The organism is Parabacteroides distasonis ATCC 8503 (genome assembly GCF_000012845.1).
Taxonomy (GTDB): Bacteria; Bacteroidota; Bacteroidia; order Bacteroidales; family Tannerellaceae; genus Parabacteroides; species Parabacteroides distasonis.
In genome coordinates this window covers 2,050,659-2,108,329 of sequence record NC_009615.1, presented here as the reverse complement: position 1 = coordinate 2,108,329, position 57,671 = coordinate 2,050,659, and the positions used below count along the sequence as shown (strand labels likewise).

The window sequence follows — 57,671 nt, the reverse complement described above, 5'->3', positions numbered from 1 at the left end:
ATCGCTAAGTTCGCCGCTTCCGGTAAGAGGGTACGTAAGAAAGACCTTGGCTTGATGGCTACTACTTATGGTTACGTATATGTGGCTCAGATCGCTATGGGCGCCGACCAAGCCCAGACATTGAAGGCGATCCGCGAGGCCGAGGCTTACGACGGTCCTTCCTTGATCATCGCTTACGCTCCTTGTATCAACCACGGTTTGAAGAAGGGTATGGGTAAGTCGCAAGCTGAGGAGAAAGAAGCCGTAGCATGCGGTTACTGGCACTTGTGGCGTTACAACCCGGCTTTGGAGGCAGAGGGCAAGAATCCGTTCACCTTGGATAGCAAGGAGCCGGATTGGAGCAAGTTCCAAGACTTCTTGAAGGGTGAGGTTCGTTTCGCTTCCGTAGCTAAACAATATCCGGCTGAGGCCGCTGAGTTGTTTGCCGCCGCCGAGGAGAACGCTAAATGGCGTCTGCGTAGCTACAAACGTATGGCTGCCGAGAATTGGGATGTAGAGGCTTAATATAACAGGTCTTTTATTATAGAATGAGGGCGGTGTCTCCGGAAACGGAAGGCACCGCTTTTTTTATGGGGTGGATGGGGGAAGCTGCACATAAGGCAATACGGACCTGTACTACCGTATGTGCCGGCCTGTACTTCCTTATGTGTCAGCCCGCGCTACCGTATCTACAAATCCGTACTAACGTATCTACACGTTTGCACGAACGTATCTGCAAATTTACACAAGCGTATCTGCAAGTTTGCACGAACGTATCTACAAGTCTGTACTACCATATCTGCAAGCCTGCGCTACCGTATGCGCGGTTTGTCAGAAGACCGGGATCGAATAGACCAGCCCCAGCGATATGCGGTGTGTATCCGGCTCTATGGCTCCCATTCGCGTGGCGGCTTTCTCTAGGATAACGCCCCGGTAGGTGTATAGGACGAATACGAAAAGGTCGAGTTGCTTGAAGGGGAAGAATTCCACGCTACTCTGCGCGTTCCACGAACGGCGGTACATCCCTTTCCGGAAATCGCCGTTGCCCTTGTACACCCGGGCGGTCTCGTACGCCCCTTTCACGTAAACGTTCCATTGGGGGTGGACACGGTAATCCACGTCGCCGATAATCGATAGGTATTCGGTGTTCATGGCGGTATGAGGCGTTCCGGGCAGACGGCTGACGACCCCATGCTGGTCGATCCCTTGGCGGGTGTACATAACGTCGAGGTACGTTAGCAACGGGCCTTTCTCATAGGTATTGCCACAGGTGAAATAGTAGGAGTAGCGCTTGCGGGTCTGCTGCCCGACGGCGGTGGCGTAACGCAGTTGCAAGCTTTTGTCCAGATAATAGCTATTCCAGTTGACCGTGTACATAAAGGGTATCTTGGCCTTGGCGGTACCCTCGGGAAGTCCGGTAGGGTAGATGTCCTCGTCGTTACCGTTGCGGTTATTCACGATCTGGAAACAAAGCTCGTGATCCGGGCTGACTTGCCAGTTGCCCGAGATACCGGCTTGGTAGGCGGTCAGTAAATTATTGAACTCGCTAAACTCTCGTACCCGGATGGAATTGACGTAATACTCGTATCCCCCGAAATTGACGAATTGCTTGCCGATCGTGAAATTGAGATTAGGCCGTGCCTTCAGGTTCACGTACGCCAGCTCGAGCGAGGAGGAGAGGTTGTCGAGCGAATAGGGATCGGAGTATTTGTTGAACGACTGCCGGTAATGATACCCCAGCCACTTGCCCACGTCCCCCTTGATCTCCAGCCGGACACGGTTCAGCTTGAAGTTCATACCGTCTAGCTCGTTCCCGACAAACTCAGCGTTGGCCGAGGTGAAAAGCTGGAAGTTCATCTCGGCGCTATTGATCTTGATCTCTCCGTTCGATAATCGTTCCACGAGTGTAGGTTCCCCGTTATTCTCCCGAAGGGTCTCTTGGGCCGTCAGGCTGGCGTTCGTGGCTAGACAAAGCAAGAAAAGTAGAAAATGTTTCCTCATACGATAGATTTAGTTGGTAACAGCCTACAAAAGTATAAAAAACGTCTTAACCAAGATACGTTTAAGGGGATGAAAATGGGTGTTTAGGGGATGCGGACTTTCGTGCTATCCGCATCCCGAGGTGTATACGCTTTCTCTAGCCTCCGTCTAGAACCTCAATTGAGAATTCAATTCCGGGAACTGCGCTTGATGCCAATACGGGTAGATCGGGGTCGTCTGGCTTGCCATATCGAGGCGCTTCACCTGCTCCGGGCTGAGGCTCCAGCCTACGGCCTCTAGGTTCTGCCTTAGCTGCTCTTCCGTGCGGGCACCTATGATAAGGCTGCTTACTGTAGGCCGTTGCAATAACCAGTTCAAGGCGCATTGGGCTACGCTATGCCCGGTCTCCTCGGCTACCTGTTCCAATACCTCCACGATGTCGTACAGGCGTTCGTAAGAAGTAGCCTCGTCAGGTATCGGGCTTCCTCCGCGAGCGACACGCCCGTCCGTCGGGATCGGGTTATTCCGGCGGTACTTCCCGCCCAGACGTCCGGCGGATAAGGGGCTCCAGATAATGGCGCCCACCTTCTGGTCGATGCCTAGCGGCATCAGTTCCCACTCGAACTCCCGGTTCAGCAAGGAGTAATAAACCTGTTGGGCCACGTACCGGCTCCATCCATACCGCTCCGATACGGAAAGCGACTTCATTAAGTGCCAGCCGGAGAAGTTCGAGCAAGCGATATAACGGACCTTCCCGCTCGTCACCAAGTCGTCCAAGGCTCGGAGTGTCTCCTCTACCGGGGTATTTGCGTCGAAACCGTGCATATGATAAATGTCGATATGATCCGTGTTCAATCGTCTCAGGCTCGCCTCGCACGCCTGTATCAGATGGAAACGGGAAGAACCGATGGCGTTACGGCTCTCCGGGCTTAGGTTGAAAGTCGCCTTCGTGGAGATCAAGAGGCGATTCCTCAATCCGTGGATCGCCTTTCCCAAGATTTCCTCGGAAAGACCGTTGGAGTAGACATCCGCCGTATCGAATAGATTCACCCCGGCGTCCAAGCAAAGATTGACCATACGGGTAGCCTCTTCCACCTTGGTATGTCCCCAACCTTCAAAACCATTCGTGCCACCAAAAGTAGCCGTACCTAAACAAAGTGCCGGAACGTATAATCCGGAACCTCCTAGTTGTCTGTATTCCATAAAAAACTATATCTATTATTTGATGAAGGAAATGAAAATACAAATGTAACAAATAAAGTGTATCTTTGTCATTAAAAGAAGATAATAGGTATAAGTATGATTAAGGCAGTATTTTTTGACATTGACGGTACGTTGGTAAGTTTCAAGACGCATAAACTACCGGACTCCACGGTCCGGGCCTTGGACCTGTTGCGAGAAAAGGGAATCAAGGTTTTCATCGCTACCGGCCGCCAGTTGCAATCTATCAATAACCTCGGGACGCAAGAGTTCGATGGCTATGTTACCTTGAACGGAGGATATTGCTTGGCCGGAAAAGATAAGGTTATCTATAAACATAATATCCCGGCGGGGGATATAGAGGCGTTGATCCGCTATCAAGAGAATGAGGAGGCGTTCCCGTGCGCCTTGGTGGAGGAAGATGGGATTTACCAGAACTACGTGGATGATTCTGTGCGACAGCTTTACGACATGCTAGACTTCCCTCATCCTCCCTTGCGTCCTTTGCGTGGCAACGGGGGTAAGGAAGTATACCAGCTGATAGCCTTTTTCTCTCCCGGCCATGAAGAACGTATCATGTCCGTCTTGCCGCATTGCGAGGCTACTCGCTGGAACCCGCTATTTGCGGATGTCGTGCCGCGGGGGAGCAGTAAGGCGGTAGGGATCGATAAGATCATCGAGTATTACGGGATCTCGCTCCACGAGACGATGGCTTTTGGCGATGGAGGCAACGATATGGCCATGCTTCGCCACGCCGGGATCGGGGTAGCCATGGGTAACGCCGGCGACGAGGTGAAAGAGGCGGCGGATTACGTGACCGACTCCGTAGATGACGATGGTGTCATGAACGCTTTAAGACATTTCGATGTTATATGAATAAACAGTTTAATAACGCTAAATCACAAACGCTATGATTGATGAATTGGTAAGCTATAATCGTGAGTTCGTAAAGAACAAGGGGTATGAGAAGTATATCACGAATAAATATCCCGATAAGAAGATCGCCATCGTGTCTTGCATGGATACCCGGCTGACCGAGTTGCTACCCGCCTCCTTGGGCATCAAGAATGGAGACGTGAAAATTATAAAGAACGCAGGGGCGATCATATCCCACCCCTTCGGAAGCGTTATCCGGAGCTTGATGGTGGCGATTTACGAGCTTGGGGTTGTAGAGGTAATGATAATCGGGCATACCGATTGCGGAGCCAAGCACATGAATAGCTCCGAGATGATCGAAAAGATGAAAGAGCGGGGAATTCCGCAGGAACGAATAGATATGATCCGATATTGCGGTATAAACTTCGAGTCGTGGTTGCGGGGATTCGAGACCTCCGAGGCTTCCGTGCATGAGACCGTGGAGCAAATTCGGAATCATCCGCTGATTCCGTCGGATATAACGGTAAGAGGGTTTGTAATAGACTCTGTTACAAGTGAATTAACGCCGGTGGAGTAATCCCCGGCGTATTTAGACTTATTTGCATAATTCATAAATAATCGAAAAAAAGAAATATTTTATTATGTTCTACAACATTGTTTCGGATAAAATGGTTATCTTTGTAACGAATTAAGAAAGAAAGATCGTTTTAGGATTATTTATTAACTGGCTTTCCAAGCGTGGGAAGCGTAAAACAAAAAGATTATGATGATGAGAGAAAATGAGAAAAGCCTTCGTGCTTTAGCGATGTTGCGTTATCAAGCAGATCGTTACCAGTCAGCTGGCAATGGTGCCATGAGTCAGCGATTAAACGCTGAGATCCGTCGCCTTATGAGCGAAATGAGTGTAGATGCGGATAAGAACTAAAAGACCGCGTCTTTTTTAAGTAAAGAATTAAAGTAAGAAATAAATTAGATGTCATCTCTTACCTCCGTTCAAAACGGAATGGTGAGAGATAGGAAATGAGGATTACCTTTGGCGATACGGCCGGGTGAGCCTTTTTTTGTGCCCTTTCCTTTCCTTCTCCTTCGCGTATCAGGGAAATTACTTATATTTGTGAATGAAAAAGCTAAAACAATAATCATTTGAACACAAAAGCGATGAAAAAAGCAGGATTACTCTTAATGTCGCTGGCATTAAGTACGGCTCTTTGGGCGGAAAGTCCGGAGAAGAAAGGTTTGGACGTGATAAATAGATCGACCGCCGAGGCGCATATCGGTTTCTTGGCCGATGATGATCTGGAGGGCCGTGAGGCCGGTTTCCGTGGAGGCCGTATAGCGGGAGATTATATCGTGGCGAACTTGAAGTCTTTAGGTATCGATCCCGTGGGCGATTCCTATTACCATCCGTTCGAGGCTTACCATCTGGAACGCCAGAAAAGAGGAGCCCGTTGGCAAGTCCACCCGGACTCGGTGGCCGCTATCAAGCAGACCGGTGTTTTCCAGAAGCTATCCTTGAATAATATATTGGGTAAGATAGAGGGGAAGAACCCGAACGAGATCGTGATTGTCGGCGCTCACTATGACCATCTGGGTATCGACCCGATGCTGGATGGCGACCAGATCTATAACGGGGCGGACGATAACGCCTCCGGAGTCTCTGCCGTTTTGCAGATAGCGAGGGCTTTCCTTGCCACGGGCCAGCAACCGGAGCGAACCGTTGTATTCGCTTTCTGGGACGGTGAGGAGAAAGGGCTTCTCGGATCGAAAGCCTTCGTTCAGTCTTTTCCAGAGATAAAGAACGTGAAAGGATATTTGAATTTCGATATGATCGGCCGTAACAATAACGAGGCGAAGCCTACCCATGTGGTTTATTTCTATACGGAGGCGCACCCTGCTTTCGGCGATTGGCTGAAGAACGATATCAAGAAATACAACTTGAATCTGGCACCGGATTATCGTCCGTGGGATAACCCGGTAGGAGGGAGTGATAACGGTTCCTTCGCAAAGATAGGTATCCCTATTATCTGGTATCATACCGACGGGCATCCGGATTACCATCAACCGAGCGACCATGCCGACCGGATTAATTGGGACAAGGTGGTGAATATCACGAAGGCCTCGTTCCTTAATATGTGGTATATGGCGAATGAGAAAGATTTTTAGAGATTATACTTCTTTTTCAATAGAAGATATCTAATAAAAGTAAGTTAACTTCATCGGCGAAGTAAGTTAACTTACTTTGGCATTTTAATTAACTTACTTTGCTAATGAAGCTGGCTTGCTTTTATATTCTGAAAAAACGCCTGAATTACTGTGATTTCATATCTTACCGCAGATACTTAGTTCTACATGAACTCAAGTCGATTTTAACTTAAAACCGTTTATATTTCTAATTTTATATTGTAAAACATAAAAATAAGGAAAGATTTATTTAATTATAATAACACAATATAATGAATATTTCATATCTTTGCCTCCGATATAAAATGTGCTAGGTATTTTGGCGCCAACTAAATAAAACAACTTCTACTTAAGAAAAGTTCATGTAGGACTCCGATAGTTAGCCCATTTTTTATTTGAACTTAATTACGCTAGAACTCAGGAGTGAGTGTATGTATGTGAATAATTTTAAAAGACAAATGTTTCGCCAAGACATTGTCTAATTATTTATCAATAAAACCATCAGTTATGTTGAAAAACTTTAAACCTGTCAGCTTAATTCTATGTGCGGGTGCGTTATGCTTCTCGGGAAGCATGTATGCCAACATCGCACCTGTTGAGCAAGGTGCCTCTATCTCCCAGCAAAACGGGAAAGTAACAGGTACAGTGGAAGATGATTTCGGCCCAGTGACCGGAGCGTCAGTTGTCGTGAAAGGCACGACCAATGGTACGATTACCGATATGGACGGTAATTTCACCTTGGAAGGTGTCAAGAATGGTGATGTAATCCAAATCTCATTCATTGGTTACTCCACCATGGAAATTACGTATACCGGCCAACCGGTAGGCGTTATCAAATTAGCGGAAGACACCCAGAAATTGGATGAGGTCGTGGTTACGGCCTTAGGCATGAAGCGATCTGAGAAGTCCTTGGGTTATGCGATGCAAGAGTTGAAGGGAGACGCTTTGCTGGATTCTCGCGAGAGCAATATCGCCAATGCGTTGTCCGGTAAGGTTTCCGGTTTGCAGGTCGTTCGTTCTAGTGGTAGTGTAGGCGGTTCTTCGAAGATTGTACTTCGTGGTGCGAACTCTTTGACGGGTTCTAATCAGCCGTTGGTAGTTGTAGATGGTACTCCGATGGATAACTTCACCGGTGGTGTAGATGATGCTTGGGGTAACTCCGGTACGGATATGGGTAACGGTCTTTCGGATATCAATCCAGAAGACATCGAGTCTATGTCTGTATTGAAAGGTGCTTCCGCTGCCGCTCTTTACGGTTCTCGTGCCGGTAATGGTGTTATCTTGATTACGACGAAATCAGGAAAGAAGAATGATGGTCTGGGTATCAATGTGAACTTTGGAGTTACGGCGGATACTCCTTTTATGTTGCCGGAACTGCAAAGTTCTTTCGGACAGGGTTCTGTTGGTGCTTACAATGACCAAACCAATCTGAGCTGGGGTCCGAGGATTGAAGGACAGACTATTACTACGTATGACGGACGTCAAGTGCCAATGGCCGCTTATGACAATATTGGCGCTTTCTTTGGTACAGGTACCTCTTTCAATGAAGGCGTAAGTTTCCAGCAAGATGTGAATGGAACCTCTATGTTCTTTTCTTTCAATCGCCAAGATGACTCGGGTGTAACCCCAGAGCAAAGTCTGAATAAGACGAATTTAACGTTACGTGCTACCTCATTTTTGGATGAGGCTAAGAAATGGAAGGTGGATGCGAAGGTGAACTATGTAAACCAAAACGCCCATAATCGTCCGATCATTGGTATAAACCCATCCAACGCATTTTCAACCGTTTATAATTTGCCTCGCTCTTTGAATGTTCTTGATTTTGAGAACTGTGTGGATGATCAAGGGAAAATGGTTTGGTATGATAAAAGTAATAGTCCACAGGAGAACCCTTATTGGGTAACTCAATACCGTCAGAACGACGATACGCGTAATCGTATTTTAGGAAATGCTTCTTTAAAATATGCTCCTACGGATTGGTTTGATATCGAGCTGAGAGGAGGTACTGACTATTATACTACCACGACTACTCAAAAGTTATATTCAGGAGGTAATACGAAGCCGGAAGGTAGCTATTCTGAAGGTTCTGAGACATTCTATGAGAATAACTTTAGCTTCTTGGCTACGGCGCGTAAGGATGATTTGATCAGCAAATTGGGTGGTTTTGTTACATTTGGTGGTAACATCATGCAGCAGAAACGTACCAAAATGAATGCAAGTGCGGGAACGTTGTTGGTTCCTGATTTGTTTGATGTCAATAATGGTGTTGATAAACCTTCTATTACATCTTCTTTGACCCAGCGTAAAATGAACTCTTTGTACGGATCTCTCCAGTTGAACTGGGATGGTTGGTTGTTCTTGGATGTTACGGCACGTAATGACTGGTCATCCACTATGTCAAAAGAGAATCGTTCTTATTTCTATCCTTCTGTTAGCTTATCTGCTGTAATCTCTGATATGGTACAGAAAAACGGAGGAAGTATGCCTGATTGGTTTAGTTTCGCGAAGGTGCGTGCTTCTTTCGCTGAGGTAGGTAATGATTTGGATCCTTATCAGTTATATAATGTATATACAATTTCTAAGGATGCTAATGGTAATAGTATGGCTTCTGCCGGAAGTACCTTGTTTGACTCTTCGGTTAAGAGTGAGTTGATCAAGTCTTGGGAGGTTGGTGCCGACTTACGTTTCTTCAATAACCGTTTTGGTATTGATGCCGCTTGGTATAAGACAAATGCGACCAATCAGTTGCTGAATATTCCGATGGATGCTTTTTCCGGATATGAATCTCGAAAAGTGAATGCGGGTAATATCCAGAACCAAGGTTTCGAACTTTCGTTGAATGGTGCTATTATGCAGACTGCTAGTGGGTTTAACTGGGATGCGCAAGCTCATTTCTCTTTGAATAGAAGTAAGATATTGGAATTAACCGAAGGGGTGACTGTCTATGATATCAAGACTGTGGATGTCTTACAGATTGCCGCTACCGAAGGTGGTAAATATGGTGATATTTATGGACAGAAATTTGTTCGCCACAATGGGCAGGTCGTGGTAGGTGAAGATGGTCTTCCTTTGATTACGACAGATAAAGAGTTGATCGGTAATCAGAACCCGGATTGGATGCTTGGTCTCACGAATAATTTCTCTTATAAGGGTTTTGATTTGAGTTTCTTGATCGACTTCCGTATAGGTGGTGAGATTTACTCGGCGACGACTTCTTCTTTGCATAAGAATGGTAACGCTGCCGGAACGGTTGTGAATGGTGATCGTGCTGATTTCGTGGTTCCAAACTCAATCATGAAAAAAGGTGATGAGTATGTGAAGAATGATGTCGCTGTTACGCCTCAAAGATATTGGGAGCGTATCGCTTCTTCAGGAAACTATGGTTTGCCGGAGGTGTTTACGTATGACGCTACGAATATCCGTTTGAGAAATATTACTTTAGGATATACGTTCAATAAGAATTTGTTGAAGAAAACCCCGTTCCAAAAGTTGCGTCTGTCCGCGACTTGTAATAACGTATGGATGATTGTTTCTCATTTGCCGGGTATCGATCCTGAATCTGTGGCAGCTACAAATACGAATGCGGTAGGATTCGAGAATGGTGGCGCGCCTACAAATCGTTCTTATACATTTAATTTAACTGTAGGATTCTAATAGAAAGGAGATAATATGAAAACGAAAAATATCATTATATTAGGAGCCTTGGCGGTCGCTTCATTGACAACGGTTACAAGTTGTAATGACTTTGAGGATATCAACAAAGACCCGAATAAGGCTGATTTGGAGCAAGTGGAACCGGAATGGTTCTTGAATGGCTCCATTGGAGATGCTCAAATGAACCCTGAAATAGCAGAACGTATTTTTATTTTGTATTGGAAGCGGGCTGCTCGTTTTGATCGGGGTAGCGGTTTCGCAATCGGTACGGATAATGATGACTATAATAGATTATACTTGACTTCGAACTCGTATGGTGTAGGTTGGTTGAATAAGGCGAATCAAGCGATAGAGGTCGGAGAGGAGAAAATCAAATTAGATGTGGATAATGCCTATCCTTATTATCGGAATATCCCGAATATGGCTCGTATTTGGAGAGCTTATTTGAACTCTGAATTGTCTGATAACTTTGGCCCGATACCGGCGTTATCTGCTTTTACCGGTGTTCCTGGAGAATATAATAAGGTGGAGGATATCTATACCTATATATTGAAAGAGTTGAAAGAGGCGGTCGCTTCTTTGGATGAGAGCATTGATATGAGTGCGATGTCCAAATATGATCCGTTTTTTGGTGGTGACATAAAGAAATGGAAAAAGTATGGAAACTCTTTGCGTATGCGTCTAGCGATGCGTTTGACTGCGGTCAATCCTTCTTTGGCGCAAGCTGAGTTTGAGGATGCTGCCAAGGGTGAGTTTATCGCCTCTATGGATGATATCGCCCAGGTTGCGGAGAAAGATGGATGGGATCCGTATACAGGTGTCATGACAAGAACTTGGAATAACCAAGCGATGTCTACTACTTTCAATAATCTCGTAGTGGGACTAGGCGGTGTGGAATTTCCTGTTCCTGATGAGTTGAAATCCAATTTGAAAGATCCTTATACTTACTTAGGCCAGAATGTCAGCCTGCATTTCCCAACAACCACAAATGATCCTTGTGCGGGCTATTTTTTCGATGGTATCCCACAATATATCGATCCTCGTGCGCCTCAGTTGTATAGCATTCCGGGGTATGATGACGGAGTGGTTTATCCTTCTTATATAGGTGCCGCTTCCGAGGTAAAGGATGAGATAACATTGATTGCGGGAGATTATACGGATGTGCTGACCGGACAAAAAGTTTCCGCGCCGGAAGTAAAACTTCCCATGAAATATTCTTGGACGACCGTTGTTGCCGGAAACTGGAACGATAAGGCCGGTTTAGTTGGTGACTATACAAGTTATAACTACAACTTCCCTTCTTTGGCTGATAAGTTCCGTCATAGCACGAACAAACGTGTATGGTTTGGCCCGTGGGAAAGTTATTTCTTGTTAGCGGAAGCTGCGGTTTATGGTTGGAATGTTCCGGGTAGCGCAAAGGATAATTATGAGAAAGGTATCGCCGCTAGTTTTGAATATAACGGTGTTTCCGATAAACTCTTAGAATATTTGCAATCTAAGGCTTATAACCGTGTAGGAACATCTGTAGCTTTCGATCATACGGTAGAGGCTAAGGCTTATACGATCAACTATTACGATGCATATACGAAACAGAATAAGACAACGACTTATGAGTATCCTAAAAATACGATCTATAAGAATGGTCAGTATAATAATGATGCATTGACTAAGATCATTACGCAGAAGTTCATCGCTCAGAATCCTTGGTTGCCTTTGGAAGTGTGGTCTGATCACCGTCGTTTAGGTTTGCCGTTCTTCGAGAATCAAGCTGTAGAGGCTGCTTACAATCCAACTAACCAAGTGTTGTTAACTCCTGCTACTTGCAAGGAATGTAAAGTAGAGTTCTACCCGAAGCGTCTTCGTTACCCGGCAGTTCTTCAAACCAATAACTTGGAAGGGTATAACCAAGCTTTAGAAAGACTTGGTGGTCCGAACATGACGACAACTTCTTTGTGGTGGAATATGAAATAATATGAATAGTATTTTTACTGCAAAATAATAGGAATCCTCACGTTGGGATGTATCATCATTCAACGTGAGGATTTATGTTTTTAATGTTAAACTTTTAAATTTTACAGTTATGAGAAAGTTATTAATGGTATTGTTTTTATTTGGAACAATTAGTGTTTTTTGCAATGCCCAAATAGATGGTTATTATGTAAAAGACAGTGGTAATCTAGCGCTTTTTGCGGATGGAGAACCTAGGACTAGTAATTCAATTGGTATTGAAGCTGGGAAATCAGTGGAAATTCGTTTTACTCAACCTTCTACTGGAGATTTCTTGTGGCAAAAAATGAGTGGTAGTGACTATATTCAATTTAATCCCGGTGGGTCTGGACGTTTTGCGTTAATTTGGACACAGAGTGCAAGTAAAGGGGACTCGGCTGTTTTTTGTGTCACAGACAAGAATGGTGATGTGCTGACGATTACTATTCATGCTTATTAGACTTTATAGGAAATAAAGATATCTACTTCTTGTCTTTTCTTGTCTTTTGACAACTTTGTATTGTAACTGATTCGGAAATTATAGAGAATAATATTCTTACGAGAAAAGGGCGTATCGATGTAAATGTCGGTACGCCTTCTTTTTTTTGTGGTGATGATTTGTATGGGTAAACTGGAACTTTTATTGGCTTCTGAAGTGAATAACTAACGGCTTCCTGCCTCTTTTACGGTTTGGTTATCCTTTGGTTAAAATTTCTGTAAATCAATTTTTTATGGATGTTAGTAAGGATAACTCTTATTCGTTTTGTCTGTAAGGAGAGAGTAGTTGCGGTATCCTCACCAGTTACCTCTTGTATATGTTAAACTCAAAACATATCTGCCCTTTTTATGTTTATACAGGATAAATGACATTTGTTGACGCAAAAACTAAAACATTGTCTAGAAAAATAAACAAAAAACAGTAGTTATGTTGAAAAGATTCAGACCAGTCAGCTTAATCCTGTTGGTAGGGGCGCTTGGGTTCTCGGGAAACTTATACGCCACGCCTATGTCCGGGATTCCGAGGGTTGACATTTCACAGCAAAACGCAAAGGTGTCGGGAATAGTTGAGGATGCCTTAGGACCCGTTACCGGGGCGTCCGTAATCGTGAAAGGAACTACCAATGGTACTATGACCGACTTGGACGGACATTTTACCTTGGATAACGTGAAGAAAGGGGATATCATACAGATATCGTTTATCGGTTATACCTCGCAAGACATCCCGTATACTGGCCAGTCCGAGATTACGGTTAAACTCGTGGAAGATACCCAGAAACTCGATGAGGTGGTGGTGACCGCCTTGGGTATGAAACGGGATAAGAAAGCCTTGGGTTATGCCATGCAGGAGTTGAAAGGGGATGACCTCTTGGCCTCCCGTGAGCCGAACTTGGCGAACTCCCTTTCCGGTAAGGTTTCCGGTTTGCAGATCGTCCGTTCAAGCAATGGCGTAGGAGGGTCTTCTAAGATCGTACTTCGTGGTAACAACTCCTTGACGGGTAGCAACCAGCCCTTGATCGTCGTAGACGGTACCCCGATGGATAACTTCACCGGTGGCGTGGATGATGTATGGGGTAACTCCGGAGCGGACATGGGTAACGGCCTTTCGGATATCAACCCGGAAGATATCGAGTCCATGACGGTATTGAAGGGTGCTTCCGCCGCCGCCCTTTATGGCTCACGTGCCGGTAACGGCGTGATCTTGATCACTACCAAGTCCGGACGTAAGAACGAGGGACTCGGTATTACGATCAACGCCGGTATCACCGCCGAGACGATTTTCCTGAAACCTGATTTACAGAACGACTTCGGACAAGGCTCCGTGGGCGTTTACGATAACCAATCCCGCCTTAGCTGGGGACCGAAAGCCATGGGACAAATGGTAACCGATTGGAGAGGCAACCAAATCCCTCTGCATACTTATGATAATATCGACGCTTTTTTCCGCACCGGAACCTCCTTTAACGAGGGTGTCAGCTTCCAGCAGAACATAAAGGGTACGGCGGTATTCGCCTCCGTAAACCGTTCCGACGATGCTAGTATCACCCCACGCTCAAAACTAAACAAGACGAATATTACCTTGCGTGCCACCACTTTCTTGGATGAGGCGGAAAAGTGGAAAGTAGATGCCAAGGTGAATTATATCAATCAAAACGCGCATAACCGCCCGATTCAGGGCGTGAATCCCTCGAACGCTTTCAATACGATCTATAACCTGCCTCGTTCCTTGAATATCCGTGAGTTTGAGGATGACGTGGATGAGCAAGGCAATATGATTTGGTATGATGCCTCCAAGAATCCGCAGGAGAACCCTTATTGGGTGACCCGTTATCGCCAGAACGAGGATACCCGTAACCGTTTGTTAGGAAATATCTCCTTGAAATATGCCCCGACCGATTGGTTCGATATTGAGTTGAGAGGTGGTACGGATTATTATACCACGACGAAGAGCGAGAAAGTATATGCCGGTGGTAATACCAGTCCGAGAGGTCTGTATACCGAGGGATCGGAGACCTTCTATGAGAATAACTTCAGTTTCTTGGCTACGGCCCGGAAGGATAACTTGATCGATCGGCTGGGAGGCTTCGTTACTTTCGGTGGTAACTTGATGCTCCAGCAACGTAATAAGATGAACGCTTCTGCCGGAGAGTTGTTGGTGCCGAACTTGTTCTCGCTGAATAATGGCGTGAATAAGCCGACGGTCACTTCCGAGTTGATCCGCCGTCGTATGAATTCCTTGTACGGGTCGTTGCAGTTGAACTGGGATGGTTATCTGTTCTTGGATGTTACGGCACGTAACGATTGGTCGTCTACGATGTCGAAAGCCAACCGCTCTTATTTCTATCCGTCTGTCAGCTTGTCTGCGGTGATCTCCGATATGTTGCCGAAGATTGGCGGAAGCATGCCGGATTGGTTCTCTTTCGCTAAGGTACGTGCCTCCTTCGCTGAGGTAGGTAACGACTTGGACCCGTATCAATTATATAACTTCTACTCTGTAGGCAAGGACCCCAACGGGAATACGACGGCGAAACCGGGTAAGGTACTTTACGACTCGGATGTACGTAGTGAGTTGATTAAATCATGGGAGGCCGGTTTCGATATCCGTTTCTTCAATAACCGGTTAGGCTTGGATGCCGCTTGGTATAAGTCCAACGCTACCCGCCAGTTACTGGATTTACCGATGGACCCGTTCTCCGGCTATGCTTCCCGTAAGATTAATGCGGGTAACATTCAGAACGAGGGTTTGGAGATCTCCTTGAACGGTACGATTCTAGACAATCCCGCCGGATTGAGCTGGAGCTCTACGGCGCAGTTCTCCTTGAACCGGAATAAGATCAAGGAATTATACGAGGGCGTGAATCTATATGATATAAAGACGTTCGACGCTATCCAGATCGTAGCTCCGGTAGGTGGTTATTATGGTGAGATCTACGGGCAGACCTTTATGCGTGTGACCGATGAGAATAGTCCTCACTATGGAAAGATCGTCGTAGGTGATGATGGTTTGCCTTTGATCTCTACCGAGAAGTCGAAAGTAGGAAACCAGAGTCCGGATTGGATGATGGGTTGGACCAATAATTTCTCTTATAAAGGTTTTAACCTGAGCTTCTTGATAGACTTCCGTATCGGTGGTAGCATCTATTCGGCGACAGCCTCCAACCTGTATACCCGGGGTAACGCCGCCGGAACAGTGGTGAATGGTGATCGTGCCGAATTCGTGGTACCGAATACCGTGGTTCAACAGGGTAGTGGTTATGCGGAGAATACGGTCGCCGTCACTCCCCAGAACTATTGGGAGCGTATTGGGTCTACCGGAAATTATGGTTTACCAGAGGTTTATACCTATAGCGCCACCAATGTCCGTTTGCGTAATATCACCTTTGGCTACGAGTTCAATCGACAGATGTTGAAGAAAACGCCTTTCCAGCGTGTACGTCTATCCGCTACTTGTAACAATGTTTGGATGATCCATTATAACTTGCCGGGTATCGACCCCGAGTCCGTTGCCGCCACGAATACCAACGCTACCGGATTCGAGAATGGAGCCGCGCCGACCAGCCGTTCCTATACGTTTAACGTAACCGTGGGATTCTAATGGAATACATGATAATTTGAATTACGATAAAAATGATGAAGATGAAAACAAGAAATATACTTTTTACCGGATTGGTATCGGTGGCTGCTCTTCTTTCTTCCTGTAATGACTTTCAGGAGATCAATGAGGACCCGAATCTTGTGGGAGAGGATAAGGTGAAGCCCCAATGGTTCCTGAATGCCTCTATCATGGGAGACCAGATGAACCCAGAGATAGCCGAGCGTATCTTTATCTTGTACTGGGACCGTGCTTCCCGTTTCAATAGGGGAAGTGGTTTTACGATCGGTACGGATAACAATGATTATAGTACGATCTACTTGAGTAATGATTACGCCGTAGGTTGGCTGAATCAAGTGACCAAAGCGATCCAGTTAGGAGAGCAGATGGTTGCCAATGGCGAGGCGGATACCTATCCTTATTATAAGAACGTGATCCAGATGTCCCGTATCTGGCGTGCTTACTTGAACTCGGAAGTAGCTGACGGTTTCGGGCCGATCCCTGCGTTGGCCGCTTTCTCCGGTGTACCGGCTGAGTACGATAGTGTAGAAGCTATCTATCAATTTATATTGAAAGAGTTACGGGAAGCTGAGTCTGCGTTAGACCCCTCCTTGGATATGTCCGCTATGGCTAACGAGGATGCTTTCTATGCGGGAAATGTTACGAAATGGAAAAAGTACGCCAACTCTTTGCGTATGCGTTTGGCGATGCGTATCTCGGCTGTCGATCCTGCCTTGGCGAGAGCGGAATTTGAGGATGCCGCCTCTAAGACATTTATCTCCGAGCCAACCGATATCGCTTCCGTGCAGGAGAAAGAGGGGTGGGATGAGTTGACGAGCGTGATGTCTCGTCCTTGGAACGGGCAGGCAATGTCCGTGACGTTTAAGAACTTGGTAGTTGGTTTGGGTGGACAGGAATTTCCGTTGCCGGACTCCTTAAAAAGCCATTTGAAGAATCCATACGATTATCAAGGTTTATATTTGAACCAGCACTTCCCGCTGACGACGAATGATCCGTGCGCCGGTTTCTATTTCGACGGTATACCTCAATATGTAGATCCCCGTGCCCCGAAGTTGTTTAGTGTAGTGGGCTGGGATGATGGTGTGGTTTATTCCGATTATATCGGTGCGGCCAGCGAGGTGAAGCCGGTTCACTTGAAGAATCCGGCGGATAATACCCAGAATATGTTGACGATCGATCCGAAATATACGTGGGGCACTTGGGTCGCCGGAGAATGGGACGTGAAAGCCGGTCTGGTAAGTGAGCTGACAGGTAAGAATTATAATTATCCCTCTATATCGAAACAATATCGAATGAGCACCAATAAGCGTGTCTTCTTCGGCCCGTGGGAAAGTTACTTCTTATTGGCGGAGGCTGCGGTGAAAGGCTGGAAAGTTCCGGGAACAGCTAAATCCAATTATGAGTCTGGTGTTACGGCTAGTTTTGAGTATCATGGCTTATTGAGCCAAGTCGGTGATTACCTATCGTCTCAGAAATACAACCGTGTAGGTACTTCCGTCGCTTTCGACCATACGACAGAGGCGAAATCATATACGATCCGTTATACGGACCCCTATACGAAGGAGGTAAAAAGCCGTACGTATGAATATCCCCATAACTCGATCTATCGGAATGGCGCTTATAATAATGACGCCCTTACGAAGATTATCACCCAGAAATATATAGCGCAAGTTCCTTGGTTGCCGGAAGAGGCTTGGAGCGATCATCGTCGTTTAGGTCTTCCTTTCTTCGAGAACCAAGCGGTAGAGAAGGATTACAACCCATTGAATCAAGTTCCTTTGACGGTCGCTACCTCTAAGGAATGCCGTTGGGATTTCTACCCGAAACGTTATCGTTATCCGGCGAATATCCAAACGAATAATCAAGCGGGTTATGCGCAAGCTCTCCAGCTTTTGGGCGGCCCGGACTTGACGACTACTCCACTTTGGTGGAACGCTAAATAGCGAACCTGCTTGGTCTGTTTTATATATACTTTTTCGGTGTCACGCATTTATTTGTGTGGCACCGTTTTTTTGAGATTTACTCAATCGTGCTTAGCCATTTCTCCAGTTCGTCAGTCCATTGACGTTTGTATACGAAGTTGTCCCGGAACCCAAAACTATGGCCGCCCTTTGGATAAATATGCAAGGAGGCGGACACCTTGTTTTTTAGCAAAGCGAGATAATAAAGCACGCTATTCTCCGGGCTAACCGCCTCGTCATCCGAAGCCAACGCTATAAAGGCGGGAGGTGTCAGTGAGTTTACGTGCAATTCCAAAGAGAAAGCTTCCTCTTCCTCATGCGTGGGATTCGCTCCTAATAGCCGTTCCCTCGATTTAAGGTGCGTTAAATGAGGTAGCATACTGATAACCGGATAAAGGAGTATTTGGAAATCTGGACGTGCGTCGTCTACCCCGAATATTGCGGCATGCCCGGCGATATAACCGCCAATGGAGGCACCCATGACACCGACCTTCGTAATCTTCCACTCTTCCGAGTAATTATGGAGGATGCGGAGACCTTGGCGAACATCGTCCAGAGGAACTTCCCTATGTCCGTTCGGCATCCGGTATTTCAATACGGCATAAGTAATACCTTGCGCGTTAAACCATGCGGCCATATCACGCCCCTCATGTCCGATCGAAATCTTGGAAAGTCCGCCACCCGGACACATCAAGATCGCCTTGCCATTCGGCTTCGTCGCCGGATAAACCAATAGGGAAGGGTTCGATATATTGGATATGGCATTCGGGGCATCTTCCAATTCTACGCCGGCCAATCCATTACTAGTGGGCGCTCCATCCGGCCAAAGTAGGATAATCCTATTTTTCTGTTGTATTGTTTCCATTTTCTATATTCTGAATTGTGTTTATAGTATAAAACAACGTTGGCCTTTGATTAGTTTAGCATTCAAGATCTTTTCGAATCATCATCGTATATAAAAAAGTCCGGAAAAGACGAGGAAAATCACCCTCCATCCTTTTCGGACTTTTATCCTATTACATTGAAAGGTAAATTATTGCATACCTTCCGTAGTCATTTCCTTATTGATCTTTTTAACCAATCCCTGAAGAACGGCACCCGGGCCTAACTCGATGAAATGAGTGGCACCGTCGGCGATCATGTTCTGTACGCTTTGGGTCCAACGTACCGGGGCGGTTAACTGTGCGATCAAGTTAGTCTTAATTGTTTCCGGGCAAGTCTCGGCTTTCGTGCTTACGTTCTGGTAAACCGGGCAAGAAGGTTTATTGATCGTCGTAGCCTCGATAGCGGCAGCCAACTCAGTACGAGCTGGTTCCATCAATGGAGAATGGAACGCTCCACCTACTTTCAACTTCAAGGCACGCTTAGCGCCTGCGGCCAATAACTTCTCGCAAGCCTGATCGATACCGGGGATAGAGCCGGAGATTACCAATTGGCCCGGGCAATTATAGTTAGCGCAAACCACTACCTCGTCCTTGATGCTCGCGCAAATTTCCTCAACCGTCGCGTCCGGCAAGGCTAATACGGCGGCCATTGTAGAGGGAGTTGCCTCGCAAGCCTTTTGCATAGCCATGGCACGTTTGGAAACTAATACCAAGCCGTCCTCGAAAGACAATGCTCCGGCAGCTACCAAGGCAGAGAATTCTCCTAATGAGTGACCTGCGGTCATATCCGGTTGGAATTGATCACCTAATGTTTTCGCGAGAATGACAGAGTGTAAGAAGATCGCTGGTTGAGTAACTTTGGTTTGTCTCAGATCCTCGTCTGTTCCGGCAAACATTAAATCCGTGATACGGAAACCAAGGATCTCGTTAGCCTTCTCAAACATCTCTTTAGCAAGAGGATTATTATCGTAGAGGTCTTTGCCCATACCTACGAACTGTGCCCCCTGACCGGGAAATACGTACGCTTTCATCTTTCTAATTTTTTTCTAATTTCAGTTTTTTAAGACGGTGCAAAGGTAATAAATTTGGAATAATGAGGCTACTATTCATTACAAATTGTATCTTTGCCCCCATAGAAACGAGAATATTAATGACTAATATTATAATATCATGAATGAATTACTATTTTTAGGAAACTTAGGTACAGGCGAGATCGTGATCATCGCCATTGTTGTGTTATTGCTTTTCGGTGGTAAGAAAATTCCTGAGCTGATGAAAGGTATCGGTAAGGGCGTGAAGAATTTCAAGGACGGTGTAAAAGGATTGGAAGACGATATCAAATTAGACGATACGGAAAAGAAGTAAAGGAAGATGCAACAAGAAGAAATGTCATTCTGGGATCACCTAGAAGAACTTCGTTGGACTTTATTTCGTTCTATTTTAGCGCTCTTTGTTTTTGCTATAGCCGGGTTCTCGGTAATGCCGTGGCTGTTCGATAATGTCGTGATGGCCCCGTGTAGCTCCGATTTCATCGTCTATCGGGAAATGTGTAAGATTAGTTCTCATTTTTCTTTTCTCCCGGACTTTTGTAATGATACTTTCCATGTGAACATTGTCAATATCAAGCTGGCTTCCCAGTTCTTCACGCATATGACAAGTTCTTTCTGGTTGGCGTTATTATTGACTTTCCCCTATTTGATGTGGGAGATCTGGAAGTTCGTAAGTCCGGCTCTTTACGAAAATGAGAAGAAAAATGTACGTTGGGTATTCTTGTTCGGAACGATAATGTTCTTTATCGGATGCTCAGTGGGTTATTTCTTGGTGTTCCCGATGACACTACGTTTCTTGGCGACTTACGAGTTGAGTGCCGCCATTACGGAACAGGTATCCCTTGATTCTTACATGGATAACTTCTTGATGTTGATATTCGTGATGGGAATCGTATTTGAGATGCCATTGGTATCTTGGCTATTATCTCAGATAGGGCTGCTAAACCGCTCGTTCTTTCATAAATACAGACGGCATGCTGTTGTCGGCTTGTTAGTTGGTGCGGCGTTCATCACTCCAAGTAGTGATCCGTTTACGTTAAGTATCGTATTCTTACCGCTCTACGGTTTGTATGAGTTGAGTGCGTTCTTCGTGAAAAAAGCCCCAAAGGAAGAAGACGAGGAGAATGAGGAAGATAATAATGAGGAATAAATCCCGAAAGTTATAATAATGTAATATAAAAAAGACGTAACTCTGTTTAAGGGCTACGTCTTTTTTTATTATTTCAATAAAGGTAACCGGTCCAGCATATTCCTTAGCTTGATGGCTATACGAGGCATCGGCTCGGCTACCGTAAGACCTACCAGATCATACTTGGATGCTATATTGTTGATAACACGTACGACCTCGTCTATTTTCATCCCGTTAGGCTCTACGCCGACTCCCGCTATCATATCCGCCGGATCGATTACGTCCATATCGAAGTGAACGACAACTTTGGATGCGCCCGTCCCTTTTAACCACTTGAGGATGGAGGAACTATCCTTCGCCACCTCCTCTGGTGATAAACCTTTTATACCTAAGTTCTTCTGCCGTTCTTTCATGCCCTCATCCCACGAGCGTAAACCTACGATTAAGGTATTCGAGACCTTGAACATTCCCGGTAATAATTGAAGAATCTCTTCATCACCCATCCCTAGACAGGCCGTAAGGGCCATCGCATGATATCCCTTATACTCGTCATACGGCAAGTTTATATCCGGATGTGCGTCTATCCAGACAATGGCTATATCATCCGGATATTTAGCAGCCAGATAGGTGAAGGGTACGACACTTACCGAACATTCGCCCCCTAAGGTGATAATCTTTTCTGGAGCGTTTTCGTGCAGTAATTCGAGGGCTGCTTTTGTTTGTTTCAGAATAACCTTGCGGGCGCTGATCCCTAGATCCGTTTCTCTATCGTTTATATCTAGTGAGATGGGTACTTCCACGGTTTTCTGGGGACTTGGGGGAGCGAGGATATTGAGTAATTGAGCTCCTAGGTAATACCCTCTGGAAGCGTCGTCCGCAGGAAGGTCGGGCATCCAATGATTCACGATCCCACCTTGCCATTGGGGATAGATCAAACGAAGTGTCGATGTTTTATCTTCCATGTTATCGTAGTTTTTGTACAAAGTTAAAGGATTCCACCGAATTCTCGTCTTGATGAAAAAAGATTTTCTCCTTGATGAAAATAGATTCTCATCATAATGAAAAAAGATTTTCACCCCGATGAAAATAGAAAGTTTTCCCCGTAAACTGTTTCTCTTTCGAAATAATTTATGTATGTTTGCTCAAACTCAAAACGAATTGCATAACATGAAGCACATGTCTATATTGGCGGTCTCTTTGCTGGCACTCGTGGCCTGCACGCCTGAAAAGAAACAGGAGGCGGATTACTCGCAGTATGTGAACCCCATGATCGGTACGGATTTTACCGGCAATACCTACCCGGGAGCCCAAGTTCCTTTTGGTATGGTACAATTGAGCCCGGATAACGGTTTGCCGGGTTGGGATCGCATCTCGGGGTATTTCTATCCGGATACGACGATCGCCGGCTTTAGCCATACGCACCTTTCCGGTACGGGGGCAGGCGATTTATACGATATCTCTTTTATGCCCGTGACCCGTCCTTATAAAGAGGCCCCGGCGCCGTTAGGAATCTATTCCACGTTCTCGCATAATGACGAGGCGGCTTCCGCAGGATATTACCGGGTATTGCTGAAGGATTATAACATTAACGTGGAGCTTACGGCTACCGAGCGTTGCGGTATCCAGCGGTATACCTTCCCGGAGGCCGAGGCTTCGGTATTCTTGAACTTGAAGAAGGCGATGAATTGGGACTTTACCTTGGATTCCAAGATCGAGGTGGTAGACTCTACGACGATTCGTGGATACCGCCTATCCCAAGGCTGGTCTCCCTTGCAGCATGTTTATTTCGAGACCCGTTTCTCTAAGCCTTTCGTGGCTTGTCATATGGATACGACTTCTATCGTGACCAAGGAAAAAGGTTGGATCGGTACGGCCTATGTGGCCCGTTTCGATTTCAATACGAAGAAGGATGAGGAAATCCTTGTCACGACCGGAATCTCTGGCGTCAGCATGGAGGGAGCGGGAAAGAATTTGCGTGCGGAAGCCCCGAAGGATGATTTCGATTACTATCAAGCGCAGGCTAGTGCGAATTGGAACCGACAGCTTTCCAAGATTGAGGTGAAGAGCCGGAATACAGACGATATGGTGAAATTCTATACGGCCTTGTATCATTCCATGATCGCCCCGACGATCTATAGCGACGTGGATGGTTCTTATTACGGCCCGGATCAGCAAATCCATAAAGCGGACGGATGGACGAATTACTCTACTTTCTCTTTATGGGATACCTACCGTGCCTCCCATCCGTTGTTTACGTATACGGAGCCGGAACGGGCGAATGATATGATCAAGGGTTTCTTGAAGTTCTATGAGCAGAACGGGGCTTTGCCTTTATGGAACCTTTATGGCTGGGAAACGAATATGATGATCGGTTATCATGCGGTGCCCGTTATCGTAGACGCTTATCTGAAAGGTATCGGTGATTTCAATGCCGAGAAAGCGCTGGAGGCTTGTATAGCGACAGCCAACCGGGATGACTATCGGGGTATCGGCGATTATAAGAAGTTGGGCTACGTACCGGCTTATAGCGATCCGAAAAAATGGGAGAACTGGTCTTTATCGAAGACCTTGGAGTATGCCTACGATGATTATTGCATCGCTAAGATGGCTGAGAAGATGGGTAAGAAAGAGATCGCCGACGAATTCTTTAAACGTTCACAGAATTATCATAATGTGTACAATCCGGCAACTTCCTTTATGCAGCCTCGTGATGAGAAAGGAAACTTTGCCGCTAATTTCAGCCCCGATGATTATACGGAAGATATTTGCGAGAGCAATGGTTGGCAATATTTCTGGTCCGTGCCGCAAGATCTGGACGGTTTGATCGGATTGGTAGGAAGTAAGGAACGTTTCGCCGAGAAATTGGATAGTATGTTTACCTATGTCCCCAAATCGGATGAGGAATTGCCTATCTTTAGTACAGGCATGATTGGTCAATATGCGCATGGAAATGAGCCGAGCCATCATGTGATCTACTTATATAATAAGGTCGGCCAGCCTTGGAAGACCCAGAAATACGTGGCTCAGGTATTACATGATTTGTATCTGAATGCCCCGGACGGTATTTGTGGTAATGAGGACTGTGGGCAGATGTCCGCTTGGTTTGTGTTTAGCGCCATGGGATTCTACCCGGTTGATCCGATCAGTGGCCAATATGAGATCGGCTCCCCGTTGTTCCCGGAAGTGAAGATGCATGTAGGTAATGGCAAGACCTTTACGGTTTTGGCTCCCGAGGTCTCTGCGGAGAATATTTATATCCAATCCGTGAAGCTGAACGGACAACCTTATGATAAGAGTTATATCACCCACGAGCAAATCATGAGCGGGGCGACATTGGAGTTCGTCATGGGCAGCCAGCCGGGACCGGTATGGTATACGAACGAATGAAATAGCTCTCTATGATATAATGAAGAGAAGTGCCGTGGTCATATCGCCACGGCACTTTTTTTAATCCGGCTCATGCGAATCTTTCCCATAAGCCTTGACAATATCCTTTACGATGTACCAGAGTACGAACACGACCATTATGCTTCCGATCAATATCTTTCCCACTCTTATGATAGAATCGATGTATTCTTCCATAATGTTATTATTTAAGAGATTACCGTTCGAGGTAAATGTACGGATAAAAATCGGGAAATAAGTCTATGTCTCTAAGATAATTCAGATATTTGTTCTATTTTTGAACATTGTATAAATGATTAAATATAATAGCATGTTAAAACAAATGATAGCCTTGACGGCTTTGATGGTGTCATCCATTGCTTTTGCGCAAGACCGGGAGTATGTAATCGTGGTACATGGTGGTGCGGGGGCGATGGCCGGATTGGAGGAAGATCCGGTTAAGTCGGCTCAATATTACGCCGCATTGGACTCCGCTTTAATGATTGGAGATAAGGTCCTTTCTGCGGGAGGCGAGGGGCCGGAAGCGGTGATGGCCGTAATCAATTACTTCGAGGGAAATCCGTTGTTTAACGCCGGAATTGGTGCTACCTGTACGGCGGAGGGAACTTTTGAGTTGGACGCTTCCATCATGGAAGGCAAGGATTTAAGCGCAGGCGCTGTAGCTGGCTTAAAACACGTGAAGCATCCGATCAATGCCGCCTATGCCGTAAAGACAAAATCTCCGCATGTCATGCTGAGCGGAGCCGGTGCTGAGGAGTTCGCCAAGGAACAAGGCTTGGAAATGGTAGAAGACAATATGTATTTCGCTACGCCCAAGACGATGGAGTGGATCGAGAAGTTAAAGCAAGAAAGTAAGAAGAACGGTACGGTAGGCTGTGTCGTTCTGGATAAGCAAGGAAACTTAACGGCCGGGACCAGTACCGGCGGTATGTTCAAGAAACGTTGGGGGCGTATCGGTGATTCGCCCGTGATCGGGGCGGGAACGTATGCGGATAATAACAGTTGCGCCGTCTCCTGTACGGGGCATGGCGAGTATTTTATCCGTCATGCGGTAGCGTTCGATGTGTGTGCCCGCTATAAATACCTTAAGGAAAGCGTAGAGAAAGCGGCAGATTATATCATCCATACGGAATTGAATACGAACGCCGGCAACGGCGGCTTGATCGCCGTGGATAAACTAGGAAATATCGCCATGCCTTATAACAGTGGCGGTATGTTCCGCGGATTCTTGTATAAGGAGAAAGGTAGCCCGGAAATTAAGAAGGGCTGCGGTATCGGAAAGAAGATCGTTGTAGTAGGGGAAAAGTAGTTTTTTGTATCTTTACGCCAAATTCAAGATAGAATGGCGAAAACAAAAACCGTATATGTCTGCTCTAACTGTGGCGCTGATTCCCCGAAATGGCTGGGTAAATGCCCGAATTGTGGGGAGTGGAACACCTATGTAGAGGAGATCGTAACAAAGGAGCTTGCCGTGAAGCGGCCAGTTCCCGGTATTATGGAGGGCAATAAGATCCGTCCGGTGTTATTGCGTGATATAACGACGGAAGAGGAGGCCCGTATCGATTTAAAAGATGATGAATTAAATAGGGTCCTCGGCGGAGGCTTGGTGAAAGGCTCTTTGGTCTTGATCGGGGGAGAGCCGGGAATTGGAAAATCCACCTTGGTCTTGCAAACCGTGTTGGGCTTGACAGGCTTGAAAACCCTATATGTCTCGGGCGAGGAGAGCAGTCGCCAGTTGAAACTCCGGGCGGACCGATTATCGCATGATAATCCGAACTGTTTCATCCTATGCGAGACGCATCTGGAACAGATTTTTACGCAAGCGGCCAATATCCAGCCGGACTTGATGATCATAGATTCCATACAAACCATCTTTACGGAAGTTGTGGAATCTTCCCCCGGCAGTGTTTCCCAAGTACGTGAGTGTAGTGCCGCTATCTTGAAATACGCCAAGGAAAGCGGTGTCCCGGTCTTATTGATCGGCCATATCAATAAGGAAGGCAGTATCGCCGGTCCGAAGGTATTGGAGCATATCGTGGATACGGTGTTGCAGTTTGAGGGCGATCAGCATTATATGTATCGTATCCTGCGGAGCATCAAGAACCGTTTTGGCAGTACGGCGGAACTAGGGATTTACGAGATGCGCCAGAACGGGCTTCGTGAGGTCAGCAATCCATCCGAGTTATTATTAACCCAGAATCATGAGGGACTGAGCGGTGTCGCCATCGCCGCCGCTATCGAGGGGGTACGTCCTTTCTTGATCGAGACGCAAGCCTTGGTCAGCTCGGCGGTTTACGGTACGCCGCAACGTAGCGCCACCGGATTCGATTTACGCCGAATGAATATGTTATTGGCGGTATTGGAGAAAAGGGCGGGTTTTAAGTTGATCCAGAAAGATGTTTTCCTGAATATCGCCGGAGGTTTGAAAGTGAATGATCCGGCTATCGATTTGGCGGTAATCAGCTCCATCCTTTCCTCTAGCTTGGATATCAGCATCGAGCCGGGTGTTTGTATGGCTGGCGAGGTGGGCTTGTCCGGAGAGATCCGTCCGGTCAACCGTATCGAGCAACGTATCTTGGAGGCGGAGAAGCTGGGTTTCTCCCGGATTATCATTCCGCATAATAATCTAAAAGGTTTCGATACGGCGAAGAGCAAGATTCAAATCGTACAGGTAAAGAAAGTGGAGGAAGCCTTTCGGCAACTATTCGGTTAATATATAATAAACAATGATAAAAGAATTACAACTCAGGATATTGCCGGAAGAGGCTGTTAATGAGCAATCGCTAAGGCAAGTAGTAGCCCGTGAGACGGGTGAGGCTCCGAAAAATATCCGGGCCGTACGTGTATTGAAACGTTCGATAGACGCACGCCAGCGAACGATATTTGTCAACGTGAAACTGCGTGTTTTCATGAACGAGATGCCTAGCGAGCCGGAATATCAATCGATAGAGTATAAAGATGTCTCGGCAGGGAAACCTGTGATCGTCGTAGGAGCCGGTCCGGGAGGTCTGTTCGCCGCCTTGCGCTTGATAGAGTTAGGTTTGCGCCCCATCATCGTCGAGCGAGGTAAGGACGTGCGGGAACGCAAGAAAGATATCGCCTTGATCAGTCGTGAGCATAAGGTGAACGGAGAATCAAATTATAGTTTTGGTGAGGGCGGTGCCGGCGCTTATTCTGATGGAAAGCTGTATACCCGTAGCAAGAAAAGAGGCTCGGTAGATAAGATACTGAATATCTTTTGCCAGTTTGGGGCAAGTCCCTCTATCTTGGCGGATGCCCATCCGCATATCGGAACCGATAAGCTCCCCCGTGTGATCGAGAATATCCGGGAGCAAATCAAGCGATGCGGAGGTGAGGTACATTTCGAGACCCGTATGGATGCTTTTATCATGAAAGAGAACGAGGTGATCGGCATCGAGACGAATACGGGAAAGAGCTTTTACGGGCCTGTTATCTTAGCTACCGGCCATTCCGCCCGTGATGTCTATAACTATTTATACGAACGCCAGATCCAGATCGAGGCGAAAGGGATCGCAGTCGGTGTTCGTCTGGAACATCCTCAGGAATTGATCGACCAAATCCAGTATCATCGGAAAGAAGGTCGTGGGAAATATCTTCCTGCGGCAGAGTATAGTTTTGTGACGCAAGCGAATAACCGGGGCGTCTATTCCTTCTGTATGTGTCCGGGAGGTTTCGTAGTTCCTGCGGCGAGCGGACCTAAGCAGGTCGTGGTAAATGGAATGTCGCCTTCTAACCGGGGTTCCCGCTGGTCTAACTCAGGGATGGTGGTAGAGATCCGTCCGGAAGATTATTCCGAACTGGTAGGGCAGGAGGAGCTTTATCTTCGGAATGGCGAGAAGGTGGATGCGGACTCCCCATTAGCGTTGATGGCCTTTCAGGAACGTCTGGAAGAGGTCTGTTGGTTGAATGGAGGCATGAAGCAAACGGCTCCCGCCCAGCGCATGGATGATTTCATGCGGAAGAAGAACTCTTTCGATTTACCGGTTTCCTCGTATACGCCGGGTCTGCTGGCCTCTCCGTTGCATTTTTGGATGCCGGAATTCGTGACCAGTCGCCTGCGGGAAGGTTTCCGTTATTTCGGTAAGGTCTCTAGAGGCTTCTTGACCAACGAGGCAACCATGATCGGCGTAGAGACCCGTACATCCGCTCCGGTTCGTATCGTCCGTGATCGGGATACCTATCAACACGTCACGGTAAAAGGTCTTTTCCCTTGCGGTGAGGGAGCGGGGTATGCGGGAGGAATCGTATCCGCTGCCATCGACGGGGAACGTTGTGCGGAAGGAGTGTATAATTTAGAATCCAATAAATAAGAAAAATGAAAAGTGGTATGAAAATAGGAATATCCCTTTGTCTGGGAGTTCTTATGTGTTTGAATGCGGGTTGTACGGGAAAGAAGTCTGCTGCGGAAGAGCCGGAATTAACGTACAGTAATCCTTTGTCGGTCCAGTTTGGCGATCCATACGTATTGTTGGCCTCGGACGGACGTTATTATATGTATGGTACCGGTGCCGGGGCTGTAGACGGTTTTTGCGCCTATTCTTCCGATGATTTGATCCATTGGAAGTCGGAAGGGCAGGTTTATCGGGGCAATACGCCCGATTCTTGGGCAATCGCTAATTTCTGGGCGCCGGAAGTGTACGAGCGTGACGGGAAGTTCTATATGTTCTTCAGCGCGGATTGGCGGAAGAATCCGACCAACGAGGAGGAAAATTTCCGTATCGGCGTAGCTGTGTCGGATAAGCCGACCGGACCATTTAAGGAATTGGCCGATGCTCCTTTGTTTGATCCGGGATATCCTGTAATCGACGGAAACTTGATCGAGGATGAGGATGGCCGTACCTATCTCTATTATTCCCGTTGTTGCTATAAGCATCCGGTAGAAAGCGAGATCGCCGATGAGGCAAAGAAGAAAGGCATGTTCGACTCCGTTGAGGAAAGCTGGATTTACGGGGTGGAGGTCGCTCCGGATCTTACGCACGTAATTGGGGAACCCGTACTTCTGCTGCGTCCACCCGTAAAATTGGATGATGCGCAAAGTGAGTGGGAAAGTCGCTCGGTTACCAAAGGGGAGGTCGGACGTCGTTGGACGGAAGGCTCTTTCATGCTACGTCACAACGGCTTGTATTATATGATGTATTCCGCTAATTATTTTGGCGGGGCAAATTATGCGGTGGGATATGCCGTGTCCGAACATCCGTTAGGACCGTTTGAGAAGGCATCTAATAATCCGGTGCTGGAGAAGAACGTGGAAAAAGGCGGTATCGTCACGGGTACCGGACATAATAGCGTTACTTGGTCGAAGGACGGAAAACAAATGTATTGCGTTTACCACGGGCGTACCCAGAAGACAGGGGATGAGCGGGTCGTATTCATCGATAAAATGCGAATCAATGAGAATGGCCTTCTAGTCGTGGAAGGCCCTACCACCGATCCGCAATCTATTCAATAGTTATTTATCTCTTCCAGCAACGCCACTCGTTCCAACGAGAACGTAGTGTCGTTGCGTTGGATATATTCCAATAGCTCTTTCGCTCTTGCCCGGAGTTTTTTACCTTGCGCCTCCGGCAAAAGGAAACTTTCTTCCAGCAAGGTCTTGCTCGCCAGCTCCATGCGTTGGAGGCCGCACGAATCATCACCGTCCAGATAAGTGCGGATACCGTCGATAGGCGTGTTCAGCAAGAAATCGTTATCCAGTTTTAAGAATGTGTAGACGGATTGGATTAACTCGGGGTTCTTGCGTGCCCCATCGTTGGAATTACGATTGAAGATGATCTGGGCGATCACTTTGCCCAGTTCCTCGATCTGTACCATGATGAAATCTCTCTTTAACATAGGAGTGGTGAATTATTCGATCGTTATACTTTGGATGCGGATGTCTTTCTTCGGACGGTCATTCTGGTCTTTTGGCTGGGTGGCGATCTGATCCAAAACGTCGAATCCCTCCGTCAGCTCCCCGAAGATCGTATAGGTGCCGTCCAGATGATGGCAACCGCCTACGGTGGTATAAGCCTTCCGTTGCTCGTCCGTAAATAGCAAATGCCCGGGAGTTGCTTGAATAACGGAGTCTATCTGGGCGTTGATCGCTCTCAATCGCTTCTGGTACTCCCGTTTGTTACTCATCTTTATCATATTCAGCTCCGCACGTACCGGCGCATAAAACTCCTTCAGGGCCTTTTGCCGGGCCGGATAGTTGGCGGTACGCTCTAACGTATCCAGTTCGGTTTCCCTATAGACCTTCCCCTGCACGATAAAGAATTGCGACATATCCGATTTCTTTTGCGGGTTGATATCGTCCGGTTGGCGGGGAGCGGCCAAGGCTCCTTTCTTATGGAAATATTTCTCGTTGATCTCGGGCGGTATCTCGGCGGAAGGATCTCCAAAGCCGCATTTAGCACCGGCGGGAGCGTTCTTGGAATCCGGGGCTCCTCCTTGGATCATAAACTCCGGCAGGACACGGGTGAATAAGGTCCCGTTGAAATCCCCCCGTTTTGCCCGTTCGATGAAAGTACGGGTGTGATTAGGCACATCATCGTACAGGATGGCCTTCATAGTACCTACATTGGTTTTAATAACTACCGTTTTTCCAGCTTCTTGCGCCGAGGTGGCTACCACGCAAAGGAACAATGCTGATAAAATGTAATATATCTTTTTCATGAGATTTTAATTTAAAAGGTAAATATAGGTGTTATGTTGTAAAACACAAAGTAAATGCCTAACTTCGCGTCTTTATTAATAGGTAATAAGATTTTTAAAGATTTTAGCATGGATTGGATAAACGACTTATTATGGGGAGAAGGTATCGGGCATTCTATCCTTTTACTATCTTTCGTGATTGCCGCCGGCATTCAGTTGGGAAAGATAAAGGTGTTTGGGATTTCGCTTGGGATTACCTTGGTGTTGTTTGTAGGTATTATTTTAGGGCATTTTGGGTTTACGGTTAACCACAATGTGATTCATTTCTTTAAGGAATTTGGATTGATCTTATTTGTTTATTCGGTAGGTATGCAAGTCGGGCCGGGTTTCTTCTCGTCTTTTAGGCAGGGGGGAATCACGTTGAATATGCTAGCCTGTGGAATTGTCTTCCTTGGCGTGGCTACGGCTTTGGTATTGCATTTCGTGACAGGTATTCCGATGCCTACGATGGTGGGTATTTTATCGGGGGCGGTGACGAATACCCCCGGATTAGGTGCGGCTCAGCAGGCTTATTCCGATATGTACGGGGTTTCAGATAATACGATCGCCTTGGGTTACGCCGTGGCTTATCCGCTGGGCGTGATCGGTATTATTCTTTCGATCATTTTCGTACGTTACGTATTCCGTGTGAATTTCGATAAGGAGAATGACGATTTGAATAAGGAGGATGCCTCGCATACGAATGAGGCGAAACCGATCTCGCTGGTCGTAAAGAACCCGGCGGTTTTCGGTAAGACGGTAGGGGAGTTATCCGGTTTGATGGATCATCTGGATTTCGTGATTTCCCGTGTATGGCGTAATGATAACAAGCAGATCGAGATCGCTTCCGCCGGTACGATCTTGAATGAGGATGATAAGATTTTCGTGATCACGACCGATCAAGATGCCGAGTCCGTAAAGACATTCATTGGCGAGGAGATCGATATGGAGCGCAAGCAATGGATTCGTATGGAGAGCCAGTTTATCAACCGCCGTATCTTGATCACGAAACCGGAGTTGAACGGCAAGAAGCTGGGACAGTTGAAACTGCGTAAATTATATGGTATCAATATCACCCGTATCAACCGTGCGGGCGTGGACTTGGTAGCTACGCCGGCTCTGACGTTGCAGGTGGGCGACCGTGTGAATGTGGTGGGTACCGAGACGGCTGTCTCGAATGTAGAAAAGGTATTGGGTAACTCCTTGAAACGCTTGAACGAGCCGAACTTGATCACGATCTTTATCGGCATTGCCCTCGGTATTGTCTTGGGGAGTATTCCTATCACGTTCCCGGGCATTCCGCAACCGGTTAAGTTAGGTTTGGCGGGAGGTCCGTTGATCGTGGCGATCTTGATTAGCCGTTTTGGTTACCGTTATAAGCTGGTTACCTATACGACCCAGAGCGCTAACTTGATGTTGCGTGAGATCGGTATCACCCTCTTCCTCGCTTGTGTGGGTATCAGTGCCGGCGATGGTTTTGTGGATACGATCGTGAACAATGGTGGATTCGCTTGGATCGGTTACGGTTTCATTATCACAACGATTCCTTTGCTGATCATCGGTTGTGTAGGCCGTTATTTCTATAAGATCAATTATTTCACCTTAATGGGCTTGATCGCCGGTAGTACGACGGATCCGCCCGCTTTGGCTTACTCGAACGCTACGGCTGGAAACGACGCTCCTTCCGTAGGTTACGCTACGGTATACCCCTTGACCATGTTCTTGAGGGTACTTACGGCGCAATTATTGATCTTGTTCTTCGCTTGATGCGGTAGTTATAATGGTGCCGTCTTACACGTATATCGGCATTGCCTCACACGTATATCGACGTTGGCCTATGCGAGCGTAGGCGTGAGGCGATGTCGGTATACGTGCTGGATGGAGTTGACGCCGGGGAAAATAAAAAGCATAGATGTATTAAATTTATCAGTTTAAAAGGTGATGTTATTCGTAACATTGCCTTTTTTGTTAGCTTTGTGGGAGTATAATCTAATTTAATATCGTGGAAAGAATGAGTGTAGAGAAGAAAAACGCTTATATCGGAGTGGATTTAGGGGGGACGAATATGCGTGCCGGCCGTATCGTAGGGGATCGATTAGTGGCTCAGGGGAGCGCCCCGACTCCCAAGGACGCCGCGGATTGCGAGGAGACATTGGAGGCTTTGATAGAGGTGATCCGTTCCGTGTGGGACGAGAGTGTGGTAGCTATCGGTATCGGTGTGCCGAGCGTGGTGGATCGTGAGAAGGGGATCGTATATAACGTGGTGAATATCCCGCATTGGGAGGAGGTACATTTGAAGGAGATATTGGAGGCTTGCTTCTCCGTGCCGGTTTATGTGGATAACGACGCGAATTGCTTCGCTCTGGGTGAGCGTATCTTTGGCGAAGGAAAGACGGTTGATAACTTCGTGGGTCTCACCTTGGGTACGGGCTTGGGGGGTGGAATTATCCAGAATGGCAAGCTGTTGGCCGACGCTAATTGTGGCTCGGGAGAATTTGGCATGATTCCCTACCAAGGTCATATCTTGGAATATTTCTGTAGCGGTTCCTATTTCATGAACGTATGGGGCGTGGATGGGAAGGAGATGTACACCCGTGCGATGCGGAAGGACGAGCAGGCGCTGGAGGCTTACCGGCAGTTGGGCGTACATGTGGCCGCCGCTATCAAGATCGTGGTATTGACGGTAGATCCGGAGATGATCGTCTTCGGAGGCTCGGTGACCGCCGCCCATGAGTTGTTTGAGGAGAGCATGTATGAGGACTTGAAGGATTTCGCTTATCCGAACTCTATCAAGAACTTGAAGATACGTTTCTCTAAGCTGGAGAATCCGGGGCTATTCGGTGCCGCTTCCCTTTGTTATGATAAATAAAGACGGATAATCAATTGTTTACTTAAATCTGATTCATACCATGAGACATGTATTTTGTAGGAAGGTCGTTTTCCTTTTGGCCGCTTTACTGGTTGTATGCGGCATGTCGGCCCGTAAGCCGATCAAGACGTTATTAATAACGGGGCAGAATAACCATAATTGGCAGGTGAGCCATGTGGTGCTTAAACAGATATTGGAGAACTCGGGACGCTTCTCCGTGGATTTCGCGGTCTCTCCGGAGGCAGGGAAGGATATGTCCGGCTTTGTCTTGGATTTCAGTCCTTACGAGCTGGTGGTGCTGGATTATAATGGGGATGCTTGGCCGGAGGAGACAAACCGTCGTTTCTTGGAATATGTGCGAGGAGGTGGAGGTGTCGTGGTCTATCATGCCGCTGATAACGCCTTCGTGAACTGGCCGGAATACAATAAGATTTGTGCCTTGGGCGGTTGGGAGAACCGGGATGAGAAAGCGGGACCCTATGTATATTGGAGCGATGGTAAGTTGATAAAGGATAGCTCGGCGGGCGTGGGTGGCTCTCATGGCAAGCAGCATGAGTATGTGCTGAATGCCCGGAACCATGAGCATCCGATCATGAAGGGGCTGCCGAATAAATGGAAACATGCGCAGGATGAGTTATATGATCGTATGCGTGGCCCGGGAAATATAAAGGATTGCTTGTATACGGCTTATTCGGATAAGGAGACCGGAGGCTCCGGCCGTGAGGAGCCGTTGATCTTTACGGTTGATTATGGGAATGCCCGTATATTTCATACGATGTTAGGGCACGCGGGGGAAACGGTAGAGAATTGTCCGGCTATGCAATGCGCCGGCTTCCAGATTACCTTGTTAAGAGGTGCGGAATGGGCCGCTACCGGCAAGGTAACCCAAAAGGTTCCCGCTGATTTCCCGACGGAAAAACAAGTATCTAATCGGAGTAATTATAAGCGGTGATACATGGTTTATTAGAATGCCCATTGTAAGCTCCTTATGATGGGCATTCTAGCAAGCTAACAATGGGCATTCTAAGGAGCTTACGATGGGCATCGTGCTATTTTGCTGAATCCTCGTGCGATAGATAGCCGTCGCTTAATGTGAATCGGGGATCTTGATCCGCCAGAAAGCGGATGGCCGTGAGGATTTTCTCTTGAGGGAAAGGTAATTTCTCAATAAGTTCTTTCACGGGGATAGGGGATTCCCCGGCCAATATCTTTATGAGACTTTCCCGGATAGCGTTGAATTCCCAATTCATAAGCTGTGATTCATGCTTCGATAGGCATACGTCGCAACAGCCACAAGGGGCGGAATCTTCCTCGCCGAAATAGGATAGGAGCATGCGGCTACGGCATACCCGCTCCTCGTTGATATATTCCAGCACCTTCTCGATCCGTTTCCCGAAACGCTCCTTGCGTTCCTCATACGCCGAGCGGGGTATGGAAAGGTACCGCTGTTCCTCCCGGGTCTGGGTATAGATAATCAACGGGGTTTTCTTATGCGGGATGTAGTTTACGATCCGGTATCTGGATAAACCTACCAAGGTCTCATACACCTCGTGAGGTGTCACTCTCGCACGGGTGGCGATTACGCTCTCATCTATATAAACATAATCTGCGAATAACCCGGTGTAAGAACGCAAGATTGTCTGAATCACCTCATCCGTTCGCTTGTTCTCACTTAAATACCTGTAAAGCTCGTCACGGGTAGCTGTGAACATCAGGCGGGAAGCGTTGTCTACCTCCTCCGTATATTCGATATAGCCCGATAGCCCAAGGATCTTCAAGGCATGATGCGCTTGCAATAAAGAGAACTTATAAGCGGAACAGAAATCCGTCAATGAGAAATCGTGTACCGTATCTAGCCCGTACCCTACGGCGATCTGGTAATAATTACCCAACGCCTCATAGACCCGATAGATAAACTCCTTGTCCGGAAACTCATCCGCCAGCCGTTTCTTTAGCTTGGCGCTATCCGTGGAGGAACAAAGAGCCACGGCGAAGGCTTTCTTCTCATCACGCCCCCCGCGTCCGGCCTCTTGATAATATTCCTCCAACGATCCCGGCATATCCATATGCACGACCAATCGCACGTCCGGCTTATCGATACCCATACCAAAAGCGTTGGTCGATACGATTACCCGGCACTCGTTGTTTTTCCAACGGGCCTGACGCAGTTCTTTCTCGTCACGGTTTAACCCGGCATGGAAGAAATCGGCGGAGATACCCGCCTGTTGCAGCATGAGGGCGATCTCCTTGGTGCGTTTCCGGTTGCGGACATATACGATGGCCGTACCCGGAACTTTTCCCAATATATAAACGAGTGTATTTAACTTATCCTCCGTCTTCCGGACAATATAAGCCAGATTTTTGCGGGCGAAGCTCTTTTGAAATACGTTCTTCTCCTTGAACCGCAGACGCTCTTGTATGTCATTCACCACTTCCGGGGTAGCCGTGGCGGTCAAGGCTAATACCGGAACACCCGGCAATAAGTCCCGGATCTCAGCGATATTGAGATAAGAAGGACGGAAATCATATCCCCATTGCGAGATACAGTGACTCTCGTCGATTACCAGCAGACAAACCTGCATGGCCTCCATCTTGACCCGGAAAATATCCGTACTAAGCCGCTCCGGGGAGACATATAAGAACTTATACCCCCCGAAGATGCAATTCTCCAGTTGCGTGATGATCTCTTGCCGGCTCATGCCCGAATAAACGGCCGTAGCCTTGATGCCGACCCGGCGTAAGTTCTCCACTTGGTCTTTCATCAATGCGATCAAGGGAGTGACGACGATGCAAATCCCCTCCATCGCCAATGCCGGCACCTGAAAGGTGATGGATTTACCACCACCCGTAGGCATCAGCCCAAGCGTATCTTTTCCGGCACAGACGGAATGGATAATATCCTCCTGCAAGGGGCGAAAAGCAGGGTATCCCCAATACTTCTCTAATATCTTATGGTAGACGTCCACCTGTCCTCCTCATATATCGTCGGGTTTGATGTCTTTGATCATCAGCTGGATAGAGGTGTTGCCGTTGTAGGTGTTCTCCTCCACCGTGTAACAGATGTTGAAAGGCTTCATACCCTTGATATGGTCGTTGTACCTGTGCATGCCGAAAGCGATGGCGTGCATGGGGGTGCTTGAGTTTCCGTCGATCAATTCCAGCTTGAGATGCTCCAGTTCCTTACCCACGAGCTTACTGGTGCCGTAGTCCTTTACGCCAAGCGAACAGAATACGGGCTTTTGGTTGTCCGGCCCGAACGGACTCATCTTCTTTAGGTCGTTCACGAACTTCTGGTTGATCTCTTTCAAATCCAAGATAGCGTCGATATCGATCTGCGGGATCATCTGCTCCGGTATGATCTCCTCGGATGCGATCTTCAAGAAACGCTCGGTGAATGCCTCTAGGTTCTCCTCCCGAAGGGAAAGCCCGGCGGCGTAGGTATGTCCCCCGAAATTCTCCAATAAATCCCGGCAACTCTCTATCGCCTTGTAAATATCGAAGCCTGTTACGGAACGTGCCGATCCGGTGATCAACTCGGACGATTTGGTAAGAACGACCGCCGGACGGTAATACTTCTCGGTCAAACGGGACGCTACGATACCGATCACGCCTTTGTGCCATCCCGGGTTATACACCACGATCGCCTTCCGGTCATCCATGTTCTCTACTTCGTCGATGACAGCGTTAGCCTCGTCGGTGATCTTCTTGTCCAATTCTCGGCGTTCCTCATTATATTGGTTGATGCTCTCGCTCTTCTCCCGGGCACTGGCGCTATCCTTGGACAGTAGCAGTTCCACCGCCTCCTTCCCGTTCATCATACGGCCGGAAGCGTTGATACGGGGACCGATCTTGAAGACGATATCACTGATCGTGATCTCCTTTCCGGTCAATCCGCAGATATCGATAATCCCTTTCAGCCCGAGGCTGGGGTTGCTGTTCAATTGCTTCAGCCCGTAATAGGCGAGGATGCGGTTCTCTCCCGTAATCGGGACGATATCCGAGGCGATACTGACCGCTGTCAGCTCCAACAACTTCTCCAGATCCGAGAACGGGAAATTATTGCTCTTGGCGAACGCCTGCATGAACTTGAATCCCACTCCGCAACCCGATAAATGCTCATACGGATAGATAGAATCCGAGCGCTTGGCATCCAATACGGCGACAGCGTCCGGCAAAGTGGCGTCCGGCATATGGTGGTCGCAAATAATAAAGTCGATGCCTTTCTCCTTGGCGTACTCGATCTTCTCGATCGCTTTGATACCGCAATCCAGCGAGATAACCAGCGACACGCCGTTCTCGGCGGCATAATCGATACCCTTGTAAGAGATACCGTACCCCTCGTCGTACCGGTCCGGGATATAGAAATCCAAGGTAGACGAGTAAGGTCTTAAATACTTGAAGACGAGCGATACCGCTGTCGTTCCATCCACGTCGTAATCGCCGTAGATCAAAATCTTTTCTTTATTCCCTAAGGCTTTGTTCAAGCGCCTCACCGCCTTATCCATATCCGGCATAAGGAACGGGTCGTGCAAATCGTTCAAGCTGGGTTTAAAGAATTTCTTCGCCTCTTCGATCGAAGTGATACCTCGTTGAACGAGCAAGAGACAGATCACCGGGCTGAATCCTAATTCAGCCACCAATTGGTCTCTCTTATGTAACTCTTCTTCTGATGGGGTTTGAAAGTTCCATTTGTTAATCATTATATATTGTTTTTTTCTTTTTTGCTTGCCTGATACTACGGATACCTTGTCATCCTTAATCTACCGTATGACAAAGGCGAGATTTCCGCAATATATTTCAACCCGTAAAGTTAGAAATTAAATATGGTATATCCGGTATGGCTTAAAGAAAATAGTTTTTTTGTTATTATTTTTTTGAAGTAGGAGAATGATTCGTACATTTGCCTAAATATTATAAAATACAATGACGGAAGATATTAAAAAAGCTTGCGAAGTAATGGCCGCAGGCGGCATAATACTTTATCCTACAGACACTATCTGGGGAATTGGTTGCGACGCTACCAATGAAAAAGCCGTACAAAGAGTGTACGAGCTAAAGCGAAGGACAGACAATAAGGCTATGTTGGTCTTGATGGACAGCGAGGCTAAATTGGATAGGTACGTGTCGGATGTTCCCGATATCGCTTGGGATTTGATTAGCGTGTCTGATAAGCCGTTGACCATCATTTACTCAAGTGCCAAGAACTTGGCGACAAATCTATTGGGAGCCGATGGTAGCGTGGGTATCCGTATCACGAACGAGGAGTTCTCCAAGAAATTGTGCGAGCGCTTCCGTAAACCTTTGGTCTCTACTTCCGCCAACGTAAGCGGCGAGCCTTCTCCCGCTAATTTCAGCGAGGTATCGGAGGTGATCAAGGAGGGTGTGGATTATATCGTGAGTTATCGTCAGGACGATATGAGCAAGGCCGCTCCGTCCGGCATTATCAAGTTAGGAGCCGGTGGGCTTGTGCAGGTAATTAGATAAGGATGAAGAAAAGCGTACAAGCCGGAAAATATATTGTCTCGGATTTTATAGCGTCGTCGGTAGTCTGGTTATTATTTAACCTGATACGCTATGAGGAGGTGGCGGTGTATGAAGGGTTTGATACCGTCGGGGCCTTTTTGCTGCATATCCCCTCATTGAAGGGGCAGCTATTGATCCCGTTTTTCTGGTTCGTATTATATTGGTTTTCCGGTTATTATAATAAACCGTTCGGTAAGTCGAGGCTTACTGAGTTGTTCTCTACCCTTGGGAGCGTGTCGATCGGTGTCGTGATCTTGTTTTTTGCCTTAGTGCTGAATGACTTGCCCCGTTCTTATCACGTGTATTATGATATGTTTTTCTCTTTATGGGGATTGCAGTTTGTCTTGACGTATATTCCCCGGTTATTGATTACGCAGGCCGGGTTACGGAAGATAAAGTGCAGGGAATGGGCGTTGAATGTATTGATGATTGGGGCGGGGAAGAAGGCGGCGTGTATTGCCGACGACCTGTATGGTTTGGGTTATAATATCGTCGGTTTTGTCTCCGATGGTACGGAGAAAAAGGGCGGGGTCGCCGGAGATCGTGTGATCGGTAGGCTAGAATCTTTGCCGGTGATCGTAGAGGAGAAAAAGGTGGATGAGCTGGTTGTCGCCTTGGAGACGGTGGATAATAACCGTTTGATGGATATCCTGTATTCGTTATATTGCTATAAACGGCCGATCAAGATATTGGCGGATAAATCCAGTTCATTATCGCAAGTAAAGATCAAGGCGATAAAGGGCGTTCCGCTGGTGGACGTGACGGATAACAACTTCTTGCCCATCGAGCAGAATGTAAAGCTCTTTATGGATAAGACGTTATCTCTGATTTTCTTGGTGCTCTTATCTCCCTTGTTCCTGTATATCGCTTGGCGGGTGAAGCGGGATTCCCCCGGCCCGGTGTTTTTCAGTCAGGAACGGATCGGATACATGGGCGAGCCTTTCATGATCTATAAGTTCCGTACGATGTACACGAACGCCGAGGAGGAAGGCCCGTTGCTCTCTTCCGAGGACGATTCCCGTATCACTCCCTTCGGACGGGTGATGCGGAAATACCGCTTGGACGAGTTACCGCAGTTCTGGAACGTGCTGAAAGGGGATATGTCGCTAGTTGGCCCCCGTCCGGAACGTAAATATTTCATCGAGCGGATCGTGAGGAAAGCCCCCTTCTACTATCTGCTGCATAACGTACGTCCGGGAATCACCTCGTTGGGTATGGTGAAATATGGATATGCCGGCAGCGTGGATGAGATGATCGAGCGCTTGGAATATGATATATTATACTATGAGAATATGTCCTTGATTCTGGACATAACGATTCTCATTTATACAGTTAAAACAGTGTTTACAGGTAAAGGTATTTAAAATGGCAAACGAAGGTTTATTCTATAAATTCTTGTTGTGGAGGGAAAAGCGCATCAAGGAGAAGCATTTCATCCTTATTATCAGTTTTATCGTGGGACTTTGTACGGCAGCCGCCGCCATAATACTGAAACAGCTGATCCATTTCATACAGCATTTATTGACGGGCAATTTCAATGCTGATGGCGTAAATTACCTCTATTTGCTTTATCCGGTGATCGGTATCTTGTTGGCCGGATTATTCGTGAAATACATCGTGCGGGATGATATCAGCCACGGTGTGACGAAGATCTTGTATGCCATCTCGCAACGAAAGAGCCGTATCAAGCCGCATAATACATGGACCTCTATCGTAGCCAGTTCCGTGACGATCGGCTTTGGTGGATCGGTCGGGGCGGAGGCTCCTATCGTATTGACGGGGGCGGCTATCGGTTCTAATCTGGGGCGGGTGTTCAAGATGGAGCAAAAGACGTTGATGTTGCTCGTGGGATGTGGTGCCGCCGGAGCGATCGCCGGTATCTTCAAGGCGCCTATCGCCGGGTTGGTGTTCGTTATCGAGGTATTGATGCTGGACCTTACGATGACTTCCGTGCTTCCTTTGCTGATCTCGTCGGTGACGGCGGCTACGATGTCTTATATCTTTACCGGCACCGAGGCCATGTTTAAGTTCTCTCAGACCGAGGCATTCGAGATCGAGCGTATTCCTTACGTGCTCTTGCTGGGTGTTTTTTGCGGATTGGTATCCCTTTATTTTACCCGTGTGATGAACAAGGTGGAAGGGATGTACCGGAAGTTGGGTACGTATTGGAAGAAGTTCATGTTGGGGGGGGTGATGCTGAGTATTTTGATATTCCTGTTCCCGCCGCTATATGGTGAGGGCTATGATACGATCGGCTCGTTGCTGAACGGGCAGTTCTCGCATATCATGGACAAGAGTTTGTTTTACGATCTGAACGATACCTATTTCGGGGTCTTGATCTTCTTGACCTTGATCTTGCTTACGAAGGTATTCGCTTCCAGCGCCACGAATGCCGGAGGGGGGTGCGGTGGTATTTTCGCTCCTAGTTTGTATCTGGGCTGTATCGCCGGTTTTATCTTTGCGCATACGTCTAATTATTTCCCGTTCACGATGTATATCTCGGAGAAGAATTTCGCTTTGCTGGGTATGGCGGGTATCATGTCTGGGGTGATGCACGCTCCTTTGACCGGGGTTTTCTTGATCGCCGAGCTGACGGGTGGGTATGATTTGTTCCTCCCCTTGATGATCGTCTCGATCAGTTCCTATATCACGATCCTTATGTTTGAGCCTCATAGTATCTACTCCATGCGTTTGGCGCAGAAAGGCGAGTTGCTGACGCACCATAAGGATCGGGCGGTGCTTACCTTGCTACGGGCGGATAGCGTGATCGAGAAAGATTTCCAGATGGTGTCTCCGGAGATGACGTTGGGCGATATGGTAAAGGTTATTTCCCGAAGCGGGCGTAACACCTTCCCTGTTGTGGACGAGCGGGGCGTGTTGCTGGGTATCGTCTTGCTGGATAATATCCGGAATATCATGTTCCGTCCGGAGTTGTATAATCGTTTCCATGTATCGAAGTTCATGGTTTCCGCCCCGGCCAAGATCGTAATCAACACGCCGATGGATCAGATCATGCAGACGTTTGACGATACGAAAGCGTGGAATCTTCCGGTGGTCGATGAGAATGGCCATTATATCGGCTTTATGTCGAAATCGAAGATATTTAATTCCTATCGGGAGGTATTGGTCGATAACTTTTCCGGGGACTAACTTGTTAAAAACAGATCCAATTTATTGTACATGAAGAAAGAGGATTTACGAATCGTATATATGGGCACTCCCGATTTCGCCGTGGAGAGCCTGCGTGCCTTGGTAGAAGGTGGATATAATGTGGTAGGTGTCATTACGATGCCGGATAAGCCGATGGGCCGTCATGGTAGCGTGCTTCAGCCGAGTGCCGTGAAGCAATATGCCGTATCGGTGGGTCTTCCGGTCTTACAGCCAGAGAAGTTGAAGGATGAGGCGTTTTTGGAGGAACTGCGTGCCTTGCGGGCGGATTTGCAGATCGTGGTGGCGTTTCGTATGCTGCCGGAGGTGGTCTGGAATATGCCCCGTCTGGGAACTTTTAATCTGCATGCCTCCTTGCTTCCGCAATACCGGGGTGCCGCTCCGATCAACTGGGCGGTTATCAATGGTGATACGGAGACCGGCGTGACTACTTTCTTTCTTACGCATGAGATCGATACGGGTAAGATCATCCGTCAGAGACATCTGCCGATCGCTGATACCGACGATGTAGAAACCGTTCACGATGCCTTGATGGCGATGGGGGCGAGGTTGGTTACCGAGACCGTGGACTTACTGTTGGATGGAAAAACAGACGCTATCCCCCAAGAGGAATTCTATAAGGATGCCGCCGAGTTGCGTCCGGCCCCGAAGATATTCAAGGATACCTGTCATATCGACTGGAACCAGCCGGTGAAGAATATCTATGATTTCGTCCGTGGGCTTTCTCCTTATCCTGCCGCTTGGACGGAATTGATCTCTGAGGATGGCAAACGTCTGGCTTTAAAGATTTACCAGGCAGAGAAACGTCCGGCGGAGCATAACTTCCCGGTCGGCTCTATCCATACGGATCATAAATCGTATATCGACGTGGCCGTGAAGGACGGTTTTCTTCGCTTGCGTTCCTTGCAACTTGCCGGAAAGAAACGGATGAATATAACGGACTTCCTGAATGGTTTCAAGCAAATTGCGGAATATACGGTTGGCTGATGAACGGGACGAGACGTATCATATACATTACGTTAGGAACGTTTTTTCTCATATTGGGAGCGATCGGTATCTTTGTCCCTTTGCTCCCGACCACTCCTTTTTGGTTACTGACTTGTTGGTTTTATGTCCGTAGCTCGGAGAGACTTTATAACCGGGTGATGAGCAATCGTTATTTCGGGCCGCATATTAAGGGCTTTGTGGAAGATAAGGCTATTCCTTTGCGTTCCAAGATTATCACGATCGCTATCATGTGGCTATCTACGATCATTACTTCCCTTTTGCTAGTCGGCTATTGGTGGGTGAAAGCTTTGCTAGGGCTTATCAGTATCGGGGTCTCATGGCATATCCTCTCTTATCCTACTAAAAAAGAATGAGATAACCCGTTCATCCATAGGATTACTGGGGTTATCCCTCTTTTATCGCTTTCTATCGTAGCCTTACTACTTTATCGGTCTTCTTTCAAGGCCTCTTCCAAGCTGATTCCTAGAGCTTCAGCTACTCCCTTACCGTAAGCAGGGTCTGCCTTGTAGCAATTGCGTACGTGGCGTTGCTTGATGAACAGTTGGGCGTTACCCATCGCACGGGCGGTATTGCCGAATAACAACTGTTGCTCTTCCGGCGGCATCAAACGGAATAAGGCACCCGGTTGGCTGTAGTAATCATCATCGTACTCACGCTCGTTGTAATTATAAACATCCCCGTGTACTTTCAAAGGCGGTTCCTTCTTCTCGGGAGAGTCTTTCCATTCGCCGAAGCTGTTAGGTTCGTAACCCTTTGCGGCTCCATAGTTTCCGTCTACACGCATCGTTCCGTCACGGTGATAGGCATGGAACGGACAACGGGGCTTGTTCACCGGGATCTGCTCTAGGTTCACGCCAAGGCGGTAACGCTGGGCGTCGCCATAAGAGAATAGACGACCTTGTAACATCTTGTCTGGGGAGAAGCCGATGCCTTCGACAGTATTCATCGGGTTGAATGCGGCTTGCTCCACGTCTTGGAAATAATTCTCCGGATTACGGTTCAACTCGAGGATACCGACATCCATTAACGGGAAGTCCTTATGCGGCCATACTTTCGTGAGGTCGAATGGGTTGATCGGATAGGTCTCGGCCTGCTCTTCAGTCATCAATTGGATCTGGAATTTCCATTTCGGGAAGTCCCCACGCTCGATACTCTCGAACAAATCACGCTGATGGGATTCACGATCCTTGGCGATGATCGCAGCCGCTTCCTCGTCACTCAAGTTCTTGATACCTTGCAGGGTTCTGAGATGGAACTTCACCCAGATACGTTCGTTCTTATCGTTGATAAAACTGTACGTATGGCTACCGAAACCATGCATATGTCGATAAGAGTAAGGAATGCCGCGAGAACTCATCGTAATCGTTACTTGATGCAGGGCCTCGGGAAGCAAAGTCCAGAAATCCCAGTTGTTATCCTCGCTTCGTAGATTCGTTTTCGGGTCACGTTTGATCGCATGATTCAAGTCAGGGAATTTTAGGGGATCACGCAAGAAAAATACCGGGGTGTTGTTACCCACTAAGTCCCAGTTGCCCTCCTCTGTGTAGAATTTCATGGCGAATCCACGGATATCACGCTCTGCGTCGGCTGCTCCGCGCTCTCCGGCTACGGTGGAGAAACGGACAAAGCAGTCAGTTTTCTTGCCTACCTCGCTGAAAATAGCCGCTTTCGTATACTTTGTGATATCATGTGTAACGGTAAAGGTACCGAATGCGCCGGAACCTTTGGCGTGCATGCGTCTTTCTGGGATCACTTCACGGTCGAAGTGCGCTAGCTTCTCAATGAACCAAGGGTCTTGTAATACCATCGGGCCACGTGGCCCCACTGTTTGTACGTTCTGATTGTCCGCAACAGGGCGCCCGTTGGCGGCAGTTAGTTTTTTGTCTTCCATAACTTTAGTTTTTTATGTCGCAATAAAGAATTTTAGATAAAGTAATCTTTAAATAAAACTGTTTAGAAACAACAATTGTTTTTAACTTCCTGACAAAAATAAGATGTTGTTAGACAGTTGTCAAATAGTTAATATCTATAAATATATAGATGGGTAGTAGAAACTCAGTGGGGATAGGCGCATGAGTTATAAAAGTATCTTAGTTTCATCGCCCCATACACCTAAGATACTTCGCCAATGAACTTAGGATACTTTCTCAATGAAACTAAGATATCTTGTTTAAAAGGTATGGATACAAAAAAGTGGTTGTCTGGCAAGATGCCAAGCAACCGCGGTATGGTTTGAAAAAATCAAATGTTCACCTTCCCGGTAAAATGGGGTGTTACTTATTTATTGTAACCCCATTTTGTTAACTCCGACTGACCGATAGCAGCGAGTGATCTCAAGCAACTATCCAAAAAATGTCTAATAAAACTTTTCATAGCTCATTTTCTTTTTAATTAATAAATCTATGCCTTTCGACACGTTCTAAATCTCACATAACTTTTGAAGTCCGAGTAACGAATGAATTGAAAACCTAAACCTTTAACCTTTTAACCTATTACTAACCTAATCCCGGACTTCTGATAACCTTAACCTAAACCATCCTCTTTTTCATCGTGAGGTTTACCACACGCGGTAAACCCAAATTGTCCAAGGTTGAAACCCTAGCAAATCGATGTAACGTTTAAACAATCTTTTTACCATATTTGCTTTACAATTATGTTTTACGACACAAATATACGGCGTTATTCCATACGTGGTATGTTTTATAGCATGTTTTTTGCGGATTCCTATGTTTTCTTGATCTATGATAAAAAAAGCGGGAATCAGATTCATATAATGATAGTATTTGAACGTTTGGCATGTCTATTGTGTTACTATGCCATTGCATTTCTATTTCTATTTGCTACATTTGCGGAGCTAAATGTAAGATAATGTAATATATATGAGTAGAAAAGAGGAGTACAAAGAGAAGAATCTATTGTATTTGGACGAGATCGCTTCGGAAGAGGGAACCCAGACATTACCGTGCGGTATATTATATAAGGTAATACAAGCGGGTACAGGCCAGGTATCGCCTAATAGGGAAAACGTCGTTTCCGTACATTATAAGGGAACGTTGATTAACGGAAGGGAATTTGATAACTCATGGAAACGGGGTTGCCCGGAAGCCTTTCGCTTGAATCAAGTGATTGAAGGCTGGCAATTGGCTCTTCAAGAAATGCGGGTAGGAGATAGATGGATAATCTATATCCCTTACAGTTTGGGTTATGGTAATCGTGCCTCGGGTCCGATCCCTGCTTTCTCCACATTAATATTTGAGGTAGAGTTGTTGGGAATCGCCTAATTCCAATCATAGAATATATAATAATGTATCCGAAGGGAGTAAAAAAGAATAGCCATGGCTAAACCCATGGCTATTCTCTTTTTGCCTCATTAGAGGATTGGAAACTTTCTATTGTTTAGGCGTATCATCCGTCTTCTTTCCTTTATCCAGCCATTTCTCTTGGATGGTCTGCATCAGTTCATAGAAGTTAGGGATGAACATCGTGGCGAATATCGTATTGATAGCCATACCGAATACTACCGCCGCACCTAAGGATATACGGCTGGCCGCTCCCGCTCCGGTAGCGAAAAGCAAAGGCATGACACCCAATACAAAGGCGAACGAGGTCATCAGGATCGGACGTAAACGAACGTGTCCGGCTTCCAAGGCGGAATCCCGTATCGGATTACCTTCCTTTCGGAAATCCCGGGCGAACTCTACGATCAAGATACCATTCTTGGCGGACAAGGCGATCAATAAGATAATACCGATCTGGGTATATACGCTTACCGGAACCCCCATCACCCAGCAGCCGATAATAGCTCCCAACAAGGCGATCGGCAAACCCATGATAGCCGCCAACGGACTTGTCCAGCTCTCATATTGAGCCGAGAGAACCAAGAAAGCGACTAGCAACGCCATGGCGAAAATAATCACCGTCGTAGATCCTGCTTTCGTCTCTTGATAAGCGACCGAGGTCCATTCATATCCAAAATTATCACCTAATTGTTCCTGTATCAGCTCCTCCATCGCTAGGATCGCTTCTCCAGAGCTATATTTCGGGTTGGCGATACAAGTAATAGCCGCCGATGAATACATATTATATAAGTTGATCTGGTCTAATCCCAATTGCTCGTCTAATTCGATAAAAGAGGAGAAGGGTACCATCTCTCCTTTACTATTCGCCAGACTCAAACGGAGTACATCATCGATCACTTTCTGCGCCTCTCCATTCGCCTCGATCTTAACTTGGTAAATACGTCCGAACTCCACGAAATCGTTCACGTACGCCGCTCCCATATAATAGCTGAGCGTGGAGAATACTTGATTCAACTGAAGACCGAGCATCTGCACCTTATCCCGGTCTATCTTCAGTAGATACTGCGGGGTATTGGCCTGATACATACAAGAAAGGTTCAGCAATTGCGGTTTCGAGCGGTAGCTGGCCAGCAATGTCTCCACGGCATGCTGCATCTCCGTCGGACCTAGGTTCTTACGATCCTCCAATTGCAGTTGCAAGCCGCCCGAAGCGCCCAACCCCGGGATAGCTGGCGGTACCATACCGAATACCTGCGCTTCTTGGATAGCCGATGCCTCCCGGTTGAAACGGTTGGTCACGGCCTCTGCCGTATGCTCCTTACCTTTACGTTCGTTCCAGTTCTTTAGGATCACGAAGAAGGTGGCCGTATTGGATTGCTCCCCTCCACCCATCACGGAGAATCCGCTAACGCTGATGAATGATTTCACCTCGGGGTATGTCTTTAGGATCTCGTCGATCTGCTTGGTGACCGCCTCCGTCCGGTTCAAGCTCGCCGCCGGGGGTAATTGGGATACGACTAGGAAATAGCCGTCATCCTCTTCGGGTATAAAGGTTGTCGGCCAGCGCATAAACAAGATAACCGCTACCGCCGTGATGATACCGTAAACGATCATCGCCGCTCCCGGTCGTTTCAGCATCCGCTCCACGATCGAGTCGTACATCTTCTGAGTCTTTCCGTATACCTTATTGAATCCTTTGAAGAGGAAGAATTTTGGTTCTTCCGTATTCTTCTCCAAGAAAAGGGCGCAAAGCGAGGGCGTAAGCGTAAGCGAGTTGAATCCGCTTAATACGGTAGCGGCGGCGATTGTCAAGGCGAATTGCTTATAGAGCTGCCCGGAGATACCGCTGATAAACGTTGTCGGGATAAATACCGCCAATAATACCAATACCACGCCCACGATAGGCCCTACGATCTCATCCATGGCCTTCGATACCGCCTCGTGGGCCGTATATTTCCCGGTATCGAGGAGCCGGGTGGAGTTCTCTACCACCACGATGGCGTCGTCTACCACCACCGCTATCGCCAGAATCAAGCCGAATAAGGTCAACGTATTAATGGAGAAGCCTAAAGCCGCCATGACCGCCAGCGTACCGATCAATGAGACCGGAATCGTAATGAACGGGATGACTACCGCCCGGAAATTCTGTAAGAATAAGAAGATAACCAAGACCACCAGCAAGGTTGTCTCCAAGAACGTGATAAGCACCTCATGGATGGAGGCGTCGATCACCTCGGTCGTATCCAAGGTCACTTTGTATTCCACGCCTTCGGGTAAGGAACTGCCTAATTCTTTCATCTTGGCCTTTACCACCTTCGATACATCCAATGAGTTGGAACCCGGCAACTGGTAGATCGCTATCGCAGCAGTCGGCTGTCCGCTTAATTTAGAGACCACGTTGTAAGAGGAGCTACCCAACTCTATGCGGGCGATATCCTTCAATCGCAGGATCTTGCCACCTTGCCCGGTCTTAAGGACAATATTGCCGAACTCATCCGGTGTCGTCAACCGTCCTTTCACGGTCAAGGTATATTGATAGGGGTTATCCGCCCGTAGAATCGGTTGGCCTACGTAACCGGCGGATACTTGGGCGTTTTGCGTGGATATGGCTTGATAGACCATGTCCGGCGTCAAGTTACGGATACGCATCGCCTCCGGGTCTAGCCAGATACGCATGCTATAGTTTCCGGCTCCCATCACCTGTACCGAGCCTACACCCGGCAGGCGGGTTAGCTGGTCTATCATATTTAAGGTGGCGTAATTACTTAAATACAACCCGTCGTAAATGGAATCCTTGGAACTTAGGGTAAGCATCATCACGATATTGGAGGATTGCTTGCGGGTGGTGATACCTTGTACGATCACGGGTTCCGGCAAGCTACTTTGGGCGATACTCACCCGGTTTTGCACCATGACGGTCGCCATGTCGATATCCGTTCCCACGGCGAAGGTGATCGTCAGGGAGTAAGCCCCCGAACTGGAGGAGTTTGAACTCATGTAAAGCATACCGTCCACGCCGTTTACCTGTTGCTCGATCGGTAAACCTACGGTCTGCGCTACGGTCTGTGCGTCCGCCCCGGGATAAACGGCGGATACCTGTACGGTAGGCGGCGTGATCTCCGGATACTGGGCGATCGGTAATATATTGAGGGTGACCAAACCCGCTACGACGATGATCAGAGCAAGTACGGTGGCGAATATCGGTCTGTTAATAAAGAACTTTACCATAGCTTGCTTATTTTATAGGTTTGATAGTCATGCCATCCCGTACCTTAAGCAGGGCGGAGGTGACATAGGAATCTTTGGGGCTGATACCGGCGGTCACTTGGCGAAGCGTATCGTCTACCAATTGGCCCACCTCGATAGGACGGTATCGTACGACATTGGAGTCGTTCACGATATAAAGGTACTTCCCTAATTGGTCGGTACCGATCGAGGCGTCGCGAACCAAGACCGCATTCGGCTGCTCGGCATACGGCAGGGTGATGGTGACGTATAAGCCGCTCTTCAATACATGCTTCGGGTTATCCAGATTGGCACGTACGTTCAGGGTACCGGTCGATAGGTCGATATTGGGGGATAGATAATCCAGCCGGCCCGTATACGCATTGCCGCCATCCTTGCCTATGCTGACGAGGATCTCGGTCGGAAGCTTCACGGTGCTATCGTTGCGGGCGGCTTCCAGCATCATCTTCATGAACTGGTTATCCTCGATATTGAAATTGGCGAACATCAAGTCGTCCTTGTATAAGGTGGCCAAGGTAACCGGCTGGACGGCTCCGTTGATGTAATTACCTATATCGTAGCTGGCCCGGGTAACCGCACCGTCGAAAGGCGCACGGATATAGCAATAGCTCAAGTTGGTCCGTGCGGTATTCAACTCCGCCTCGGCATTCTTCACGGCAGCCTCAGACTCCGATACGGTAGCCTCCGCTTGGATCACTTGTATCTGGCTTACGGCGCCGCTCTTAGCCGCCTCCTTCATACGCTCGTAGTTACTGCGTGCATATTCCAGCTGGGCTTTGGAGGTCTTTACGGAAGCCTCGGCTTGGGTGACGTTATCTTGATAGGTGTCCGGTTCGATCACGAAGATAAGATCGCCCTTCTTCACCCGGCTTCCGGCCTTGAGGTAAGAGGTACGCAAGTATCCGTTGACACGTGCGACCAAGTCTACTTTCAGTTGTGAACTAAGGTATCCGGGGTATTCTTTAGTCAAGGTAATGTCCCTCACGATCGGCGTGGATACGCTTATGGAGGGCACGGGCGTTTCCAGCGGCTTGCTTTTCCCCTTGCAAGACGCCAGTAATAAGGCGGAGGCTCCGATAATCCCTATGTAAACAAATGTCTTCATATCTTTTGTCTTTAATGATTATTTATATTAATTGTTTGAGTGGGCTTTTGTTCGATCGGATCGAACGGCCTACATAGGATTCCATCCTCCGCCCAATGACTGATAAAGCTGTATCAAGTTCAGTAGGGAGCTACCTTGAGCCTGTGTCAATTGGTTCTGGTAGGTGAGGAGGGAGCGTTGCGCGTCCAGTACGTTTTGGAAAGGCGTAAGGCCCTGCTTATAGAGGTCTAGGGAAAGGTCCAAGGTTTGTTTCCCTTGGTTTACCACTTCCCGGAGGGCTACGATCTGCTTGATCGAGTTCTTGTACGAGCTCATGGCGTTATCCACTTCCTGTACGGAGGTAAGCACGGTCTGGTTGAATTGCCGGATCGACTCGTCCAACTGGGCTTTCGCCAACCGGGTAGCCTGTATCTTCTGGGTGCCTTGGAAGAAGTTCCACGTAAGGGTAGGGGCGATCTCATAGGTCAAGCTATTATGATTCGCCAGCTTGTCGAAGTCGTGGGAGGCGAAACCGATCGAGCCTTTCACGAATACTTTCGGCCACCAATCGGACTTAGAGGCCCCGAGCGAGGCGGCAAGCGCATTGACCTGCCGTTCTGCCGCACGTACATCCGGACGGCGTAGCAACAGGTTTGCCGGTAGCCCTACACCGACCGGCTCGATATATTCCGGCAAGGAAGCGTCTGTCTCCATGATCTTTTGTAGATCGGAAGGGTACAGGCCTAGCAAGATCGCCAAGGAGTTCGTATATTGGATGATACCGGCCTCCAGCATCGGGAGGGAGGCTTTCGTGCTGTAGTATACGGATTGCGCCTGCGCTACGTCCAGTTTAGAGACTAGCCCGGTCTCATACCGTTTCTGGGTGATCTGTACGACCGTCTGTTGGGAGCGGCAGTTCTGTTGCGCTACCTTTACCTCTTGTTGCAGTTCCCTCATATTGATATAGGAGGAGGCTACTTGGGCGCAAAGGGAGACCATGGCGGCGTTGTATTCCTCTTTCGAGGCGGCGAAATTCTCTTTCTCCGCTTTCACCCGGTTCCGGATACTTCCGAATACGTCTACTTCCCAGTTCATATCTACGGTAGCGCTGGAATATTGGGTGATCGCCTTGGGTACCTGATTGATATTGCCGCTACTTTGTTGCCGTGTCCATCCGGCGGAAAGCCCTAGGGTGGGCGAGTAGCTTCCTTGTGCCGACCGCAGGTTGGCTTTCGCCATGGCGATCCTGTCCATCGCCATTTGCACGGAATAGTTTTGTTTCACGGCTACTTCTATCAGCGAGTCCAGTAACGGGTCCTTAAAATTCCTCCACCAATTATCTTCTACGGGAAGTGTCTGCTGGAAATCACTCCCTTCCTCAGACCATGATCCGGGTAGGGCACGGTCTAAATACGTATGCTCTGTCTGCGCCATTACCCCGATCGGTACCAGCAAGCACAACAAAGCATAACATGTCAGGCGTAAATGTTTGTGCATAAATATATATGTTTAGATTTAGCTTTTAGCAAAACAGTTAAGGGTGGGAAATGTTTGTATCTTTGTCTATTTATATATCCCAAAAACTGAAATATATGGATATCTTATTGGTTATACTAGGCGTTATCTGTTTGTTGGTGGGATTGGCGGGGTGTTTTTTGCCGATCTTGCCGGGGCCGCCGGTAGCGTATTTGGCTTTGTGGCTGTTGCATTTTACGGGTTATGCGGAATTTACGGTTACGGAGTTGGTCGTGTGGGGATTGCTGGTCGTGTTGGCACAGGCGATGGACTATGTTACGCCCATGCTGGGGACTAAGTATAGCGGAGGGTCCAAGTGGGGAAATTGGGGATGTGCCGTGGGAACCGTGGCCGGTATGTTCGTGTTTCCGCCTTGGGGGATCTTGCTGGGTCCTTTCGTGGGGGCTTTCGTGGGGGAACTTTTGGGAGGTAAGGCGTCCGGGGATGCGTTGAAGGCTGGTTTCGGGGCGTTCGCAGGTTTTTTATTAAGTGTCGTGCTGAAGGTTACCCTTTGCGGCTATTTTATTTATAGTTTTGTGAGAGGGATAATTAATTGAAGATGGTAATTAATAAAGTAAGATATGTTTGAGAAAATTGTAGTGGTAGATTCTACCGGGTTGAATACATGGGGAGTGGAGCGTTTGAAGGCGCTTGGAAAAGAGGTTGTTTTTTATACCGGCATTCCGGAAACGGATGAGGAGATTGTGAACCGGATCGGGGACGCAGATTGCGTACTCGTCTCTTATAATACACAGATCCGGAGGAACGTGATCGAGGCTTGCCCGAATATCAAATACATCGGGATGTGCTGTACCCTCTATAGCGAGTCTAGCGCGAATGTGGATATAGCCGCCGCACGTGAGCGGGGGATAACGGTCTTGGGTATCCGCGACTATGGCGATGAGGGAGTCGTGGAGTATGTCATTAGCGAGCTAGTCCGTCTGTTGCATGGTTTCGGCGGGAAACAATGGAAGCATAAGGCGTATGAGCTGGGCGGGCAAAAAGTAGGCATTGTGGGATTGGGTCGCACCGGGAGAATGATCGCTGACGCTCTTCGTTTTTTTGGGGCGGAGGTTTATTATTTCAGCCGTACCCGTAAGCCGGATGCCGAGGCCGCCGGTATCGCTTACCTGCCTTTGCGGGAGTTGCTGCCGGAGGTGGATATTTTATGTACTTGCTTGCCTCGTAATACGATTCTTCTGGGGGCGGGTGAGTTTCGTTTGTTCGGTAATCTGAAGATATTGATCAATACGTCGGTAGGGCCGACTTTCCGTGTCCCGGATTTACAACGTTGGCTTAGCGCACATAAGCGGAATTTCTTCTTATGCGATGCGGTAGGTATCGGGAATTATGCGGATACCTTGACGCAATTCGATAATGTCATATATACCCCGAAAGTCTCCGGCCACTCGGAGCAATGTATGGAGCGATTGTCGCAAAAGGTAATAGCGAATATCGAAAGCTATCTAAATTGACATGACCCTGTATCAAAACTCTTGGTGGTCTATCTTTTAGACGCAGATGACGCAGATGACACGGATGACACGGATTTATTTTATTCTTATCCGTGTTATCTGCGTCATCCGCATCAAAACTTATCTGTTTTCTTTCTCGATCTGCTCCTGAACGATAGCGTCTACGACAGCTACGGTCGTCAGGTTCACGATATCACGGGTAGAGCTTTCTACGTCGGTGAAGTGGATCGGTTTGTTCAATCCCATCTGGATCGGGCCGATCGTCTCGGTGATACCCAGCGTATCCAATAGCTTGTACGCGCTGTTGGCGGAGCTTAGGTTCGGGAAGATCAAGGTATTCACGTCTTGCCCTTTCAGCTTGTTGAACGGATACATATCGTCGCGCAGCTTCTTGTCGAGGGCGAAGTTTACTTGCATCTCTCCGTCTACTACCATGTCTGGGTATGTCTTATGCAAGAAGTCGATCGCCTCGTGTACTTTCAGCGGACTGCCCTGCTTGTCGGAACCGAAGTTCGAGTAAGACAACATCGCCATAACCGGCTCGTGAGCGAAGAACTTCACGGCGTCGTGCGTCAGGCGGGCGATATCGATCAATACCTCGGCCGACGGGTGGCGGTTGATCAGCGTATCGGCCATAAAGAACGTACCCTTCTTACAAGTCAAGATGTTCAAGGCGCCGAAATGCTTGTAGCTCGGGCGGATGCCGATGATCTGTTCCGCCATCTTTGTAACCTCCGAGTAGCGGCTGTATACACCCGTCACGAAAGCGTCAGCGTCGCCGGTAGCCACCATCATCATACCAAAGGCGTTACGGTCTACCATTTTCTCGCAAGCCTCCGAGTAGGTCACGCCCTCGCGCGCCTTCTTGTCGGTAAGGATACGGGCGTAGCGGTGGCGGCGTTCCGTCTCACGGTCGTGGCGGAGGTTGACGATCTCGATACCGTCCAGACTGATATTCTCCTCGGCGGCGATCTTGGCCAGACGCTCCTCGTTACCCAGCAAGATCGGGAAACAGATACCTTCCGCTTTCGCCTCGGCGGCGGCTTTCAGCATATTCACGTGGTTCGCCTCGGCGAATACCACCCGTTTCGGGTTCGCTTTCGCCATATCGGTGAACGAGCGCAAGAGTTTATTATCGTACCCCATCATCTCACGCAAATGGTTGGCGTAGCCCTCCCAGTCGGTGATCGTCTTGCGAGACACGCCCGAGTCGATAGCGGCTTTCGCCACGGCGCAAGATACACGGGTCAGCAAACGGGGATCGAGCGCTTTCGGAAGGATATAGTCGCGTCCGAAAGTGGTTCGTTTCAGCTTATAGGCGGCGTTCACCACGTCGGGAACCGGTTCCTTGGCAAGGTCGGCGATAGCGTAGACGGCGGCCAGCTTCATCTCCTCGTTGATCGCCTTGGCGTGCGTGTCCAAGGCGCCGCGGAAGATATAAGGGAATCCCAGCACGTTGTTGATCTGGTTCGGATAGTCGGAACGTCCGGTAGCGAAGATGATATCGTCCCGCGAGGCCATAGCGTCGGCGTAGGAGATCTCCGGGTTCGGGTTCGCCAAGGCGAATACGATCGGGTCGGCGTTCATGCTACGTACCATCTCCTTGGTCAATACGTTCGCCACGGAGAGGCCCAAGAATACGTCGGCTCCCACCACGGCCTCTTGCAAGGTCTTGATCGGGCGGTCGGTAGCGAACTCCCGCTTGGCGGCGTTCAAGTCCGGGCGACTGGTAGAGATAACGCCCTTGCTGTCGCACATGACGATATTCTCCTTGCGCGCTCCCAGCATCACGTACAGTCTCGTACATGAGATAGAGGCGGCTCCGGCGCCGTTCACCACGATCTTCACGTCCTCGATCTTCTTGCCGGCGATCTCCAAGGCGTTGATCAGCCCGGCGCCGGAGATGATTGCCGTACCATGCTGGTCGTCGTGCATGACGGGGATATCCAGCTCGTTCTTCAGGCGAGTCTCGATCTCGAAACACTCCGGTGCCTTGATATCCTCCAAGTTGATTCCTCCGAACGTGGGCGAGATCGCCTTCACGGTCTGGATAAACTTCTCCGGATCTTTCTCGTTCACCTCGATATCGAATACGTCGATACCCGCGAATATCTTGAATAGCAATCCCTTGCCTTCCATCACCGGCTTACCGGCCAAGGGACCGATATCGCCCAGCCCGAGTACGGCGGTACCGTTGGAGATTACGGCTACCAAATTACCTTTCGCCGTATATTCGTACGCGTCCAGCGGATTCTTCTCGATTTCCAGACACGGCTCGGCTACGCCCGGCGAATAAGCCAGGGATAAATCCGTTTGCGTGCTATGAGGCTTTGTCGGGATAACCTCGATCTTACCCGGTTTGCCCTCGGCATGGTACCGAAGGGCCTCCTCTTTTGTAATCTTTGCCATAGGTATGTTTATTAATTATGTTGTTCCTATTTAAAACCACCGCAAAAGTAACAAATTATTATGAGTTTACTAGGTTTTGCTTACAAATAGTTTTTTCAAGAAAGTGCGAATAGTAATCCGGTTTTAACTTGTGAGAGTGGAACTCTATTGTTATATTTGAAGATTTAATAATCAGGGCCTCCATCCAAGAGAGACCTATAAATCTATTTATCATGGCAATACTAGTAAAACCCGTGCAACGAATAAACCCTTTGGACAAGGAAGCGCCTAAGAAATGGTATGTAACTCAAGTAACTACCGCCCAAGCGGACGAGACCGAGGTAGCGATGGAACTCGCCGACGAGACTACGTTGAACCCTTCCGAGGCGATGATGGCCATCCGCCAGCTTCGTAAGATCTTGCTTCGCAGGCTGCTGGGAGGCGAGAGCGTGAAACTGGGTAACTGGGGTAGTTTCAGCGTTACGCTTTCCAGTTTGGGGGTACCTACCAAGGAGGAGGTCAACGCCAAGAATATCAAAAGTGTGAACCTTAACTTCCAGCCTGACGAGGCTTTCAAGACGGATCTTCAGAAGGCTACTTTCGCTTGGGTGGACAAGCTGGCGGAAGGACGACCGGGTGGCTCCGGCGGCTCCGACTCGGAATCTCCGGACGAGATATAGGCTAGGATGATAGCCGCGGGCCGGTATCCGGGCAGGTACTCACGTGTACCCGCCCAGATACCGGCTTTTTGTTGCCCGGATACAAGCGGGTACCCGTACGGTTACGCTCTTGCACTTACGTATCTGCGTCCTTGTATCTACGTATCTGCATCTTCGTATCCGTACGGATACACGGATGCAGATACGTAGATACAAGAATGTAGCCGTACGGATACGAGTAAGGAAGATGCCGGGTAGATAAATAATCGTGGAAGAGGTGTAGGCGTTGTCCCTGCGGGACTCTGGTTGATTATGAGATCAAAGATAATAATATTTATTAAATAGCTGG

At 47.9% G+C, this 57,671-nt stretch carries 43 protein-coding genes and 1 pseudogene (1 of these 44 only partly in view); 29 read left to right on the top strand and 15 right to left on the bottom strand.

From position 1 onward, the window contains the following. Positions 1-504, top strand: a pseudogene (gene nifJ, locus BDI_RS08875) (pyruvate:ferredoxin (flavodoxin) oxidoreductase); it begins 3,048 nt to the left of the window's first position. 306 nt (positions 505-810) lie between these two features. On the opposite strand, the gene BDI_RS08870 reads toward nifJ, so the two are convergent. Then, positions 811-1,980: a porin gene (locus tag BDI_RS08870; RefSeq protein WP_011966589.1), complete on the bottom strand. Its 1,170-nt coding sequence runs from the start codon at positions 1,978-1,980 to the stop codon at positions 811-813. 147 nt (positions 1,981-2,127) lie between these two features. Then, positions 2,128-3,162: an aldo/keto reductase gene (locus tag BDI_RS08865; RefSeq protein ID WP_005858283.1), complete on the bottom strand. Its 1,035-nt coding sequence runs from the start codon at positions 3,160-3,162 to the stop codon at positions 2,128-2,130. Between the two features lie 96 nt (positions 3,163-3,258). On the opposite strand from BDI_RS08865, the gene BDI_RS08860 reads away from it, so the two are divergent. The 9 genes from BDI_RS08860 (at position 3,259) to BDI_RS08825 (ending at position 17,910) form a co-directional block, all read left to right on the top strand. Beyond that, positions 3,259-4,035 carry a Cof-type HAD-IIB family hydrolase gene (locus BDI_RS08860; RefSeq protein ID WP_011966588.1) on the top strand — a complete coding sequence of 259 codons (777 nt, stop codon included), beginning with the start codon at positions 3,259-3,261 and terminating at the stop codon, positions 4,033-4,035. A gap of 34 nt (positions 4,036-4,069) precedes the next feature. Beyond that, positions 4,070-4,612: a beta-class carbonic anhydrase gene (locus BDI_RS08855; protein ID WP_011966587.1), complete on the top strand. Its 543-nt coding sequence runs from the start codon at positions 4,070-4,072 to the stop codon at positions 4,610-4,612. Between the two features lie 186 nt (positions 4,613-4,798). Continuing rightward, positions 4,799-4,960 carry a hypothetical protein gene (locus BDI_RS21050; protein ID WP_005858277.1) on the top strand — a complete coding sequence of 54 codons (162 nt, stop codon included), beginning with the start codon at positions 4,799-4,801 and terminating at the stop codon, positions 4,958-4,960. A 233-nt stretch (positions 4,961-5,193) separates the two neighbouring features. Next, a complete protein-coding gene (locus BDI_RS08850) occupies positions 5,194-6,198 on the top strand; it encodes a M28 family metallopeptidase (RefSeq protein WP_005858275.1) in 1,005 nt (334 codons plus the stop codon). Positions 6,199-6,723: 525 nt separating this feature from the next. Beyond that, complete coding sequence (locus BDI_RS08845) at positions 6,724-9,870, top strand: SusC/RagA family TonB-linked outer membrane protein (RefSeq protein ID WP_011966586.1); 3,147 nt, start codon at positions 6,724-6,726, stop codon at positions 9,868-9,870. Positions 9,871-9,885: 15 nt separating this feature from the next. Then, positions 9,886-11,841 carry a SusD/RagB family nutrient-binding outer membrane lipoprotein gene (locus BDI_RS08840; protein WP_008779507.1) on the top strand — a complete coding sequence of 652 codons (1,956 nt, stop codon included), beginning with the start codon at positions 9,886-9,888 and terminating at the stop codon, positions 11,839-11,841. Between the two features lie 109 nt (positions 11,842-11,950). Beyond that, complete coding sequence (locus BDI_RS08835) at positions 11,951-12,316, top strand: hypothetical protein (protein WP_005858269.1); 366 nt, start codon at positions 11,951-11,953, stop codon at positions 12,314-12,316. Positions 12,317-12,781: 465 nt separating this feature from the next. Beyond that, positions 12,782-15,949 (top strand): SusC/RagA family TonB-linked outer membrane protein, encoded by a 3,168-nt coding sequence (locus BDI_RS08830; RefSeq protein ID WP_008779508.1) that lies wholly within the window; start codon positions 12,782-12,784, stop codon positions 15,947-15,949. A gap of 41 nt (positions 15,950-15,990) precedes the next feature. After that, positions 15,991-17,910, top strand: coding sequence for a SusD/RagB family nutrient-binding outer membrane lipoprotein (locus BDI_RS08825; RefSeq protein WP_011966585.1), 1,920 nt, complete (start codon positions 15,991-15,993; stop codon positions 17,908-17,910). A gap of 76 nt (positions 17,911-17,986) precedes the next feature. On the opposite strand, the gene BDI_RS08820 is transcribed toward BDI_RS08825, so the two are convergent. Together BDI_RS08820 and fabD are read right to left on the bottom strand one after the other, a co-directional pair. Continuing rightward, positions 17,987-18,793, bottom strand: coding sequence for an alpha/beta hydrolase (locus tag BDI_RS08820; protein WP_008779510.1), 807 nt, complete (start codon positions 18,791-18,793; stop codon positions 17,987-17,989). Between the two features lie 168 nt (positions 18,794-18,961). Then, positions 18,962-19,843, bottom strand: coding sequence for an ACP S-malonyltransferase (fabD, locus tag BDI_RS08815; protein WP_005858261.1), 882 nt, complete (start codon positions 19,841-19,843; stop codon positions 18,962-18,964). A gap of 139 nt (positions 19,844-19,982) precedes the next feature. Here fabD and BDI_RS08810 point away from each other — a divergent pair, with 139 nt between their 5' ends. Beyond that, positions 19,983-20,177, top strand: a complete 195-nt coding sequence (locus BDI_RS08810; protein ID WP_005858259.1) for a Sec-independent protein translocase subunit TatA/TatB — start codon at positions 19,983-19,985, stop codon at positions 20,175-20,177. Between the two features lie 6 nt (positions 20,178-20,183). Next, the gene (gene tatC, locus BDI_RS08805) at positions 20,184-21,011 is read left to right on the top strand and encodes a twin-arginine translocase subunit TatC (protein ID WP_005858256.1); all 828 of its coding nucleotides are present in this window, start codon (positions 20,184-20,186) and stop codon (positions 21,009-21,011) included. Positions 21,012-21,079: 68 nt separating this feature from the next. On the opposite strand, the gene BDI_RS08800 is transcribed toward tatC, so the two are convergent. Then, positions 21,080-21,952 (bottom strand): arginase family protein, encoded by an 873-nt coding sequence (locus BDI_RS08800; protein ID WP_011966584.1) that lies wholly within the window; start codon positions 21,950-21,952, stop codon positions 21,080-21,082. A 118-nt stretch (positions 21,953-22,070) separates the two neighbouring features. Between BDI_RS08800 and BDI_RS08795 the strand changes: the two genes are divergently transcribed. Beyond that, positions 22,071-24,377, top strand: coding sequence for a GH92 family glycosyl hydrolase (locus BDI_RS08795; protein ID WP_008779512.1), 2,307 nt, complete (start codon positions 22,071-22,073; stop codon positions 24,375-24,377). 60 nt (positions 24,378-24,437) lie between these two features. Here the strand turns inward: BDI_RS08795 and BDI_RS21345 are convergent, their stop codons facing one another. Further along, positions 24,438-24,572, bottom strand: a complete 135-nt coding sequence (locus BDI_RS21345) for a hypothetical protein (RefSeq protein WP_005858250.1) — start codon at positions 24,570-24,572, stop codon at positions 24,438-24,440. 133 nt (positions 24,573-24,705) lie between these two features. On the opposite strand from BDI_RS21345, the gene BDI_RS08790 reads away from it, so the two are divergent. From BDI_RS08790 to BDI_RS08775, 4 genes are read left to right on the top strand one after another with little or no spacing between them, the layout of a single operon-like run. After that, positions 24,706-25,704: an isoaspartyl peptidase/L-asparaginase family protein gene (locus tag BDI_RS08790; protein ID WP_008778111.1), complete on the top strand. Its 999-nt coding sequence runs from the start codon at positions 24,706-24,708 to the stop codon at positions 25,702-25,704. A gap of 33 nt (positions 25,705-25,737) precedes the next feature. Then, positions 25,738-27,108, top strand: a complete 1,371-nt coding sequence (radA, locus tag BDI_RS08785) for a DNA repair protein RadA (RefSeq protein WP_008779514.1) — start codon at positions 25,738-25,740, stop codon at positions 27,106-27,108. A gap of 13 nt (positions 27,109-27,121) precedes the next feature. Further along, on the top strand, positions 27,122-28,726 hold the full coding sequence (locus BDI_RS08780) for an NAD(P)/FAD-dependent oxidoreductase (RefSeq protein WP_011966583.1): 1,605 nt from the start codon (positions 27,122-27,124) through the stop codon (positions 28,724-28,726). 17 nt (positions 28,727-28,743) lie between these two features. Next, entirely contained in the window at positions 28,744-29,865 is a 1,122-nt protein-coding gene (locus BDI_RS08775; protein ID WP_005858243.1) for a glycoside hydrolase family 43 protein, read from the top strand. On the opposite strand, the gene BDI_RS08770 is transcribed toward BDI_RS08775, so the two are convergent. Then, a complete protein-coding gene (locus tag BDI_RS08770) occupies positions 29,859-30,248 on the bottom strand; it encodes a hypothetical protein (protein WP_005858241.1) in 390 nt (129 codons plus the stop codon). The genes BDI_RS08775 and BDI_RS08770 overlap by 7 nt on opposite strands. Before the next feature lie 12 nt (positions 30,249-30,260). Then, on the bottom strand, positions 30,261-31,070 hold the full coding sequence (locus BDI_RS08765) for a peptidylprolyl isomerase (RefSeq protein WP_005858239.1): 810 nt from the start codon (positions 31,068-31,070) through the stop codon (positions 30,261-30,263). Between the two features lie 108 nt (positions 31,071-31,178). On the opposite strand from BDI_RS08765, the gene BDI_RS08760 reads away from it, so the two are divergent. The 3 genes from BDI_RS08760 (at position 31,179) to BDI_RS08750 (ending at position 34,909) form a co-directional block, all read left to right on the top strand. Beyond that, on the top strand, positions 31,179-32,855 hold the full coding sequence (locus BDI_RS08760) for a putative transporter (protein ID WP_011966582.1): 1,677 nt from the start codon (positions 31,179-31,181) through the stop codon (positions 32,853-32,855). A gap of 244 nt (positions 32,856-33,099) precedes the next feature. Beyond that, positions 33,100-33,957: an ROK family protein gene (locus BDI_RS08755; protein ID WP_011966581.1), complete on the top strand. Its 858-nt coding sequence runs from the start codon at positions 33,100-33,102 to the stop codon at positions 33,955-33,957. A 40-nt stretch (positions 33,958-33,997) separates the two neighbouring features. After that, the gene (locus tag BDI_RS08750; RefSeq protein WP_005858233.1) at positions 33,998-34,909 is read left to right on the top strand and encodes a ThuA domain-containing protein; all 912 of its coding nucleotides are present in this window, start codon (positions 33,998-34,000) and stop codon (positions 34,907-34,909) included. A 97-nt stretch (positions 34,910-35,006) separates the two neighbouring features. On the opposite strand, the gene BDI_RS08745 is transcribed toward BDI_RS08750, so the two are convergent. Further along, the gene (locus BDI_RS08745) at positions 35,007-36,923 is read right to left on the bottom strand and encodes a RecQ family ATP-dependent DNA helicase (protein ID WP_009017107.1); all 1,917 of its coding nucleotides are present in this window, start codon (positions 36,921-36,923) and stop codon (positions 35,007-35,009) included. Positions 36,924-36,932: 9 nt separating this feature from the next. Beyond that, positions 36,933-38,657, bottom strand: a complete 1,725-nt coding sequence (gene recJ / locus BDI_RS08740) for a single-stranded-DNA-specific exonuclease RecJ (RefSeq protein ID WP_005858229.1) — start codon at positions 38,655-38,657, stop codon at positions 36,933-36,935. Positions 38,658-38,880: 223 nt separating this feature from the next. Between recJ and BDI_RS08735 the strand changes: the two genes are divergently transcribed. Genes BDI_RS08735 through BDI_RS08715 form a run of 5 tightly spaced genes read left to right on the top strand, consistent with a single transcriptional unit; the run spans position 38,881 to position 44,009 of the window. Further along, a complete protein-coding gene (locus BDI_RS08735) occupies positions 38,881-39,441 on the top strand; it encodes an L-threonylcarbamoyladenylate synthase (protein ID WP_008779520.1) in 561 nt (186 codons plus the stop codon). Positions 39,442-39,443: 2 nt separating this feature from the next. Then, on the top strand, positions 39,444-40,844 hold the full coding sequence (locus tag BDI_RS08730) for a sugar transferase (protein ID WP_005858225.1): 1,401 nt from the start codon (positions 39,444-39,446) through the stop codon (positions 40,842-40,844). A 1-nt stretch (position 40,845) separates the two neighbouring features. Then, entirely contained in the window at positions 40,846-42,630 is a 1,785-nt protein-coding gene (locus tag BDI_RS08725) for a chloride channel protein (protein WP_008779521.1), read from the top strand. Positions 42,631-42,660: 30 nt separating this feature from the next. Further along, positions 42,661-43,635 carry a methionyl-tRNA formyltransferase gene (gene fmt, locus BDI_RS08720; RefSeq protein ID WP_008779522.1) on the top strand — a complete coding sequence of 325 codons (975 nt, stop codon included), beginning with the start codon at positions 42,661-42,663 and terminating at the stop codon, positions 43,633-43,635. After that, positions 43,635-44,009: a YbaN family protein gene (locus tag BDI_RS08715; RefSeq protein ID WP_005866200.1), complete on the top strand. Its 375-nt coding sequence runs from the start codon at positions 43,635-43,637 to the stop codon at positions 44,007-44,009. The genes fmt and BDI_RS08715 overlap by 1 nt, the downstream gene beginning before the upstream one ends. A gap of 71 nt (positions 44,010-44,080) precedes the next feature. Here the strand turns inward: BDI_RS08715 and BDI_RS08710 are convergent, their stop codons facing one another. Next, positions 44,081-45,547, bottom strand: a complete 1,467-nt coding sequence (locus BDI_RS08710; protein WP_011966580.1) for a catalase — start codon at positions 45,545-45,547, stop codon at positions 44,081-44,083. 988 nt (positions 45,548-46,535) lie between these two features. On the opposite strand from BDI_RS08710, the gene BDI_RS08700 reads away from it, so the two are divergent. Next, positions 46,536-46,937 carry an FKBP-type peptidyl-prolyl cis-trans isomerase gene (locus BDI_RS08700; protein WP_008779525.1) on the top strand — a complete coding sequence of 134 codons (402 nt, stop codon included), beginning with the start codon at positions 46,536-46,538 and terminating at the stop codon, positions 46,935-46,937. A gap of 108 nt (positions 46,938-47,045) precedes the next feature. Here the strand turns inward: BDI_RS08700 and BDI_RS08695 are convergent, their stop codons facing one another. The 3 genes from BDI_RS08695 to BDI_RS08685 all read right to left on the bottom strand — a co-directional run bounded on the left by BDI_RS08695 (position 47,046) and on the right by BDI_RS08685 (position 52,782). Continuing rightward, positions 47,046-50,183 carry an efflux RND transporter permease subunit gene (locus BDI_RS08695; RefSeq protein ID WP_005858208.1) on the bottom strand — a complete coding sequence of 1,046 codons (3,138 nt, stop codon included), beginning with the start codon at positions 50,181-50,183 and terminating at the stop codon, positions 47,046-47,048. Positions 50,184-50,190: 7 nt separating this feature from the next. Beyond that, complete coding sequence (locus BDI_RS08690) at positions 50,191-51,306, bottom strand: efflux RND transporter periplasmic adaptor subunit (protein WP_011966579.1); 1,116 nt, start codon at positions 51,304-51,306, stop codon at positions 50,191-50,193. Between the two features lie 69 nt (positions 51,307-51,375). Further along, a complete protein-coding gene (locus tag BDI_RS08685; RefSeq protein ID WP_011966578.1) occupies positions 51,376-52,782 on the bottom strand; it encodes an efflux transporter outer membrane subunit in 1,407 nt (468 codons plus the stop codon). A gap of 95 nt (positions 52,783-52,877) precedes the next feature. Between BDI_RS08685 and BDI_RS08680 the strand changes: the two genes are divergently transcribed. Both BDI_RS08680 and BDI_RS08675 read left to right on the top strand, forming a co-directional pair. After that, the gene (locus BDI_RS08680) at positions 52,878-53,357 is read left to right on the top strand and encodes a DUF456 domain-containing protein (RefSeq protein WP_005866214.1); all 480 of its coding nucleotides are present in this window, start codon (positions 52,878-52,880) and stop codon (positions 53,355-53,357) included. Positions 53,358-53,381: 24 nt separating this feature from the next. Further along, on the top strand, positions 53,382-54,275 hold the full coding sequence (locus BDI_RS08675) for a D-isomer specific 2-hydroxyacid dehydrogenase family protein (protein ID WP_011966577.1): 894 nt from the start codon (positions 53,382-53,384) through the stop codon (positions 54,273-54,275). Between the two features lie 120 nt (positions 54,276-54,395). Here the strand turns inward: BDI_RS08675 and BDI_RS08670 are convergent, their stop codons facing one another. After that, positions 54,396-56,684, bottom strand: a complete 2,289-nt coding sequence (locus BDI_RS08670) for an NADP-dependent malic enzyme (RefSeq protein ID WP_011966576.1) — start codon at positions 56,682-56,684, stop codon at positions 54,396-54,398. A 212-nt stretch (positions 56,685-56,896) separates the two neighbouring features. On the opposite strand from BDI_RS08670, the gene BDI_RS08665 reads away from it, so the two are divergent. Next, entirely contained in the window at positions 56,897-57,343 is a 447-nt protein-coding gene (locus tag BDI_RS08665; protein ID WP_005858196.1) for a DNA-binding protein, read from the top strand. The last annotated feature ends 328 nt before the right edge of the window (positions 57,344-57,671 follow it).

Bases quoted from the DNA above. Each gene is read 5' to 3' on its own strand.
- BDI_RS08735 (WP_008779520.1), top strand. From the start codon at position 38,881: ATGACGGAAGATATTAAAAAAGCTTGCGAAGTAATGGCCGCAGGCGGC.
- BDI_RS08700 (WP_008779525.1), top strand. From the start codon at position 46,536: ATGAGTAGAAAAGAGGAGTACAAAGAGAAGAATCTATTGTATTTGGAC.
- BDI_RS08670 (WP_011966576.1), bottom strand. From the start codon at position 56,684: ATGGCAAAGATTACAAAAGAGGAGGCCCTTCGGTACCATGCCGAGGGC.
- BDI_RS08800 (WP_011966584.1), bottom strand. From the start codon at position 21,952: ATGGAAGATAAAACATCGACACTTCGTTTGATCTATCCCCAATGGCAA.
- BDI_RS08675 (WP_011966577.1), top strand. From the start codon at position 53,382: ATGTTTGAGAAAATTGTAGTGGTAGATTCTACCGGGTTGAATACATGG.
- BDI_RS08750 (WP_005858233.1), top strand. From the start codon at position 33,998: ATGAGACATGTATTTTGTAGGAAGGTCGTTTTCCTTTTGGCCGCTTTA.
- fabD (WP_005858261.1), bottom strand. From the start codon at position 19,843: ATGAAAGCGTACGTATTTCCCGGTCAGGGGGCACAGTTCGTAGGTATG.
- BDI_RS08795 (WP_008779512.1), top strand. From the start codon at position 22,071: ATGAAAATAGAAAGTTTTCCCCGTAAACTGTTTCTCTTTCGAAATAAT.
- BDI_RS08685 (WP_011966578.1), bottom strand. From the start codon at position 52,782: ATGCACAAACATTTACGCCTGACATGTTATGCTTTGTTGTGCTTGCTG.
- BDI_RS08690 (WP_011966579.1), bottom strand. From the start codon at position 51,306: ATGAAGACATTTGTTTACATAGGGATTATCGGAGCCTCCGCCTTATTA.
- BDI_RS08855 (WP_011966587.1), top strand. From the start codon at position 4,070: ATGATTGATGAATTGGTAAGCTATAATCGTGAGTTCGTAAAGAACAAG.
- fmt (WP_008779522.1), top strand. From the start codon at position 42,661: ATGAAGAAAGAGGATTTACGAATCGTATATATGGGCACTCCCGATTTC.
- BDI_RS08780 (WP_011966583.1), top strand. From the start codon at position 27,122: ATGATAAAAGAATTACAACTCAGGATATTGCCGGAAGAGGCTGTTAAT.
- recJ (WP_005858229.1), bottom strand. From the start codon at position 38,657: ATGATTAACAAATGGAACTTTCAAACCCCATCAGAAGAAGAGTTACAT.
- BDI_RS08755 (WP_011966581.1), top strand. From the start codon at position 33,100: ATGAGTGTAGAGAAGAAAAACGCTTATATCGGAGTGGATTTAGGGGGG.
- BDI_RS08680 (WP_005866214.1), top strand. From the start codon at position 52,878: ATGGATATCTTATTGGTTATACTAGGCGTTATCTGTTTGTTGGTGGGA.
- radA (WP_008779514.1), top strand. From the start codon at position 25,738: ATGGCGAAAACAAAAACCGTATATGTCTGCTCTAACTGTGGCGCTGAT.
- BDI_RS08790 (WP_008778111.1), top strand. From the start codon at position 24,706: ATGTTAAAACAAATGATAGCCTTGACGGCTTTGATGGTGTCATCCATT.
- BDI_RS08825 (WP_011966585.1), top strand. From the start codon at position 15,991: ATGAAAACAAGAAATATACTTTTTACCGGATTGGTATCGGTGGCTGCT.
- BDI_RS08870 (WP_011966589.1), bottom strand. From the start codon at position 1,980: ATGAGGAAACATTTTCTACTTTTCTTGCTTTGTCTAGCCACGAACGCC.
- BDI_RS08710 (WP_011966580.1), bottom strand. From the start codon at position 45,547: ATGGAAGACAAAAAACTAACTGCCGCCAACGGGCGCCCTGTTGCGGAC.
- BDI_RS08665 (WP_005858196.1), top strand. From the start codon at position 56,897: ATGGCAATACTAGTAAAACCCGTGCAACGAATAAACCCTTTGGACAAG.
- BDI_RS08810 (WP_005858259.1), top strand. From the start codon at position 19,983: ATGAATGAATTACTATTTTTAGGAAACTTAGGTACAGGCGAGATCGTG.
- BDI_RS08840 (WP_008779507.1), top strand. From the start codon at position 9,886: ATGAAAACGAAAAATATCATTATATTAGGAGCCTTGGCGGTCGCTTCA.
- BDI_RS08760 (WP_011966582.1), top strand. From the start codon at position 31,179: ATGGATTGGATAAACGACTTATTATGGGGAGAAGGTATCGGGCATTCT.
- BDI_RS08695 (WP_005858208.1), bottom strand. From the start codon at position 50,183: ATGGTAAAGTTCTTTATTAACAGACCGATATTCGCCACCGTACTTGCT.
- BDI_RS08775 (WP_005858243.1), top strand. From the start codon at position 28,744: ATGAAAATAGGAATATCCCTTTGTCTGGGAGTTCTTATGTGTTTGAAT.
- BDI_RS08865 (WP_005858283.1), bottom strand. From the start codon at position 3,162: ATGGAATACAGACAACTAGGAGGTTCCGGATTATACGTTCCGGCACTT.
- BDI_RS08860 (WP_011966588.1), top strand. From the start codon at position 3,259: ATGATTAAGGCAGTATTTTTTGACATTGACGGTACGTTGGTAAGTTTC.
- BDI_RS08835 (WP_005858269.1), top strand. From the start codon at position 11,951: ATGAGAAAGTTATTAATGGTATTGTTTTTATTTGGAACAATTAGTGTT.
- BDI_RS08715 (WP_005866200.1), top strand. From the start codon at position 43,635: ATGAACGGGACGAGACGTATCATATACATTACGTTAGGAACGTTTTTT.
- BDI_RS08830 (WP_008779508.1), top strand. From the start codon at position 12,782: ATGTTGAAAAGATTCAGACCAGTCAGCTTAATCCTGTTGGTAGGGGCG.
- BDI_RS08730 (WP_005858225.1), top strand. From the start codon at position 39,444: ATGAAGAAAAGCGTACAAGCCGGAAAATATATTGTCTCGGATTTTATA.
- BDI_RS08850 (WP_005858275.1), top strand. From the start codon at position 5,194: ATGAAAAAAGCAGGATTACTCTTAATGTCGCTGGCATTAAGTACGGCT.
- BDI_RS08845 (WP_011966586.1), top strand. From the start codon at position 6,724: ATGTTGAAAAACTTTAAACCTGTCAGCTTAATTCTATGTGCGGGTGCG.
- tatC (WP_005858256.1), top strand. From the start codon at position 20,184: ATGCAACAAGAAGAAATGTCATTCTGGGATCACCTAGAAGAACTTCGT.
- BDI_RS08765 (WP_005858239.1), bottom strand. From the start codon at position 31,070: ATGAAAAAGATATATTACATTTTATCAGCATTGTTCCTTTGCGTGGTA.
- BDI_RS21345 (WP_005858250.1), bottom strand. From the start codon at position 24,572: ATGGAAGAATACATCGATTCTATCATAAGAGTGGGAAAGATATTGATC.
- BDI_RS08725 (WP_008779521.1), top strand. From the start codon at position 40,846: ATGGCAAACGAAGGTTTATTCTATAAATTCTTGTTGTGGAGGGAAAAG.
- BDI_RS08770 (WP_005858241.1), bottom strand. From the start codon at position 30,248: ATGTTAAAGAGAGATTTCATCATGGTACAGATCGAGGAACTGGGCAAA.
- BDI_RS08820 (WP_008779510.1), bottom strand. From the start codon at position 18,793: ATGGAAACAATACAACAGAAAAATAGGATTATCCTACTTTGGCCGGAT.
- BDI_RS21050 (WP_005858277.1), top strand. From the start codon at position 4,799: ATGATGATGAGAGAAAATGAGAAAAGCCTTCGTGCTTTAGCGATGTTG.